The sequence below is a fragment of the Rhizobium sp. WYCCWR10014 genome, assembly GCF_001657485.1.
Lineage (GTDB): Bacteria > Pseudomonadota > Alphaproteobacteria > Rhizobiales > Rhizobiaceae > Rhizobium.
In genome coordinates, this window is sequence record NZ_LXFU01000027.1 from 1 (window position 1) to 57072 (window position 57072).

Sequence of the window (57072 nt, forward strand, 5' to 3'; positions counted from 1 at the left end):
TTACTTCTCTCGCGCAGGACGGGAGGGACTGGACTTTGACGTCTCGGCTGGACACATGCTTGTGACCCGAACGCACTGAACCTTCTCCGTCCAAGAAGAAATTTTTGGTGTCCAAGAGGGCGTGCGCCGGTTTGTCACCTGGTAGTGCCGCAAGACGGGCAACTAGGTCGCCCATACCTAGCCCTAAATCAGCCCCCTAATCCTTGCGAAAATTCACGAGGCGCATAAATTCAATCTATCAGATGGCTTTTGCTGGTGACCACGGATGTACTGGCACCCTGCTGATGCAATCAATGAAGGGTCGGCGCGAGCATTCGCCCGACCCTTTCTTTTTATCCAAGACCATCCCTGCCCGGGTCGCCATCCGCGCGCGCATCGCCGTCAAGCCGGCAGCCTAGTCATGCGCTTTTACGATGGGTAGGCAACTGCTGGCCAACCAACCGCCGGCGGTGTAAAGCAAACGCCATGGCGCTAGATCCTGAAAAAGCATTTTTAGATTACAGTGCGGCGGACTGCAGCGTGCAGTTTTGGACCGCCAAAGCACCGGCCGTGCAGTTCACGTCTTTGGAAGCCGCCGTCAGGTTCGCAAAAGACCATGGCGGTAGGTGGGAAGAGATTGAGATAACAGTCCATCTGCCGCGCGAGGACATCGTATTCGCCACCGGAAAAGTGCATCAACTCATTGATGCTTTGCCAGGTGACCTCCGGAAAAAACGGTAAACAGGACTGGCAGTCAATAGGACCGGCGGGCGCGCCTAGAAACGACGCTCCTCCCGGCGCGGTCGGTTGGAGATATGGGCAAGGCGAAGCCAAAGCTACCGTCGATTGCGATCGCAACACATACTATCGCCACAGCTGTATAAGATCACGGCCATGGCTCTGGGTACGGCGATAGGAATCGGAATGGGCGCCGCAGTCGGCCCGATGCTGTTCGATGACGCCGCGATCGGCATCACGTTCGGTGTCGCGATCGGCGCTGCCGTCGGGGCTGTCATCAACAGGAAATGACCGCCCGCCTGACGCTCCGGACGATCCCGTTTATTGTACGTGCAAAGAGACGGCCCCCTCTAATAGCTGCACGAACGGCCGTCACCGGGTCGGAATCCATCGGCGCAGGCCGGGTTCATTGAATCTCCCGGCTGATATCCCGATGCCGAGCCGTATGAATTCGGCGGCGTCGAGCATGCCGAGGTCATTGCGGCAAGACTGATTGCTCCGGCTGCTACAAATGCCCGAAATTTGTTCATCGATTCCTCTCCAGTTTAGGCTGCGACCGAGTGACGAGAGCTTCTGCTCTCTCCTGCCAAGATCACCTTGTCCCTCAAGATATGGCGCTCTCTTCGCCGGACGTCAGCTGCGAAGGCGTAAGATTCTTATCGATCTCGATCAGCTCCGCACGAAGATCGTCGATGGCCAAGCCGGCCGGGAACAAAGACCGTGGTTCAAAGTTGAGTGGCATCAACCACGTAACGTCAGTTTCTGACAGGAGGTCTTTCATGGGTCGCGGTATTCTGCTTTGGCTGCTTGGTGTTCCACTGCCGATCATCATCCTTCTTGCTCTGTTTATGCGATAGGGACAGATCATGTCGGTTTCAATGACTGGTTCCGGAGAGATTGCTACTCCGGTCGAATCCTCCAAATCCGCCATGACATGGGGGCCTATCTTCGGAGGCGCCGCCGCTGCCATCGGAGTGACCCTCATTCTTTTGCTGCTTGGATCCGGGGTTGGGTTGACGATGGTGTCGCCCTGGGCGGGGCAAAGCAGCTCGCTCGGCACGGTCGGGGTGACGGCAGCGATCTGGCTCGTCGTCGTGCAATGGCTCTCCTCCGGGCTTGGAGGTTATATCACCGGCCGGCTGCGCACGAAGTGGGCGGCCGTCCACACCGACGAGGTATTCTTCCGCGACACCGCACATGGCTTCATCAGCTGGGCGCTGGCGACGATTTTCGTTGCCGGATTTCTAGCCTCGTCGCTGACCTCTCTTGCCGGTGCGGGCGCACAAGCCGTCGGCTCGGCCGCCACCGCCGCAGGCACGGCGGCGTCATCGACGGCATCGGCCGCGGATCTGCCCACCGCCTATTTTACCGACGCTTTGCTGCGTCCTGAACAGGCCCGTGCAGGAGCAACAACCGATGATGCTGCTGCAACGGCGGAGGTCTCCCGCATCCTCCTCAACGGTGCGGCGGCCGGCCAGATCCCGGATGACGACAAGGCTTATCTAGCCACCATCGTCTCTGCTCGCACCGGCCTTTCCGAGGCGGATGCACGCACCCGCGTCGACACTGTGCTGAAGCGCATCGACGACGCCAAGGTCGCCGCCCAGAAAGCCGCCGATGAGGCACGCAAGGCTGCCTCCACCACGGCATTGCTCGGCGCGTTGTCACTTCTGATCGGGGCATTCATCGCTGCTGCCGCCGCGGCGTTCGGCGGGTCGCAACGCGACGAAGAGGAAGATCTCATCGTTACCTCCCGGATCTAAGATCGACGGAAATGGGGGCGCAGGGTCGACAGGCCACGCGCCCCTTTTTGTTGGGCCTCAGGTCTCCTGTCGTCGACTTTCGGCCTCATCCAGGCGGCCTCTCGCCGAGCGTCGGTTTATTTCGCATCGAGCGGAACATGTGGCCGTTGGGGAGCTTCGGTTAGGTGAAACCCTTTCCGGAGAATATAGATGGCCAAAAAGACCTCCCAAACCTCGCCCTCGGACAACGCAACGATCCATGATCAGAAACTGCACCGGGGTGCAGGCGGCGAGCTTCATCAGTTTGCCGAAGACGGGATGCCGGTGCTGACCACAGCGCAAGGTGGCCCCGTTTCCGACGATCAGAATACGCTTCGCGTTGGCGCCCGTGGCCCTGCTCTCATCGACGACTTCCACTTCCGTGAGAAAATCTTTCATTTCGACCACGAGCGCATCCCTGAGCGGGTCGTGCATGCGCGTGGCTATGGAGCCCATGGCTACTTCGAAACATATGAATCCCTGGCCGCCTATACCCGGGCCGATCTTTTCCAGCGGCCCGGCGAAAAGACGCCGGCCTTCGTCCGGTTTTCGACCGTCGCCGGCAGCAAGGGTTCCTTCGATCTGGCGCGCGACGTGCGTGGTTTCGCAGTGAAGATCTACACCCAGCAGGGAAATTGGGATCTGGTCGGCAACAACATCCCCGTTTTCTTCATTCAGGACGCGATCAAGTTTCCAGACGTCATTCATTCCGTAAAGCCGGAGCCCGACAGGCAATTTCCGCAGGCGCAGTCGGCGCATGACAATTTCTGGGATTTCATCACGCTGACGCCCGAAAGCATGCACATGGTCATGTGGGTGATGTCGGACCGCGCTATCCCGCGTTCGTTCCGCTTCATGGAGGGTTTCGGCGTTCACACCTTCCGCTTCGTCAATGCAGCGGATGAATCGACCTTCGTCAAATTCCACTGGAAACCCAAGCTCGGCCTGCAGTCCGTCGCCTGGAACGAGGCGGTCAAGATCAATGGTGCGGATCCGGATTTCCATCGCCGCGACCTCTGGCAGGCGATCCAGTCGGGAAACTTTCCGGAATGGGAACTTTGCGTACAGCTTTTCGACCAGGACTTCGCCGACACGTTCGACTTCGATATCCTCGATCCGACGAAGATCATTCCCGAAGAGATCCTTCCGGTCAAACCGATCGGCCGTCTCGTGCTCGACCGAATGCCCGAGAACTTTTTTGCGGAGACCGAGCAGGTCGCGTTCATGACGCAGAACGTTCCCCCCGGCATCGACTTCAGCAACGACCCGCTGCTGCAGGGACGAAATTTCTCCTATCTCGACACGCAGTTGAAACGTCTGGGCGGTCCAAATTTCACCCATCTGCCGATCAACGCGCCGAAGTGTCCCTTCCACAATTTCCAGCAGGATGGCCATATGGCCATGCGCAATCCTGTCGGACGCGTCAATTACCAGCCGAATTCCTGGAATCAGGGGCCGCGGGAATCGCCGGTCCAGGGCTATCGCCACTTCCCGGCCGAGGAGCAGGGCCCCAAGGTTCGGCTGCGGCCGGAAAGCTTTGCCGATCATTACAGCCAGGCCCGGCAATTCTACATCAGCCAGACTCCGCCGGAGCAACGCCATATCGCCGCGGCGCTGATCTTCGAACTGAGCAAGGTCGAAACGCCGGTCATTCGTGAGCGTATGGTCTCGCATCTCTTGAACATCGATGAGACGCTGGCCAGCAAGGTCGGCCACGCCCTCGGCTTCAAATCGATGCCGAACCCTGCCGATGCGGCCATGCCGACGCGGCAGGATCTCGAGCCGTCGCCGGCGCTCAGCATCATCGAGCGCGGTCCGAAGCGGTTCGAAGGACGCAAGCTCGGCATTCTTGTCAGCGATGCTACCGATGCCGCTATCTTCAAGGCGCTGCTAGCCGAGATCACCGCGCAGAAGGCAACGTTCGAAGTGATCGCGCCGAAGATCGGCGGCGTGACACTCTCGGACGGCAACTGGATCGAAGCACATCAGATGATCGACGGCGGACCTTCGGTGCTTTACGACGCGGTCGCCCTCCTCCCCTCAGCCGAGGGAACCAGCGATCTGCTGAAGGAGGCCACGGCCCGCGATTTCGTGGCGGACGCCTTCGTACACTGCAAGTTCATCGGCTATGTGGAAACAGCGCTGCCGCTGATGCAGAAGGCCGGAATTGCCGATTCCCTGGATGAGGGCGTGATTACGCTCGGAGCGGCGAAGGATGTCACGGCCTTTATCAAGGCGCTTGGCAAACTGCGGGTCTGGGGTCGGGAGCCATCGGTCAAATTGAATTGACCGGCTCGTCGTCATGAAAGCATGAGAATGGCTTATGGCAATAATGAAACCCGCGGAAACGCGGGTTTCATACGGTTGCCAGCAGGTTTGCTTCCCTTATGTCGAAAATAAAATAATATATTTCAATAGCTTACCTAGTTCCCCACGAGAAAGATCGCCTCTGCCGCAGAAATGCGGTAATTCCCGAAATATTGTGCAGTGCAGCAACTTTTGGCCGTCTGACGCGTTTAGTCAGGCATCACCGCCATCCCGGCTGCTGATTGGCGGAGACTTTCATGAGATCTATGTCAGACACCCTCGCACGCCTTGCTGCGCTGCGAGGAACCCTTGGCGCCCAACCGACGCAGAACAACCCCGATCTCATCGCCTTGGATGCGTTTGGCTCAAACCCGGGTGCCTTAGGGGGCTACACCTATTTGCCGTCGAAGCGCGGAAAAAACATGCCCCTGGTCGTCGTCCTGCACGGCTGCACCCAGACTGCCGCCGGGTACGATATCGGGTCCGGTTGGTCGCGATTGGCCGAGGACTACGGCTTCGCGCTGCTGTTTCCCGAGCAACGACGTGCAAACAATCCAAACCTCTGCTTCAATTGGTTTAACCCGGAGGACATCCGCCGGGATCACGGCGAGGTATGTTCCATTCGTCAGATGATCGCAAAGGTCGTTGCGGAACACGGTATCGACGGCAGGCGCGTGTTCGTGACCGGGCTTTCGGCTGGCGGCGCCATGGCCGCAGCCATGCTCGCCACCTATCCCGAGGTTTTCGCGGGCGGCGCGATCATCGCGGGCCTGCCATATGCAAGTGCCGCGACTATTCCCGAGGCGTTCGATCGAATGCGCGGTCACGGCGGTCCGACCGGCAAGGAGCTTGAACTGCGGTTGAGAAACGCTTCAGGGCACAAAGGCCCGTGGCCGACATTATCACTCTGGCAGGGGAGCGCAGATAGAACCGTCGTGCCATCCAATGCGAATGCGATCGTGGAGCAATGGAGAAATATCCACGGCGTCGACGCATTGCCGGGGCGTGCCGAAGATATCGGACGACACCAGCGAAAGGTCTGGACCGATGCTCACGGTGTCGAAGTGATCGAGCTCTATACGATTGCCGGGATGGATCACGGCACGCCGCTCGATGTCGGCACCGGCTACGGGGCAAGCGGCCCCTTTATGCTTGACGTCGGAATTTCCTCGACCGTCGAAACTGCCAGGTCCTGGGGTCTGGTCCCCTCATTTGAAAAACGGCGCGACGCAAAACCCTCTGCTGCGCAACCGGAAAACGCTGCAGATCGATTCGGCACAGGTAGCGATCGTGGCGGCATTCAGAAGGTCATTGAAGATGCCCTCCGGTCCGCTGGGCTGATGAAGTAGTCATGTCGCTAATTAAAGTGGAGATTTGTAGACAAGAATAAATACGCGGAATAGGAATGGCGCTCATCGTCATACGGGGAGACACCATGGTTCCGCTTTCGCTTTTTATCACAGCTGCTTCGCGCCGCCGCATGGCGGCTGCACTTGCCGCCATGCTGTTTGCACCGGCAGCTTTTGCCGAGGAGATCGTCTTCAAGGATCAAGGGAACCGCGAGGTGCGGCTGGCAAAGGCTGCCGAACGTGTCGTCTCGATCGTTATCCCTATGGCTTCCACCGTCATTGCGCTGGATGGCAGCACCCGGAAGCTCATTGGCATGAACCCGACGGCAAAGAGCGCCGTGGTCGAAGGGATTCTCGGAAAGATCTTCCCCGAGGCGAAGGATATTCCATCGGACGTGACGGCGCCGAATTTCGTGCCGAACGTCGAGGCGCTCACCGCCGCCAATCCCGATCTCGTCATCCAATGGGGTGATCGCGGCGCCGATATCGTCGCGCCCATCACCAATGCCGGGCTCACCACGATGCTGATCCTTTACGGCACGGAAGAGCTGACCCGCGATTATATGACCATGGCCGCGAAGGCGATCGGCAAGCCGGAGCGGATCGGCGAACTGGTGGAATGGCGCGACCGCGTCCAGAAGGATATCCAGGCCAAGGCGACGGCGATCCCCGACGACAAGAAGCCGAACGTTCTCTATCTCGGCCGCGCGCTCTCCGATATCAGCGCCTCCGGCACCAAGGGCAATTACAATGCCTGGTCCATCGGGCTTGCCGGCGGGAAAAACGCCTCGGACGAACTTAACGGTACCGTCTCGGTGAACAAGGAACAGATCGCAGCCTGGAACCCCGACGTCATCTTCCTCAATGCTTTCGAGGCGAAGCTGAACGTCGACTGGGTCTATAACGATCCGATCCTGTCTCTGACCAATGCCGCCAAATCCAAGCGGGTCTACAAGATGCCGCTCGGCGGCTATCGCTGGGATCCGCCGAGCCAGGAATCGCCGTTGTCCTGGATGTGGACGGCCAACCTGCTCCATCCCGAGATCTTCAAATACGATCTGCGCACGAAAATGAAGACGGCCTACAAGACGCTTTACAACTACGACCTGGCCGATAGCGATATCGACAATATCCTTTGGCTGAAGGAACAGGGCGCTGCCGCCGACTACGCGCAGTTCGAGGCAAAGTGACGTCATGGCGACGATAACGCAGGAGGAGATGGCGCCCGCTGCTCGCCGGATTCACCTCGCCAGGCAGACACTGGTCTTCACGTTGCTGCTGGTGCTGCTGGTGGTCGCCGTCACCGTCAGCCTCTGCGTCGGACGGTTCTCCGTGCCGGCTGGACGTGCGCTCGAACTGATCTGGCAAGGGATCAGCGACCCGTCGCGGGAGCTTGCCGGGATCGACGAACGCATCGTGCTGCTGGTGCGTGCGCCGCGCGTCGTGCTTGCCGCACTTGCCGGCGCCGGACTCGCCATCTCAGGCGCCGGCCTTCAGGGCGTGTTTCGAAATCCGCTGGTTTCGCCAGACATACTGGGCATTTCCCAGGGTGCCGCCTTCGGCGGCGCGCTGGCGATCATGCTCGGCATCTGGGGATTTCCGCTGATCGCCATGGTGTTCCTCTGCGGCATGGCGGCCGTTATCCTGGTGGGGCTGCTGTCGCGCATCAACGGCCGGTCGGAAACGGTCACCGTGATCCTGTCGGGACTGGTCATCAGCTCGATGTTCTCGGCGGTCGTCTCGCTGCTGCAATTCATCGCCGATCCCAACACGTCCCTTCCCGCCATCGTCTACTGGTTGATGGGATCCTTCGCGACAGCCACGTGGGAACGCACGCTGGTGGCAGCACCGGGCCTCATTCTGGGAAGTTGCTTCCTGTGGATGCTCCGCTTCCGGCTCAACATCCTGTCGCTCGACGAAGCCGAAGCCCGCAGCCTCGGCGCCAATACCACACGCGAGAGGTGGCTGGTTTTCTGCCTCATCGCCGTCATCGTCGGCAGCCAGGTCGCGGTTTCGGGCATCATCGGCTGGATCGGCATCGTCATTCCCCACGCCGCTCGTCTGCTGGTCGGCCATGATCACCGCGCGCTGCTGCCGGCAGCCGCCGTGCTCGGCGCAGGATTCATGGTCTGCATCGACACCCTCGCCCGCACCGCGACGGCCGCGGAAATCCCGCTCGGCGTCATCACCGCCCTTGTCGGCGCGCCGATCTTTGCGGCTCTCCTGCGCCATCACTATCGCGAAAGGACCGGATCATGATCGGATTGACGGATGCGATCGTCAGGTTCGGGGCGCGCACCATCCTCGACCGCCTGAGTTTCTCAGTGCCCGTCGGGCGCTCGCTCGCCATTCTCGGCCCCAACGGCCGCGGCAAGACGACGACGCTGAAAGCCATGCTCGGCTTTCAGCGGCTGGACGCGGGCAGCCGCGTGGCGCCTGCTATCGTCGGGTATGTCCCGCAGACCGGAAGCAGCAACCAGCGCTACCGCGCCATCGATGTCGCCGTCATGGGACGGGCAGCGCATCTCGGCCTGTTCGGCCAACCAGGACCTTCCGATTTCGAGATTGCCCATGCGGCACTCGAGCGGTCGGGAGCTGCCCGCTTCGCCGATCATTTCTTCGATCGGCTCTCCGGCGGCGAACGGCAGCTCGTGCTTCTCGCGCGAGCGCTCGCCACCGGGTCGGAGGCGATCGTCCTCGACGAGCCGGCGGCGGCACTCGACCTTCGCAACCAGGAGCGGCTGCTGAACCTGCTCAAAAGCCTGCGCGAACCGCGCGACAAGGCAATCGCCTTCACGACGCATGATCCGAACCATGCGCTTGCCGCCGCCGACGATGCGCTGCTGATGATGCCGGATGGTCAATCGCTGTTCGGTCCGGTCGCGGAGACGATTACGCCGGAACATCTCGAACGGCTTTACGGTGTCCCCATGCGGGTGGTCGAGCTTTTCGGCCCGACAGGCGACAGGCATCAGGCGGTTCTGCCCGCCTTTGCAGGAATTTGCGCCGCATGAGCATCCTTTTGATCCAGTCGCATTATCAAGACCCTTTCAGCATGAACCCGCCGGCTTTTGCCGAGGCGACCGCGCAGGGCAAGCTGGTCACCGTACGCGAGATGGAGCTGACCGAGGCGCATTTCGCCACCGTAAGTGGCCTCATCACCACGACCCATCTCGATCAGGTCGGCTTCCTCAGATACGCGCCGGCGGTAGCATCTTTCCTCGACCGAGGCGGCCGGTGGATCTTCAGCGGCCACATGCTTCGGCCGATCCTGCCGGAGCTCGGCGCCTATATCCCGATGCCGCAGCCGAAAAGAGCCGACTTCGTACAGGTCAGGCAATTCGATCATCCTGTTTTTGCCGGCATCGACCAGAGGATGCTGGAAACGAACCGCGGCGTCGCCGGTTTCTACGGCCGCGGACACAACCCGATGCCATCAGGCGCCGTTGCGATCAATACGTTGGGACCGGCTGCGGTTCCCGTCGACTGGATCTGGGCGCGGCCGGCGGGCGGAGAGATATTGTCGCATGCCGGAAACGAGTTCTGGGGTTGCGGAGACGATCCCGACATCAAAAAGCAACTGGCCGGCCGTGTTATCGCCTGGCTGGCGGGGGAGCTGAACCGATGAGCGTGCTCGCGATCCATCCCGGCGCCTACTACCACATCGAGACGCTGGAAGCGCCGCGCTACCAGCATCATTTCGACCGCCTGGTGCGGCCGGAGGAGCTGCCCTCGGTCGAGCTTAGCGAACACCAGGTGCTGTTCATTCCCTGCCGGACGCCGGCGGACCGGATGGCGCCGCATGCAGCGCAACTGCGCACCTATCTCGACCAGGGCGGCACGATCGTTGCGACCGGCGAGACCGCATGGGAAGCGTTCCTGCCAGCGATCCATTTCACGCCGCAACCGACAAACTGGTGGTGGTGGCTGACCCAGGGCGCCGATCTCGGCGTCAGGATCTCAGCACCCGGCCATTCGCTGTTCGAACATCTCGGTCAGGACGACCTGACCTGGCATCTCCATGGCTGGTTCGACCCGCCTGAGGGCGTCGAGGTTCTGGCCGTGAATGAGGAAGGCAAGCCGATCCTCTATGTGGACGAGGTCACGACGGCGGGACGCATGGTGATCACCAGCCTCGATCCCTGCTTCCACCACGGATCGCATTTCATGCCGGCAACGACGCACTTCCTGGATGGTTTCTTTCCGTGGATGCGCAAGGAACTGGATAAGGGAAAATCGGAATGAACGAAACAAAGATCGAAGTGCTCGAAGACGGCAAGCCGCTTGCCTACGGCTTCGCCGACATCATGCATTATCACGGCTATGGTTTTCCCGGCGGGGTCGCCCATGCCTTCAAGGTGATGGAGCGCGCCTTTCCGCTGCTCAGCGCCGACGGACCGCCGGAGCGCCGCGAAATATCGATCCGCACGGCCTTTCGCGGTCCGGGCGGGCGTGACGCTTTCGAAATGGTCACACGCGCATTGACGGAAGGACGCTATAGCGTCGACCCCTTGCTCGATCGGCCGGAGCGCGGCGACATCCTCGCCCGCTACGTCTTCGAGCTCAGCTATCGCGGCCGCACCGTCACCCTGCAACTGCGCGACGGCCATGTCCGCGAGGAATTCATCATGCTCGGCCGCAAGCCCGACCGGACACCCCAGGAAGAGGAGCGTCTCGCCTGGCTAAAGCAGGAGATGGCGGATCGCCTGCTGGCGCTACCGCCGGAGGCGGTTTACGAAGGGGGATAGGGACGCCCCACTCTCACAGGAGAAACTGCAGATCGACCACGATCGGAAAAGCGAGTTCGATAGCGCGGTTTCGGTCCAGATCCGGCAGACCTCCCCGAAGATCGCCACTATCGGTTTTGAGACTTGGGCAGTGGCCCGTTTTGATGGCTGAAGACCAGTTCGCTCTGGACGTCTTGCTGAAACTGCAGCACCCGCTGACCGACATCGCTCTCCGGCATCCCGGCCGCCAGAAGCTGATCGGCAAGCCTGCGGCATTCGGCCTTCCAGAATTCTATCGCATCTGCGCCATGCCGCCGGCCGAGTTCGCGAGCGCAGCGCTCAATATTCGCAGTTCCGGTTCCAGCGGGAAAGGCAATAATTCTGCCTTCATTGGCGCCGGCAGGCCGGCGGGTCATTTCAGTAGCCATCGAACACAGGTTCCTTTGATCCTGTTCGTTGTCTACGGGACTATGGTTAATGCTTTCTATTTGCTGCAGTAAGAAGATCAATCAGGTGGAAATTTAGCGGACCGCGATGTCACCAGACGATCGGATGGGTTTTGCCGGTGAGCACGTTCACGAACCCCTCCGGCGCCAGCTCCGACGGCGCGACCAGGACCCAGCGCCAGGGCGAGCAGGTCAGCGTCGCAAATGACAGGCGTTCGGGAAAGCCCGGCCACCATCGAGGCGAAAAGGTCGGCTCATACATCCAGTCGATCCCGGCGCCGGCCGCATAAAGGGCCTGCATCTCCGCATCGAGCGCTTCGGCCGAACGCGCCGTCATCAGGCCGCCGACCTCGTAGCGGACGCGGGCCAGAATCTTGCCGCCGGAGACCAGCACCCAGCCGCCCTGCTGCTCATTCAGGGCATTGACTGATATCGCCATCGCCTCATCCGATGAGCCGACCGTCCAGATATTGTGCTTGTCGTGCCCGAGCGTGGAGGCGAGCGCCGTCTCCGGCGTGCGTGGTCCGGTGCCCAGCCAGAACATCCTGGAGACCTTGGCCTCTCCGGAAAACCGGTCGACAATCGCGAATTTGGTGACATTGCGCGCGGAATCCCGCTGCACGGCGCCCTCTTCCACCGGCAATTCCATGGTGATGAAATCGTCGTGCCAGTGAAACGGCCGCAAAAGTGCTGCGTTAGCCGTGGTCCGGTTCGTCGGCGCCTCGATGCGGAAATCGTCAGCCGTGACCGTCCTGTCTATTTTCACGGTGCGCGTCGCCCATTGCGGCCAATCGATTTCAGGACGCACGCCGATGAAGTTCGCACCCTCGGACACGGGACGCCCGTCCGCCCACACTTTTTCGATCGACAGGCTGGCGACGTCGTTGAGAAGAACGAAATCGGCGAAACGGCCCGGCGCGATCGATCCGACCCAAGGTGTCAGCCGCATATGGCGTGCCGGATTGAGGGTGACGCACTGGATGGCGATCTCCGGCGCAAGGCCGTTTTCAATGGCGAGGCGGACATTGTGGTCGGTCGCACCGATTTTCAGCGTGTCCGAGGCGCTGCGGTCGTCGGTCACCAGGGCGATCTGCGACCAGTCCGTCAGCCCCTTGTCGATCAGCCCGCGGATGACCTCCGGCAGGGAATGCGGCCTGAGCTCGATGAAAAGACCGTGGAGAAGCTTCTGCCAGATCTCGTCGAGAAACCAGCCTTCGTGATCCGAAGCGAGACCCGCTGCCGCGAAGGCATTGATCGAGGCCATGTCGCGCAGTCCGGCGCCGTGGCCTTCGACCACGCCGCGCTGCTCGAAGGTCGCGCCGATCATGCCCCATAGCCGATCGTAGGAAGGATTGCCGGGGTCGGAGATCGACGGCCAGTCCATGACCTCGTCGAGCCCGGCAACCATCAGGCTCTCGGAGAGAAAGGCCTTCTGTTCGTCATAACCGAACCAGCCGCCGCCCCACTCGTAGGCGGTCGGTGGCACGGCGGAGCCAGGCAGGGGAAAGATTTTCATCGGCGATCCGCGCCGGCGCGTTTCCAGCCAGAATTCCAGATTGCGGGGGCCGTTGACGTTGGAAAATTCGTGGCTCGCCTCGCATGTCCAGGTCACACCATGCGGCATCACCAAAGCCGCCTCCCATTCGGGCGTCAGATGGGAGCTTTCGATATGTTTGTGCGCTTCGCCGAAGCCCGGCACGGCTGCAAGATCGGGCTCCGAGAACCGCTCGCTCACCTCGCCTTCGTAACTGCCGGCGGGGCCGACATAGGCGATACGGCGGCCCTTGATGACGATCTCCTGATCGTCAAGCCATGTCCTCGAATGGACATCAAGTAACCTTCCCACGCGCAACAGCTTGTCGGCGGGCCGGCGTCCGAGCGCCGTCAGCACAAGATCCTGGCGCGTCAGAACCTCGTCGGACGCGTTGATCAGCAGATCGTCGGGAAGAGCGGTGCGTGAAGTGGCCATGAATGAAATGCCCGTGAGATGCTGGAACCGCCGGACCGTAGAGACCATACCCAGATGTGTAAAGCGCTGATGAACCACACGTTTTGTGAGCGATGACCAGACGTCATCAACCGGGAGTTAACTGATCGGCCGACCCCGGAAAATTCCCGACAGAAGAGCGCATTTGCCCAATTATTGAGCTTGCGGCCTGACAGATCAAAAAATAGTATCCCTCAAATCCTGGGGTATGATCCCGATTGCCAACCCCGCTTTTCACAGAAGGACTATGCTCATGAAGGCCAGACGTTTTGCCCAAATCCTGTCTCTTGGGCTGCTTGCCGCCGTCGGCAGCACCGTTGCGGCACATGCGCAATCGAAGACGCTGACCATCTCCTGGTGGGGCTATAACGGCGAGAAGATGAATGCGAACATCATCACGCCGTTCAAGAAGATCTGCGGCTGCGAGATCGTGTTCGAGACCGGCAACAATGCCGACCGGCTCAACAAGCTGAAATTGCGCGATGGCAAGGGTGTCGATGTCATCTATCTCACCGACAGCTTCTCGCAGCTCGGCATCGAACAGGGACTGTTCCAGGAGATCGATGCGTCGAAGATCTCCAACCTCGCGGATATCTACGAACTGGGCAAGGCGCCTCAGGGTAAATACGGCCCCGCCTATACGATCGGTCGCGTCGGCATCGTCTATGATTCCGCCAAGGTCAATCCGCCGATCACTGCCTGGGGCGACCTGTGGCGCGACGATCTGAAAAGCTCCGTCTCCCTGCCCGGTATCACCACCACTGCCGGCCCGCTGGTCGTTCTGGAAGCCGGCAAACATGGCGGCGCAGATGCCTATGAAGACACCGACAAGGCCTTTTCGGAAGTCGAGGCGCTACAGCCCAATGTCGTCAAGAACTACAACACCGGCTCGGAGCTGGTGAACCTGATATCAACAGGCGAAGTGCGCGTTGCGCTGGCCCAGGACTTCACCCTGGCATCGATGCAGGCGGCCGTTCCGACGATGACATGGGCCAAGCTCAAGGACGGCGACATCGCCACGCTGAATACCGTGAACATCCCGAAGGGTTCGGAAAATGTCGAACTCGCACATCAATTCATCAACTTCATCCTGTCAAAGGAAGTCCAGCAGGCTGAAGCCGAACAAGGCGTCGATGCGCCGATCTCGACCAAGGTCAGTCTGACGCCGGACCAGGCGAAGATCTGGACCTATGGCCCGGATATGGTCGCGAGCCTCACCCGCATCGACTATGCCAAGATGAATGCCGCGAAGGCAGACTGGATCGATCGCTGGAACGAAGTCTTCGGTCAGTAAGCTGCGCGATATTCTCGGCCTGAGGCCGGTTTATTGCCGGACCTGGGCCAGTCATGGAAGCGCCGCATATCCGAATTCGAGATGCGGCGCCCGTGATATCAGGACATGCCACGAGTTTTAAGATGAAACATTTTGCCAGATGGGGATTGACGATGCCGGCGACGATTGCCGTCGTTGTGCTTCTCATCGTTCCCGTCGCCATCACCATCGCCGCGACGTTTGCGGAACCGAAGGGCGTGTTTGCGCCCTATGTGACATTCTTCAGCAGCAGTTTTCGGCGGGCGGTTCTTTATCGGACGTTGGAGGTCGCCCTAGTCACGACGGCGATCTCCCTCACCGTCGGTTTCATCACCGCCTATGTGATTGCGCAGATGCCCGGTCGCGCAAAGAGCATCATGATCGTCGCGGCGGTTTTTCCGTTGCTGACCGGTGTTGTCGTTCGCTCCTTCGCATGGCTGATCATTCTCGGGAAGAACGGCATCCTGAACGCCATGCTGATCTCGACCGGCATCGCCAGTGAGCCGCTTTCGATGCTCTACACCGAAGGCTCGGTGATCGTCGCCATGGTCTATCTCTTCGTTCCCCTGATGATCCTGACGCTGGTCGGAGTGCTTGAAGGTATCCCGCGCGATCTGATCGATGCCTCCGCCTCGCTCGGCGCGAGACCGCTGATGACATTCTTTCAGGTGATCCTGCCGCTCGCGACACCCGGCCTCATCGTCGGCGCGGTCCTGGTCTTCACCGGCAGCTTCACCTCCTATGCGACACCGCAACTGCTCGGCGGAGAAAAGCAGATGATGATGGGGACCTTCCTCTACCAGCGCGCCATGGTGACCTTCGATTGGGTGGGGGCATCGACGATCGCCGCCATCATGGTGGTGCTGACCCTCGGCGTCGTCCTCATCATGAGCCGCATCGCACGCCGGCTCAATCCGATGGCGGTGTGATGGACAGGCGCATTCACCCGATCCTCGCCGCCTTCGCGGCCTGCGTTTTCTTCTTCCTGCTGGCGCCGCTGGTCATCATCGTGGGTGCGGCCTTCAGCGACACGACCTATCTGACCTTCCCGCCGCAGGGCCTGACATTGCGCTGGTTCGTCAATATCTTCCAGATCGAGGCCTTCCGCACGACCGCGTTGACCAGCCTGCAGGTCGCCTTTTTCGGCACGGCGCTCTCTCTGCTGATCGGCGTGCCCGCGGCCTATGCGATCAACCGCTACCGGGTGGAATTGCCGCGCTGGCTTTCCACCATTTTCGTCCTGCCGATCCTGGTGCCGGAGATCGTCTTCGGCTTCTCGCTGATGAAATCGGTGACGATAGGCCTCGGACTGCCGATCTTCATCAGCCTGCTGGTCGGCCATGCGCTGCTGATCCTGCCCTATTCGGTGCGTGTCGTCGGCGCCAGCCTGGCGGCCTTCGATTTTTCCGTCGAGGAGGCGGCGATCAGCCTGGGTTGCCCGCCGCTGAAAACCTTCCTGACCGTGGTCCTGCCGAATATCCGCTCCGGGGTCATCGCCGCCTTCATCCTCGCCTTCATCACCTCGATCAACGACGTGTCGGTTTCGGTCTTCCTGACCGGGCCGGGCATCTCGACGCTGCCGATCCAGATCCTTGCGCATATGGAACAGTTCTTCGATCCGACGATCGCATCGGTATCGGTGCTGCTGATGTTCGTGACAGTCGGCGTCATGGCCGTCGTCGAGGCCACGCTCGGTCTCACCTTCCTGACAAAGTAGAACGCTCTTGACCGTATCCCTCACCATCGATTCCATCTCCGCCCATTACGGCAGCACGCAAGTGCTCAAGGATCTGTCGATCTCGGTCATGGCCGGGGAACTGGTGTCCCTGCTCGGCTCCAGCGGCTGCGGCAAGACGACGACATTGCGCCTAGTGGCCGGTTTCCTCCAGCCAACCGGCGGCAGCATCAAGCTCGGCGAGCGCGACCTGACCGGCCTTCCCGCGCATGCGCGCGACATCGGCCTGGTGTTTCAGAACTACGCGCTTTTTCCGCATCTGAGCGTCCAGGACAATGTTGCCTTCGGCCTGAGGCAACGTCGCATTCCCCAGCCGGAACGGGCGAAAAGAACGATGGCCATGCTGGACCGCGTCGGCCTTTCGGCCTTCGCCGACCGGCTGCCGTCGGCTCTGTCAGGCGGCCAGAAACAGCGCGTGGCTCTCGCCCGGGCACTGGTCATCGAGCCGCCGCTTCTGATGTTCGACGAGCCGCTTTCCAATCTGGATGCAAAGCTCAGGATCGACATGCGCGTCGAAATCAGGCAGCTCCAGCGCGCCAACGGCACCACGTCACTTTACGTCACCCACGATCAAGAGGAAGCATTCTCGATCTCCGACAGGGTGGCGATCATGAATGCCGGGCGCATCATGCAACTCGACGCGCCGGAGGTGCTGTATCGCCAGCCGGCCAACGCCTTCGTCGCCCGTTTCGTCGGCTTCGAGAACCTGATCCGCATGAAGGTGACCGCGCGCAACGGCGCGCTTGTGACCGCCGAGACGACCGGCGGAGCCCGGCTGCAGCTGTCTCAGGAAACATTCGGACCGATCAAGGACGACTTCGTGCTGGCCTGCCGTGCAGACGGTCTTGCCGTCAGCCGTGACGGTGATGGCATCGCCGCCGTGCTCGGCACGCGCACCTATCTCGGCCGAGCCTATCAGTACAAATGCACGACGGCCGCGGGAGAGATCACCGCCAATGGGGCGCTATCCGACCCGCTGGAAACAGGGGGGTCGGCGGTGCTGACGCCTGTAGCAGAGCAATGCTGCATTCTCGATCCGGAAGATTGAAACGCTGAGGAGAGACGATGACTAGTGCCATGGACCAAGATATCGATGCCGTTCTTGCCCATGTGGACCAAAGCCTCGATGGCAGCCTGGCGCGGCTTTTCGAGCTGATCCGCATTCCGAGCGTCTCGACCGACCCAGCCTATCGCGATCAATGCCGGGCTGCTGCCGAATGGCTGAGCCGGGATCTGGCTGCCATCGGCTTCGAAGCATCGGTGCGCAAAACCATCGGCCATCCGATGGTCGTCGCCCACGAAAAGGCGGCGTCCGGACCGCATCTGCTGTTTTACGGCCATTACGATGTCCAGCCGGTCGATCCGCTGGCGCTGTGGACGAGCGATCCGTTCGAGCCGCGCATGGAAGCCTTGCCGAATGGCGATACGGCGATCGTGGCGCGCGGCGCGTCCGACGACAAGGGGCAGTTGATGACCTTCGTCGAAGCCTGCCGCGCCTGGAAGAGCGTCACCGGAAAACTGCCGGTGCAGGTGAGTATGCTGTTCGAAGGCGAGGAAGAGGCCGGCAGTCCGAGCCTGGCGCCCTTTCTGGATGCCACGGCGGACGAGTTGAAGGCCGATGCGGTTTTCGTCTGCGACACGGATATGTGGGATCGCGAAACGCCTGCCGTTACGACGATGCTGCGCGGTATCTTTAGTACGGAAATCGAGGTCACCTGCGCCGATCAAGACCTGCATTCCGGCATGTTCGGCAATGCCGCGCGCAATCCGCTGCAGGTGCTGTCAGACGTGGTTTCGAGCCTGAGGCGAGCCGATGGCGGCGTCGCGGTCGAGGGTTTTTATGATGGCGTGAAAGAGCTCCCCGACGCCATCAAGGCGCTGTGGAAAAGGCTGCCCTTCGACGAGGAGGCCTTTCTCGGCGATATCGGCCTGAGAGATCCGGCCGGCGAGGCAGGCCGTTCCGTCCTCGAACAGATCTGGGCGCGGCCGAGCTGCGAGATCAATGGCATGAGCGGCGGTTATACAGGCGAAGGCTTCAAGACGGTCATTCCGGCGAAGGCAAGCGCCAAGATTTCGTTTCGCCTGGTGGAAGGACAAGATCCCCAGGCGATCCGCGACGCCTTCCAGCGGCACGTGCGCGCACGTATCCCTCGGGATTGTTCGGTCAGCTTCAGGGATTACGGGCTTTCGCCGGCAACCGTGATGCCGATCGACAGTCCGTTTCTCACCAGGACGCTTCAGGCGCTTTCGACAGAATGGCAATGCGAAGCGGCCCTTGCCGGTACGGGAGGCTCGATCCCGATCATCGGCGAATTCAAACAGCGGCTCGGATGCGATGCCCTGCTGGTCGGCTTCGCCCGCTTCGACAACCGCGTCCATAGCCCGAACGAAAAATATGACCTCTCCAGCTTCCATAAAGGCATACGATCCTGGGTTCGCATCCTGGCGGCCCTCGCCGACTGACGCGGGCGTATCGCGCCCCGCGGCTTTTCGAGAGCGGCAAAGGACGCTGTAACACTTTGAATTGCTGCAGTATGCAGTAGGCTATGGTGCAGCAAGCGCCCGACATCACCATCGACACCGAGGCAGCAGAGACCACCGATGACGATATCAGCTCCCCGCGATTTCCTGAAAAGTCTGTTCGACGCGGCGGTTCGCGCCGCCGATCCGCTGACCGGCATCAAGGCGCATCTGCCCGATGGGCCGAAGGGAAAGACCGTGGTGATCGGCGCCGGCAAGGGCGCGGCGCAGATGGCGCAGGCGCTTGAAAGCGTCTGGGACGGAGCGCTCGAAGGTGTAGTGGTCACCCGCTATGGCTATGGCTGCGAGACACGCAGCATCGAGATTATCGAGGCCGCCCATCCGGTGCCCGATGCCGCGGGACTGGCCGGAGCAAAACGGCTGATGGAGACGGTGAACGGGCTGACGGAAGACGATCTGGTGATCGCGCTGATCTGCGGCGGCGGCTCGGCGCTGCTGCCCGCCCCGCCGGACGGGCTGACCCTCGAAGACGAGATTGCACTCAACGAAATGCTGCTTGCCTCGGGCGCACCGATTTCGGCGATGAATGTCGTGCGCAAGCATCTCTCCACCATCAAGGGCGGAAGACTTGCAGCAGCGACCAAAGCAAGGGTCGTCAGTCTGATCGTCTCCGACATTCCCGGCGACAACCCGGCCCATGTCGCCTCCGGGCCGACGGTCCCTGATGGTTCGACACGGCACGATGCGCTCGAGATCATCAGACAATACGGTTTGCAGCTGCCGCAGGCCGCACTCGACCATCTGAACTCGCCTAGGGCCGATGCACCGCGGCCGGACGATCCGATCTTCTTACGGCACGCGCATCACATCATCGCCTCGGCCGGCGTGTCGCTGGAGGCAGCCGCCGCCCTGGCAAAATCGCAGGGGATCGAGCCGGCGATCCTTTCGGATGCGATCGAAGGGGAATCGCGCGACGTGGCGCTGGTGCATGCGGCGATTGCCCGCGAGGTATCGGGCCGCAACAGGCCGTTTTCCAAGCCGGTCGTCATCCTTTCCGGCGGCGAGACGACGGTGACGCTGAGAGCCAAAGGCGGCAAGGGCGGACGCAACGGCGAATTCGCGCTCGCCATGGCGCTTGCGATCGACGGACAGGAGGGCATTCATATCCTCGCCGCCGACACGGACGGGATCGACGGCTCGGAGGATAATGCCGGCGCTTTTGCCGATGGCGGCACGGCAAGGCGCCTTCGCGCCGCCGGGCTCGATCCGCGCCGGCTGCTCGACGGCAATGACAGCTATTCTGGCTTTGCGACCACCAGCGATCTCTTTGAAACCGGCCCGACCGGAACCAATGTCAATGATTTCAGGGCTATTCTGATCCGTTAGGATCCGCCGGCGATAGCGGATCAGGTCTCGATCCGCCCCTGCCCGACCAGCCAACCCACTGATTCCTGCACTGCCTGCAGGGACGTGTATCTCGGGGTGTAACCGAGCAGGCGTTTGGCTTTGGCGATCGAGCAATTCGGGCTGCGGGCGATATGTTCCCAGGTCGCCTTCGCATCCTCAGCCGTCTGACTTTCCGCCCAGGCGTCGAATGGGGCGAAGCTGAGCTTCGGCTCGTGCCCGAACCAGCGAGACATGGATTCGGCATAGCCGCGAAGGGTCAATGCCTGCTCCGAAACCGCGTGAAAACTTTCGCCGGTCGACGCATTCCAGTTGGCGATCGCATCCATGAACATCGCCGCCACGTCATCGGCATGGACGTGATGAACGGTCTCCAAGCCGAAATTGGGCAGCGCCAGGGTCTCCCCGCGGGCAAGGGTCGAAAAGACCTGCAGGTTGAAATTGCCAGCCGGATTGAGCGGCGCCCAGCCGGGACCGACAATGTGCCCGGGATGGATGATGGTTGCCGGAAATCCGCGCAGCCTTGCCTGCTGCAGCAGATAGGTTTCGATCGCCGCCTTCTGCGTGCCGTAATCGCCGAAGGGAGATTTCGGCGCCTCTTCCAGTGTCGGCACGGCACTGGGGTGGCCATGTGTCCAGATCGTGCCGGTATGCAGGAAATGACCGACATGCCCCGACAGCGCAGTCACCAGGTGCTCGGCACTTTCCAGCGTGAAGCAGATCATGTCGATGACGATATCGGCTTTCACACCACGCACGGCCGAGCCGAAATCACCCGTCCGCTCCATGGCGGCCCGATCCATCTGACGCTGATCGACGGAAGCCCAGGCGTGGTTTGCCGTATAAGGCTTTGCCGTGCCGCGGCTGATCGTGACGACGTCGTGGCCTGCCTCTACCAAACGGGGAACGAGATAGGTTCCGACATGGCCCGTTGCCCCGATTATCAAAACCCGCATCATCGTTCCTCCCTTTGCATTTCCGTGTCGAATATGCTGCGCTTAGGTGATCCTGCAAGCAGACTTTTCGTGATCAAGTCGGCTCAACCAGGCCCGCTATTTTTGAAAACAAGGCAGGTGCCGCCCTGTTTGCGGATCTGGTTGCAGAGGTCGTTGGCTTCCAAGCGTGTCTGCCGGCCGATGCGGGCAGCATAACGCGGGCGAAAACCAAAGCTGCGATCGCGCTGGCGGAGGATCAGCGGCTGCTCCGCATTCAGGGGCGCGGGCAGTTCTTGAACGGCATCGAGAAACATGCGCCTGACTACCGCGACATTCGCATTCGCCGCAAGCTGGACGCCCCAGGGCGCCCATTCACCCTCCTGACGCCAGGGCGTGTCCTTCAACGTCCGTCTCTCCGCAAGCGCCACGCAAGCATCGAGGAAGGACTTGTCCTTGTCGAGCGGGGCGGCCGCATCATCCGGAGGATTATCCTTCCATTCCTCGATCGTATGCGCGGTGATTGCCAAGACGTAACCGCGTGTCTCGTAAGGTAATCTCCCTGACGCAAGGTAAGAGGAAAGTCCGTTTTCGCCGGCATTATAGGCGGCGGCGGCAAGGCCGAGATTGCCGAAACGATTGCGCAATTCGTCGAGATATTGCGCCGATTTCCGCAGGGCTTCCAACACCTGGTAGCTGTCTTCAAGACCGCGCAGTTTCGCCGTTCCGGGCATGAATTGCGCAATCCCCTGTGCTCCCTTGAAGCTGACAGCATCGGGGCGAAAGGTGCTTTCCCGCCAGATGAGACGGGCGAAATAATCCGGCGGCAATTGATTGGCGCTGGCGAAATGCTCGATCGCGACGCAAAGGTCTCGATTGAAACTGTCCTTACGGATGCAAAGCGTCTCACCCGATTCCGACGCCGAAGGCCCCGAATAGAGACAGGCCGGCGCCCCAGCGCTTCCTTCCGGCTGGGCCTTTACCGTGTCCAGTTGGGAAAACACAAGGCAGAGCGAAAGCATGGCTTTCGCCGATCTCCTCCCCATGTCGGACTGACGTTTCCGGCCTATCATCGGATCTCGGCGGGTTCGAACTTCCATCGCAACGCGGAATTCTCCATACCATCGATACGGGTAGGAAGCTTCCCCCATTTCCTTCTCTGCACCAGGTTTCTAATTTCGCCATCAATTTTGGAACAGATATATTCGACCAGTCACGGTCGCAGCGTCATCCTCTTCGCCAGGACTATCTAAGCGAACGAGGATAAGCAGATGATTGATCTCCACTACTGGCCGACGCCGAACGGCAAGAAGGTTTCGATCTTCCTGGAGGAAACCGGCACGCCCTACCGGCTGGTGCCGGTCAATATCGGCCGGGGCGACCAATTCAAACCTGATTATCTCAAACTCAACCCCAATCACCGCATGCCTGCCATCGTCGATCACGAGCCTGCCGATGGCGGCGGTCCGTTGAGCGTGTTCGAATCCGGCGCCATCCTCTTCTACCTCGCCGAGAAGACCGGCAAATTCTGGCCGCAGGATCCGCGCGGCAAATACGAGGTCACGCAATGGGTGATCTGGCAGATGGCGAACCAGGGGCCGAAACTCGGCGAAGCCGGTCATTTCCGTCGTCTTGGCGACCGCGAAGGCGACCAGTCCTATGCGGTGCGGCGCTTCACGGACGAAGCCAACCGCCTCTACGGCGTTCTCAACATGCGGCTTCGCGACCGGCGCTATCTGGCCGGTGAGGAATTCACCATCGCCGATATCGTCAGCTATCCCTGGACCGTCAACTGGCAGGCACAGGGTCAGGACATCGACGAGTTCAAGCATTTCAAGCGATGGTTCGAGGAGGTCGGCGCAAGGCCCGGCGTCCAGCGCGGCCTGGCGGTCGGCGCCGATCTTGGCACCGACAACAGCAAGCTCTCAGAAGAGGAACAGGCGCGCATCCGCAAGATCCTCTACAACCAGCGCGCCCTGCCCGTTCCGGATTGAGCTTCGGCCCGGCTAGAGATAACCATAGCGACAACCGAGCCGCCAGCCAGCAGCGGCCGGCCCCGGTTTCCAGGCGTTTTAAATCACCTGCCCGGGGAGCCAGGGGGCTTGGGCAGCAGTTGGCGTTGCGACTTGGGGTGTGAGCAGCAATGGCAAGACCTGTAATCGGCATCATCGGGAATGCCCGCATCATCGAAAGCCGATTTCCGGCTCAGCTTGTCGGAGAAAACAATCTGAGGGCCGTGGCCGATGTCGCCGAAGCCTTGCCGCTGATGTTTGCCGGCAACCCCAAACTGGCCGATATCGCGGATCTGCTGGCTGTCGTCGACGGCATTCTGCTGACGGGCGCCAGAGCCAATGTCCATCCCAGCCGTTTCAACACGGTGCCAGATCCCAAGCATGAACCTTATGACGAGGATCGTGACGGGCTGGCGCTGCCATTGATCGAAGCCTGTGTTGCGCGCGGCGTTCCTATTTTCGGTATATGCCGCGGTTTTCAGGAAATGAACGTCGCGGCCGGCGGCTCGTTGCATCCTGAAATCCGGGAATTGCCCGGACGCATGAATCACCGAATGCCCCGCCTGGAAACCGGCGAGATCCATCCCGACCTCGCCATCGTTTTCGGCGATCGTCACGATGTTCGACTTACCCAGGACGGGATGTTTGCGCGTATCCTCGGCCGGGAGACGATCCGGGTGAACTCCCTGCATGGACAGGGCATTCTCGAGCTTGGCGGGCGGGTCGTTGCCGAAGGCATAGCGGAGGATGGGACGATCGAGGCGATACGGTTCAAGGACGCGCCGGGGTTTGCTCTCGGTGTGCAATGGCATGCCGAATACGATCCGCAAACCAACCCTGTGAACCGTGCTCTGTTTCAGGCATTCGGCGATGCGGTGAGAGCCCATAAAGCTATCGCTTAGTCTGATCAGTAAAAAGCCGCCGCGAAGTGCTTTCGCGGCGGCTTGGGGAATGGCTTGAAAGCAGCAATCAGACCGTCGGCTGCTTGGTCTTCCTGAGATAGGGCAGAACCGTATCGAAGGAGCCGAAACGCGTAATCGCGTCTTCGTTGGAAACCGCGGCGGTGATGATGACGTCGTCACCCTGGTTCCAGTTCGCTGGCGTCGCCACCTGGTGCTTGGCCGTCAGCTGGATGGAGTCGATGGCGCGCAGGATCTCATTGAAATTGCGGCCCGTCGTCATCGGATAAGTCAGGATCAGCTTGATCTTCTTATCGGGACCGATGATGAAGACCGAACGCACCGTGGCGTTGTCGGCAGGCGTGCGGCCTTCCGAGCTCTCGCCGGCGCCGGCCGGCAGCATGTCGTAAAGCTTGGCGACCTTGAGGTCCTTGTCGCCGATCAGCGGATATTCGACATCGAAACCGGTAGCGGTCTTGATGTCGCTCTTCCACTTGGCATGGCTTTCCACAGGATCGACGGAGATGCCGATGATCTTGGCGCCACGCTTGGAAAATTCCCCGGCCAAGCCGGCCATGGCGCCGAGTTCGGTCGTGCAAACCGGCGTGAAATTCTTCGGATGCGAGAACAGGACGGCCCAGCCGCTGCCGATCCAATCATGAAAGCTGATCGGTCCCTGCGTGGTGTCGGCGGTGAAATCGGGGGCAATATCGTTGATACGTAAGCTCATGGTCGGCCCTCCAAAGCCTTGTGTTCAATGTTGTTTATTTCAAATCGAGTCCATGGGATCCGTCCGCCGGAAGCGGTCGCGAGATTGCGGTCAACGGGATCGCACCGGCCGAAGGTAAAAACTTCCCATTCCAGGATTTTAAGTAAGTTATATATCACGATCACCGAAGGCATGCTCTTTCGATTTCCGGCCTGCTCCGGCATTATTTTTCCGGCAAGTGCGCGCGCGATGAAGAGACTGATGGTTTTCCATCGGTCCCGTCAAAAGCTGCAGGAGAACCGCCGCCCCTCGCTCAGGCCGCCTGAACGGATTTGATCCTGTCGATGCCGCCGACAACAGGCGCGAAATCGTCCCACACGCCTTGGGCGCCCTTCTGCCATTCGTCGAAGGCTTCCGGCTTCAGGAGCTTTCCGCCGTTGGCAAGTGCGGTCTCGACGGATTTGGATTCGTCGTCGACGATCAGCTGGTTGAAATAGGCAGCCCCTTCGCTGGAAGCCTGCTGGAACACCGCCTTCTGCTCGTCATTGAGGCCGGCCCAGAAGGTCGAGGCATAATAGATGACGCCGGATGCCCAGATGTGACCCGTCTCGGTCATGTCAGGCACGACCTCATAGAGCTTGAAGCCGGCATAGGCCGATTTGGTCAGGTCCATCGCGTCGGCGACACCGGTTGCGAGCGCATTATAGGTTTCGGTGATCGGAATGCCGATCGGCGTCGTGCCGAATGCGCTCCAGAGCTTGGTGTGCAGCGGGCTCTGGATGACACGAATGCGCTTGCCCTTAAGCTGCTCCGGCCGCGTCACCGGCTCCTTGGTCAGGAGATGGCGGGCGCCGTAATTGATGAAATCGCCGACGACGAAATTCTGCGCCTGCAGTTTCTGCTTGAGATCGGCGCCGACATCGCCGGCGACGGTCCGGCGCACATGGTCGGCATCGCGGAAGAGGAAGGGCAGATCGAGGATCTGCAGTTCCGGCACCCAACCGGAGAGCGACGAGACCGTCGAAAGGCTGGCCTGGATGGAGCCGAGGCGCACGCCTTCGGCCACTTCCTTCTCGCCGCCGAGCGCACCGTTCCTGACGATGTTGAACTTGAACTGGCCGGGGAGTTTCGCTTCGACCAGTTCGCTAATCTTCACCCAGATCTTCGTTTCCGGTTTGTCGTCGCCGAGCAGCGAGGCGATCGTGATCGTCGTCGTGCGGGCCGCGGCGGTGCGGACGAAGGCGGGCGCTGCAAGCGCCGTTCCAGCGAGAGCTGCGGTCTTCAGGAAGTTGCGTCGGTTGAAATTGTCCATGGGGTTGTCCTGTTTACGAGAAGATGATGGCCCAGGCGCAAAGGATTGCGAGCGAGACCAGGAGAGCGAGCAGATAGGGAACCACCGCCCGGAAGAGCTCCGAAGCGGGAATGCGCGTGACGCCGCTGACGACGAAGATCAGCATGCCGAGCGGCGGTGTCAGTCCGTGGATCATCAGGTTGACGACGATGATCACGCCGAACTGGATGGGATCGATGCCGGCGGCGACCGCTGCCGGCAGCAGGATCGGGCCGAAGAGCAGGATCGCGGCGCCGATATCGAGAACGAGGCCGACAACCAGCAGGATGACGTTCGACAGCAGGATGACCGCAAGCGCGCTGCCGCCGAGTGCCGTCGTCAGATGCGAGATCAGGCCGGACACGTCGTCGACAGCCAGCAGGAAGGCAAAGGGGCCGGCCGTGCCGATGAGGAGACCGATCGCCGCCGCTTCGACTGCTGCCTGGCGCAAGGCGGCATAGAGCGAGAGAATGCCGAGGCGCGCACCGATGCCGAGCAGCAGCGTGTAGAAAGCGGCAAGCGCGGCCGCTTCCGTGGTCGTGACGATGCCGATGCGGATGCCGACGACGACGATGATGCCGAGCCCGAAGGCCGGAATAGCCTGAACCGCGGACTGCCAGCGCTGCCTGGCGTTTGCGCGCGGCAAAGGCGCCTGCTCCCGCACGGTCAGATGGATTGCGACCGCCAGGCATATGGCCATCAGCCCGCCGGCAAAGAAACCGCCGACGAGCAGCGAGCCGACGGAAAGATTGGTTGCGGTCGCAAGGATGAGGAAGGCGATCGACGGCGGGATGACGTTGTCGAGAACCGATGTCGAGGCGATGATCGCCGCCGCCTGCGCCGGCCGATAGCCGTGTTTGACCAGCTCGGGCTGGAAGGTCGATGCGCCGAAGGCGGCATTTGCGACCGACGAGCCGGAGGCGCCGGAAAAGAGAACGCTGGTCAACAGCGTCGTCTGCGCCAGTCCAGCCCTGCGATGGCCGACCATGGCGGCGGCGAAGCGCACGAGCTGGTTGGCGACGCCGGAGGTCGTCAGCAGGCCGCCGGCGAGCAAGAAGAAGGGAATGGCGAGCAGCAGGAATTTCGAGATGCCGGTGACGGTGGCGGAAACGATTGCCGGCTCCGGCAGGCTACTGCCGAAGGCGATGACGACATAGGCTGCGGCAAGAAAGGCGTGCGGCAGCGGCGCAGCAAGCACGAGGCCGACCGCGGCGATCAGTCCGAGAAAAATGCTCGGCGGCCAGTCGAGATCGAGCGAGACATGCGGGATGCCGGCATAGAGCGCGACACCGACGGCAAGCGAGAGCAAAACCGGTAGGATCTTGCCTTCGGCGATGCGCTGCAAAAGCAGCACGACAAGGATCAGCGCGCCGCCGGCGCCGAGGAAACCGAAGCGGATCCATTCCGGCACGCCGAGCGTCGGCGACACGCCGCCAAGCATCGTCATGATCTCGCTGCCGCCGAAGCTCAGAATCAGCGCTGAAAGCACGGTGAAGACGTCGGCGCCGATCGGCGTGACCTTCTGCAGGCTTTCCGGCAGCATCTTGACGAAGACGTCGAGGCGCATGGCAAGCGCGCTGTTGAGGCTGAGCGGCGCGCCGAGCGCGATAAGGCCGACATGCAGCCAGATACCAAGATCCTCGGCGCCAATGAAGCCGGCGCTAAAGAAATAGCGCAGGCAGACTGTGACGAGCACCATCAAGAGCAGCACGGCGAGAACGAGTGCCGCCGCAATGCCGAGAACCGCTTCGATCACCCGCAGCAGGCGCGCTGCCACCCCGCTGTCCGGAGCGGTCTGTTCGATCGGATGAAATTCACTCGTGGCCACAACACTTACCTTCTGGCGAGAGGATTAGGCATTCTTGACGGTCGAAAGATCGCGATCGAATAGCGTCGACCAGGTGTAGTTCCGCGCCTTCGAGACCTCCCTGCTGACATCGAGCCGCGGCAGCACCTTTTCGCCGAAACGATAGGCTTCCTCAAGCAGCGGCATGCCAGAAAGAATGAAAGTATCGACACCAGCCTTTTGATAGGCTTCGAGCGTGCGCAGAACCGTATCCGGCGAACCGACGATCGCCGTGCCGGGGCCGGGCCTCACCAGGCCGATGCCGGCCCAGAGGTTCGGTGCAACTTCGAGATCGCGCAGATTTTCCGGCTTGAGGCCGCCGTGCAAGGCTGTCATGCGCTGCTGGCCGACGGAATCGCTTCTTGCGACGAAACGCTGGTTAGCGGTGATCGCCGCATCGTCCATGCGGCCATAGAGATCGGCCGCCGCTTCCCAGGCCTTTTCGTCGGTGTCGCGAACGATGACATAGAGGCGGATGCCATATTCCAGTTCACGTCCGTAGTGGGCGGCCCGCGCCTTCACCGCCTCGACCTTCTCGCCGATCTGAGCGGGCGTCTCGCCCCAGGAGAGATAGGTATCCACATGTTTTGCCGCGACATCCAACGCCTTGTCCGAGGAGCCGCCGAACCAGAGCGGCGGCGGCGCGATGCTCTCGCCGACCGGCAAGGCCAGCTTGGCGCCGTCCGTCGAGAAATACTTGCCCTGATAGGTAACGCTCTCACCGGCAAAGAGCCGGTGCCAAAGCTGAAGATACTCCTCCGCCATGTCGTAGCGCTCGTCATGCGGTAACATCATCCCATAGGCGCCGAGCATCTTGGCGTCGCCGGAGACGACATTGATCAGCAGCCGGCCGCGGGCGAACTCCTGAAAGGTCGCCGCCATCTTGGCAAGCAATGTCGGCGCGACGAGGCCAGGATGGATGGCAACCAGAAAACGCAGCCGCTCGGTATGAGCAAGCAGTGCGCTCGCCAGCACCCAGACGTCATGGGCGCCGGTCGCAAACAGGGCGCCGGTATAACCCAGATGGTCATAGGCCTGGGCAAGCTGCTTGTAATAGCCGTAATCGACCTGACGTGAGCCTTCCGGCTGCCAGGGATAGGCGCCGTCGGGCGCGCACATGTACCAGAAAACGTTCATCTCCCGATTCCTTGTTATTTCGTCATTTCCGGGCGTTTCAGCACGATGGGCTTGGCGAAATGGCCGTGACGCAGCAGCGTGTCGGCCTCTTCCTGTTGTTCGGCAATGATCTCCTCGTCGATCGGAAACACCGTGAAGTCTCGCGAGCGCACCACCTTTTCCCAGGCATCGATATCCGTTCCGCCGCGGTCGCCCGATCCGCCGCGGTCGCCAGATGCAAGAAGTCCGGCGGCGGCGCGCGGATCGGCGGCGATCTCGGTGCCGATCCGGCTGAGTTCGGAGACGATCGCCCGGGTCTCCGTCGCCGAAAGACCGTTCCGCTGCAGCGTCCAGAAAAGCGAACGGTTGGGAATGGCCGCGCCGCAGCGGACAATCGGCCTGACGTCATTACGCTCCAGCGCCTTTTCGAGACGCGGCGACATGGCGACCCAAGCATCGACGCGCCCTTCGAGCAGATCGGCGAGCGAATCGCGCGCGCCGCTTTCGACCCGCTCGACATCAGGCAAGCTCAACCCCTCACCTTCGAGACTGCGGGCCAGGAGATAGGTGTGAAACGAACCGTCGATCAGCGAGATCCGGCGGCCCTTCAACTCAGCGACGGAGCCGATCGAACTGTCGCGCCTGACGAAGATGGCGCCATTGGCCGGACGCGGCGCGGAGGCGGCGATATATTCGACGCCGAGGCCGCGCGTATCAGCCTCGATTGGCGGCGTCGAGCCGGTGCCGCCGAGATCGATGTCACCACTTTGCAGCAGGGCCGCGGTATCGCGACCTTCGGCATAGGAGACGAAAATCGGCTGCAGATCGGCAAAGGCGCCAGGCCAGAGCCGCGCGAGGCGAAGATGCAGATTGTTGGGATGAACGCCAATTCTCATTTTGCTCCGACCGTCGTCATGATTGCCGCAATCAATTTACTTTTTTATAAATTGATTGCGAGGAAGCGATTGTCGTCAGCAGGAGAAAATCGCCTTTGAAATCCCATAAAATCGATAGGCAATGAAATCTTTTACCAGATCGAGCGAAGTGAGCGAGCCGGAGTTGAAAATTCAGCGCCGTCACTTTACTTTTTTATAGAACCTTCAAGGACGACACCGTTGACGAAGCCCGTTTCTTCCAGAGTCTGCCGCGATGTCGGCGCAGCAAGCGAATTGCTGAAGCTGATCGCCAACGCCAACCGCCTGGCGATTGTCTGCTATCTCATGGAGACGGAAGCCTCGGTCTCGGCGATGGAGGACGAACTCGGTATCCGCCAGCCGACGCTTTCCCAGCAATTAAGCGAGCTTCGCGAGGCCGGCGTGATCGAAGGGCGCCGCGATGGTAAGGCGATCGTCTATCGCGTCATTGACCCCCGCGTCGAGACGATTGTGCAAACTCTGCGGGACATGTTCTCTGGCCTCGACGATGTCACCGGGCGCTTCGGAATGACGAAGCTGCCGGTCGACGAAATGATGTTCGATTGAGCCCCCGATGATCGACCTCTATACCTGGACCACGCCGAACGGGCTCAAAGTATCCATCGCGCTCGAAGAGTTCGGGCTCCACTATCGTCCCCACACGGTCGACATCACCAAGGGCGATCAATTCCAGCAGGACTATCTCGCCATCAATCCGGGCGGCAAGATTCCTGTTATCATCGATCACGAGACCGGCATCACGCTTGCCGAATCCGGCGCCATCCTGCTCTACCTCGCCGAGAAGACCGGCCGCTTCCTGCCCTTGCAGGGTGCCGCCCGGCATCACACGATCGAATGGCTGATGTGGCAGATGGGCGGCTTCGGGCCGACGCTCGGCAACGCCCATTATTTCCTGACCTATAATGCAGGCCAAGCGCCGTTCGCAGAGGATCTCTTTCGCAGGGACACTCGCCGCCTCTATGAAACGCTGAACGTGCGGCTCGCAGACCGCGACTATCTCGTCGACGACTATTCCATCGCCGACATGGCGGTCTGGCCCTGGGTTTCCCGTTTTAAGCGCCACGAGATCGACCTGAATGCATTCCCGAACGTCAAGCGATGGTATCTTAGGCTTGCGGCGCGGTCACAGATCAAGCGCGGCTATGACGTTCCCCATTTCACATCCGAAATACCGCAGCCCTGAAGACCTTGGCGACGTGGTATATTGATCCCGCCCGAAATTTCGGCAATTTGATTATTTTTTGCGCACACCTATTTTTGCACATTTTTCAGGCGGACACCTTGCTAAATTTGCTGCACTGCGTCATGAATATAGCAATGACGCATCTCGATCTGACAATTCTGGTGATCGACGAAAATGCCATTCGCGCCTCCATCATCGAAGAAGGACTGCGCGAGGCAGGGCATGTGCGCGTCACCGTGGTCCACGAGGTCAACGGCATCGCGCGAATCATCGAAACGCTGATGCCCGACGTGATCATCATCGATATCGAAAATCCCAACCGCGACATGATGGAGCACTTGTTCCAGCTGACGCGCACCGTCAGCCGCCCGATCGCCATGTTCGTCGATCGCTCCGACACGGCCTCGATCGAGGCTGCCGTCGATGCCGGCGTCTCGGCCTATATCGTCGACGGATTGAAGAAGGAACGCGTCAAACCGATCCTCGACATGGCCGTCAGCCGCTTCAATGCCTTCAACCGGCTGCGGCGGGAACTTGCCGATGCCCGCTCCGCGCTAGAGGAACGCAAGCTGGTCGAGCGCGCCAAGGGCATATTGATGAAGATGCGCGGCCTCTCCGAGGAAGAGGCTTTCGCCCTACTGCGTCAGACAGCGATGAACGAAAAGAAGAAGATGTCGGAAATCGCCCAGAGCGTCGTCACTGCCGCGGGGCTGTTGATGTAATGGCCGACCTGATGAATTTCCGGAGGAAACCGGAGTGGATATGATGACGAAGACCTCCAACTCCGGCGGCGAGCTGCCCTCGCCCGTGCGGGTGAACAACGAAGGACCGAAAGTGCTGCGGGCCGGTTTCATTCCGCTCGTCGATGCATCGGTGCTGATTGCGGCGGCGGAATTCGGCTTCGCGCGGAAGGAAGGCCTGACGCTCGATCTCGTCAAGGACGTCTCCTGGGCGAATGTGCGCGACCGCCTGGCATTCCGCCAGTTCGACATCGCCCACATGCTGTCGCCGATGCCGGTCGCCTCCATGCTCGGTCTCGGCTCCAATCCCTCACCGACGATCACACCATTTTCGCTGGGGCGCGGCGGCAACGCGATCACGCTGTCGACGCGGTTCTTCGACAGGATGCGGAATGACGCGGGATTGCCGGAAACGGCAAGCGCGCTCGACAATGCCCGCGCCCTGGCAAAAACTTTGGCGGCAATGAAGGCCCGCGGCGAGCCGCTGCCGACCTTCGGGGTCACCTATCCCTTCTCCTCGCACAATTACGAATTCCGCTACTGGCTGGCAGCCGGCGGCATCGATCCCGACAAGGACGTCAAACTCGTGGTCGTGCCGCCGCCCATGACTTCGGATGCGCTGGCAGCCGGTGCGATTGACGGTTTCTGCGTCGGTGCACCGTGGAACATGGTCGCTTCGGAACGCGGCGTCGGCCGCATCGTCGCCGCCAAACAGGATATCTGGCCGTCGGCACCTGAAAAGGTGATCGGCATGCGGCCGGACTGGGCGGAAAGCCATCCGGAAACCGTTTCCCGGCTGATCGTGGCACTCGACGCGGCAGCCCGGTGGTGCGACCGGCCGGACAATCACGATGCGCTGGCGGCAGCTCTTGCCGACCCGCGCTATATCGCTGCCCCCGTCGAAATCATTCGCCGTGTGCTCGCCGGCGAATTCAGCCTCGACGCAAAGGGTAACCGCCGCATTATCGCCGACTATTTCATGTTCCATTCCGGCTTCGCCAATTATCCCCGACCAAGCCATGCGCTGTGGATCTACAGCCAGATGATCCGCTGGGGACAGGCCGAGATCAGCCTTAACATGGCAAGGGCCGCAGCATCCGCCTACCGCCCGGATCTCTATCGCGCTGCTCTGGGTGACGACAACGCACCCGAAGATGCCGATATCCGCATCGAAGGCAGTGACGAGGGCGACCGTTTTATGGACGGCCACGTCTTCGACCCGGCGAGGCTGCCGGACTATGTCACAGGTTTTACCGTCAAAAGCGCCCTCGCCTTCGTTTCCGGCGACGAGGTCTAACCGATGCCGGCCTGCACAAAACGCCAGCACGCATCTGCCCACCTCACGACAAGCGCACAAAATATTTGCATGAGTGGGTGGCGGCCCGAAAAACAAGCAGGCGGCGCGTTTGGTAAAATATCATGTGTATTCAGTGGATTGAACACAGATCACAAAACTGGCACGCAGTTTGCATAGTCTTTGTAGCACCGGTCAATGACGATCAGCGCAAAGTGAGCGCGCGATAGACGCTCACGGAAGACACAGAGATTGCTCTTCGGATTGAAGAGCTAGGTTTTAGCTTGAGCAATCTGGCCAACGGATTGCCTCCAGGCAAATGGGCCAGAAGGCCCAAGAATTCGGCGTCCAACGGCGGGCGCCACCAGCAAAGCCGCTGATCAGGATATTTCGCGCGCCTCGGGTATGCGCGTCCTGACCAGCGGCTTTTTGTTTTAACCCTCAGCGATGGATCGGCACGACCTTGTCGGGCCTCGGAGAAGTTATGTCTGTCATCGAGAAATCACAGTCCATGTCCGCCGGCGAACCAGCCAAGGCATTGTGGATCTCCACTGTAGCCTTCACCCTCTGTTTTGCCGTCTGGACGATCTTCGCGATCATCGGCATTCGCATCAAGCAGGATCTCGGCCTGAACGAGGCCGAGTTCGGATTGCTGGTCGGCACCCCCGTGCTCACCGGTTCGCTGGTGCGCATCGTTCTTGGCATCTGGACGGGGCGTTACGGCGGCCGTCTCGTCTACACGCTCACCATGCTGGCCGCCGCATTGGCGACCTTTCTGCTCTCTTACGCCCAGACCTATACGCAGATGTTGATCGCCGGTCTCGGCGTCGGCCTGGCCGGCGGCTCCTTCGCAGTCGGTGTCGCCTATGTCTCGCCTTTCTTCCCGGCGGAGAAGCAGGGAACCGCGCTCGGCATCTTCGGTGCCGGCAATGTCGGCGCGGCTGTGACCAAATTCGCCGCGCCTTTCGTGCTGATCGCATGGGGCTGGCAGGCGGTTGCGGAAATCTGGGCCGTCGGTCTGGCGCTGATGGCAATCGTCTTCTGGTTCACCACGACCGATGATCCGGCCTTCCGTCTCCGCCGCGAACGTCGCGCTGCCTCCAAGAGTTTCGCGCAGGAATTCGCGCCGCTGCAGAACGTTCAGGTCTGGCGCTTCTCGCTCTACTATTTCTTCGCCTTCGGCGGCTTCGTCGCCCTGTCGTTGTGGCTGCCGCGCTATCTGGTCGGCGTCTACGGCTTCAACCTGGAAACCGCCGGCATGGTCGCGGCCGCCTATTCCATCCCGGGCAGCATTTTCCGCGCTTTCGGCGGCGTGCTGTCGGATAAAAAGGGCGCGCGCAGCGTCATGTATACGATGCTTGCCGTTTCGGCCGTGGCCACCCTCATCCTTTCGCTGCCGGCTGCTTCCGGTAGCGGGACGGGTCCGGCGTTCGGCATCACCCCCGTCATCTTCATCGTCGTCATCTTCGTGCTCGGCTTCTTCATGAGCCTCGGCAAGGCTGCCGTTTACAAGCACATTCCGGCCTACTACCCCGAAAACGTCGGCGCAGTCGGCGGCGTCGTCGGGATGATGGGCGGCCTCGGCGGCTTCATCCTTCCGATTGCCTTTGGCCTCCTCAAGGACATGACCGGCCTTTGGTCCAGCTGTTTCCTGCTGCTTTTTGCGATCGTCGTGATTTCTCTCATCTGGATGCACCTGTCCGTAAAGCAACTGTCGCGCCAAGGGCACTCGGCGCCCGTGGCTGCAACCTGATCTAAGGACCTGGAAATATGACCGAAAAACTTGTCATCATCGGCAATGGCATGGCGCCCGGGCGCATGCTGGAGCACCTCTTCGAGCAGGCGCCGGGTCGCTATGAAGTTACGATCTTCAATGCCGAGCCGCGCGTCAATTACGACCGCATCATGCTGTCGCCGGTTCTCTCCGGAGAAAAGGACTACGAACAGATCATCATTCACGGTGACGGCTGGTATATCAAGCACGGCATCATGCTCTACAAAGGCCACAAGATCGTCAATATCGATCGCGCCGCCAAGACCGTCACCTCCGACCACGGCGTCACCGAAAGCTATGACAAGCTGGTGATCGCAACCGGTTCCGTGCCTTTCATCATCCCCGTTCCCGGCAAGGATCTGCCCGGCGTCATCACCTATCGCGATCTCGACGACGTGCAGGCGATGTTGCTTGCCGCCCAGTCGCGCGAAAAGGCCGTCGTCATCGGCGGCGGCCTGCTTGGCCTCGAAGCAGCGGCCGGTCTTGCCCAGCGTGGCATGGACGTCACCGTGCTGCACGTCATGCCGACGCTGATGGAGCGCCAGCTCGACCCGGCCGCCGGCTACCTGCTGCAGAAGGCAGTCGAGGAACGCGGCATCAAGGTCATCTGCAAGGCCAATACCAAGGCGATCGTCGGCAATGGCAAGGTCGAGGGCATCGAGCTAGACGACGGTCGTATCATCCCGGCAACGCTGGTCGTCATGGCCGTCGGCATTCGCCCCAGTGTCGGCCTGGCGAAGGACGCCGGCCTTGCGGTCAATCGCGGCATCGTCGTCGATGCCGGCATGCAGACCTCGGACGGCAACATTCTCGCGCTCGGCGAATGCGCCGAGGTGGGCGGCATGGTCTATGGCCTCGTTGCGCCGCTCTATGAAATGGCCCGTATCGCCGCCTCGCATCTCTCCGGCGATCGCTCGCCCGCCTTCGTTCATGCGGATACGCCGACCAAGCTCAAGGTCACCGGCATCGAGCTTTATTCACTCGGCGACTTCGCCGATGGCGACGACCGCGAGGAGATCGTGCTGCGCGATGCCAGCGCCGGCGTCTACAAGCGCCTGGTGCTCAAGGACAACAAGATCATCGGCACCGTACTTTACGGTGAGACCGCCGATGGTGCCTGGTTCAACGACCTGAAGAAGAAGGCAACCGATATTACGGAGATGCGCGAGACGCTGATCTTCGGACAAGCCTATCAGGGAGGGTCGCCGCTGGACCCTATGGCGGCCGTTGCAGCCTTGCCGGATGACGCGGAGATTTGTGGCTGCAACGGCGTATGCAAGGGCAAGATCACTTCGACGATTTCAGGCAAGGGGCTGACGTCACTCGACGACGTACGCGCCCACACGAAGGCATCCGCCTCGTGCGGTTCCTGCACCGGCCTCGTCGAACAACTCATGGCGCTGACGCTCGGCGACAGCTACAATCCGACTGCCGTACAGCCGATGTGCACCTGCACCGAACTCGGCCATGACGACGTTCGCCGGCTGATCAAGGCCAAGGGGCTGAAAAGCATCCCTGCCGTCATGCAGGAGCTCGAGTGGAAGACGTCCTGCGGCTGCGCCAAATGTCGGCCAGCGCTCAACTATTACCTCGTCTGCGACTGGCCGGATGAATATGCCGACGACTACCAGTCGCGTTTCATCAATGAGCGCGTGCACGCCAACATCCAGAAGGACGGCACCTACTCCGTCGTTCCGCGCATGTGGGGCGGCGTCACCAATGCGAACGAGCTGCGCGCCATCGCCGATGTCGTCGACAAGTTCGAAATCCCGATGGTGAAGGTCACCGGCGGCCAGCGCATCGACCTGCTCGGTATCGAGAAGGAAGACCTGCCCGCCGTCTGGGCCGATCTCGGCAAAGCCGGCTTCGTCTCGGGCCAGGCTTATGCCAAGGGTCTGCGCACGGTGAAGACCTGCGTCGGCTCCGACTGGTGTCGCTTCGGCACGCAGGATTCCACCGGTCTCGGCATCCGGATCGAAAGGTTCATGTGGGGCTCCTGGACGCCGGCCAAGCTGAAGATGGCCGTGTCCGGCTGCCCGCGCAACTGTGCGGAAGCAACCTGCAAGGACATCGGCGTGATCTGCGTGGATTCCGGTTTCGAGATCCATTTCGCCGGTGCAGCCGGTCTCGACATCAAGGGCACGGAGGTCCTCGGGCTTGTCCGGACCGAGGACGAGGCTCTGGAGCATATCGTGGCACTGACGCAGATGTACCGCGAGCAGGCCCGCTATCTGGAGCGCATCTACAAGTGGGCCAAGCGCGTCGGCCTGGAGGAAATCCGCCGCCAGATCATGGGCGATGCCGAAAAGCGCAAGGCCTATTACGAACGCTTCGTCTTCAGCCAAAAATTTGCCCAGGTCGACCCCTGGTCGGAGCGTGTTTCCGGCAAGGACAAGCACGAGTTCAAGCCGATGGCGACGATCGGCTATCCGCAGGCTGCAGAATAAGGAGATGGACATGAACTGGATCGCAATCGGTGACATCTCCGACATCCCGCTGCGCGGCGCGCGCTGCGTGAAGACGCCGCAGGGCAAGATCGCCGTCTTCCGCACGGCCGAAAACGAGGTCTTCGCCATCGAGGATCACTGCCCGCACAAGGGCGGCCCGCTTTCCCAGGGCATCGTCCACGCCAAGTCGGTCACCTGCCCGCTGCACAACTGGGTCATCTCGCTGGAAACAGGCAAGGCGCTCGGCGCCGACGAGGGCGAGGTCCGGACGATACCGGTGCTGAACGAAGACGGCAGGCTGTTCATCGCCCTGGAAAGCCTGATGATGGCGGCGGAATAGATGGCGGCTGAGGTCAAGACCACCTGTCCCTATTGCGGCGTCGGCTGCGGCGTTGTCGCCACGATCGACGAGGCCGGCGCAGTCAGCGTCAAAGGAGATCCCGAGCATCCGTCGAATTTCGGCCGGCTCTGCTCGAAGGGGTCTGCCCTTGCCGAAACCATCGATCTCGATGGCCGGCTTCTCTATCCCGAGATTGAAGGCGAACGGAGCGGCTGGGACGAGGCGCTTGATCTGGTCGCCCGCCGATTTTCTGAAACGATCGCCGAACACGGGCCTGACGCGGTTGCCTTCTACGTCTCGGGCCAGTTGCTGACCGAGGATTACTATGTCGCCAACAAGCTGATGAAGGGCTTCATTGGCTCCGGCAATATCGACACCAATTCAAGGCTCTGCATGTCCTCTTCCGTGGCGGGGCATCGCCGCGCCTTCGGTGCCGATACGGTGCCCGGGACCTATGAGGATATCGAGCTTGCGGATCTGGTGATCCTGACCGGTTCCAACCTTGCCTGGTGTCATCCCGTCATCTACCAGCGGCTTGCCGCCGCAAAGACGGCGCGGCCAAACATGCGGATCGTCGTCATCGATCCGCGCCGGACGATGACCTGCGACATCGCCGACCTGCATCTCGCCATCCGTCCTGATGGCGACGTTGCGCTGTTCATGGGACTGCTTGCCCATCTCGCGACCAGTCCGGCAATCGACCAGAATTATATCGGCGCCCATACCGAAGGTTTCGGCGACGCTTTTGCGGCTGCCGCCGCGCTCGATATCAACGATCTTCTGGAACGGACCGGCCTGCCCGCCATGCAGATCAGGGAGTTCTTCCGCCTGTTCGAGACGACGTCTAAGGTCGTGACCTGCTACAGCCAGGGCGTCAACCAATCCTCCTCCGGCACCGACAAGGTCAATGCCATCCTCAACTGCCATCTGGCGACCGGCCGCATCGGCCGCCCCGGCATGGGACCGTTTTCGCTGACCGGCCAGCCGAACGCCATGGGTGGGCGCGAGGTCGGCGGTCTCGCCAATATGCTTGCCGCCCATATGGCGATCGAGAATGCCGAAGACCGAGACCGTGTACAGCGCTTCTGGAACTCGCCCGTCATCGCCGCCAAGCCCGGTCTGAAGGCTGTCGACATGTTCCAAGCCGTGGCCGATGGGCGCATCAAGGCGCTCTGGATCATGGCGACCAATCCCGTCGTCTCGATGCCGGATGCCGACAACGTCGAAAATGCCATCGCCGCCTGTCCCTTCGTCGTCGTGTCGGACATCCTGAAAGAGACGGATACGACCCGGCACGCAAATGTACTTTTACCCTCGCTCGGCTGGGGCGAGAAGGATGGCACCGTCACCAATTCCGAACGGCGCATTTCAAGGCAACGGCCGTTTCTCGACATCCCCGGCGATGCAAGGGCCGACTGGTGGCAGCTTGCGGAGGTGGGACGCCGCATGGGATTTGCCGCCGCCTTTGATTTTGATGCGCCGGCGGCAATCTTCGACGAGCACGCCGCGCTTTCCGCCTTCGAAAATAACGGCAGCCGCGACTTCGACATCGGCGCGCGCGCCGGCATCAGCGGCGGCGCCTATGATGAACTGTCGCCCTTCCAGTGGCCGCAGGCGGCAGGAACCGAACCCAGCATCACCCGCTTCTTCTCCGAGGGCGGTTTCTTCCATCCCGATCGCAAGGCGCGCTTCATCGCGGTCAAACCGCCCGCAACCGATCGCACCAATGCCGAGTACCCCTTCACGCTGAATACCGGGCGCATCCGCGACCAGTGGCACACGATGACGCGAACCGGAAAGAGCGCACGGCTTTCTGCCCATATTGCCGAACCTTTTGCGGAAATCCATCCGCGCGACGCGATCGAGACCGGTATATCAAGTGCGGGCCTCGTCGAGATCGACAGCCCCCACGGCAAGGCAATCGTGCGGGCGCTGGTCACCGATCGCCAGGCGCGCGGCGGCATCTTTGCGCCGATGCATTGGAACGACCAGTTTGCCGCCAGAGCACGGATCGACGCCGTGGTCGCGCCGATCACCGATCCCATTTCAGGTCAGCCGGCGTCTAAGAACGTTGCCGTCTCCGTCCGGCCCTTCCGCGCCACCCATTACGGTTTCGCCGTCTCCGCCACAAAACCCGCCACGCCTGACGCCGCCTATTGGGCGCTGGCAAAAGCCGCCGGCGGCTGGCGGCTGGAGCTTGCCTTCGCCGAAACCGTCGAAGACTGGACGGCCTGGTGCCGGGCGGTTTTCGCCATTCCGGCCGAGATCGAACCGCTCGGTTATGCCGACCGGCAATCCGGCGACCTCAGGCTCGCCTTCTTCGATGGCGAGGTCCTGCTTGCCGCGCTGTTTCTCGCCCGCGAGCCCGTCGCCGTTGCGCGCAACTGGGCGATCTCGCAGCTCTCAGCCTCGCATGGCGATCTCAGGAAACGCTTCGCGCTCGTGGCGGGTCGTCCCGGCGCCGGCAGGCCGGATCCGGGCGCAACCGTCTGCTCCTGCTTCAGTGTCGGGGTCAACCAGATTGCTGCTGCCGTGCGCGGCGGATGTCAGAGCGTCGAGGCGGTCGGCAAGGAAACGAGCGCTGGAACCAATTGCGGCTCCTGCCGCAGCGAAATCGGCCGGATCATCGATCGCTGTCTTGCCGCAGCCGCGGAGTGAACCGCGTTAAAGGCAAGCAGGACGCATCCGGAGCACAGTCAGCCCCTGTTCGGGACGATCAGCATCCTGTGATCGGGGGAGATGCGGACCGATATCTCATCATAGGATGAGAGGGTCGGGTGCGGCGTCACCATCTTGTGGTGATGTGTTGCCGTGATGACCATGACATCGGCACCCGCCGCCTCGCCGGCGGTGATGCCGGCTGCGACATCCTCGAACACCAGGCAATCCTGGGTGCTGACGCCGAGGCGTTCGGCGCCCAGAATATAACATTGCGGATCGGGTTTTCCGACCTTCACGTCCTCGGCCGTCACCATGAATCTCGGCACCGGCAAGCCTGCGGCCTCCAGCCGCCGGTGAGCAAGGCGCAACGGCGAGGAGGTGACGATCGCCCAGCGATCCGGAGGCAATGAACTCAGAAAGGTCGCGGCGCCGGGAATGGCAACGACATCGCTGACATCGGCGATTTCGGCCTCGGTCACCAGCTTCGATTCATGTTCGGGATCGACTCCAGGCAGGTTCAGCCGGGTGATCGTGTCAATGCCGCGCGATCCATGCATCTTCGGTAAAAAGGTGGCGACATCGAGCCCGTGACGCCTTGCCCAGTCGCTCCATACACGCTCGGCCGCGCGAATCGAATTGAGGATGGTGCCGTCCATATCGAACAGGAAGGCGGCATAGGGCTTCTCGAAGCCGCGGGGCATCGGCATAGACAAAAGGCTGATCCTTCAGGGAAAGAGTCGAACGGTGGTCGCTATCGCGATGAAACTGCAAATCATTGGATTTTGCAAGCTTTCGGGAATGGCGGTGACGCCTCCCGACCGCCTTCACCTAAAAAGCCGCAGTACCAGAGGTGACGATCAAGTCGCAGGAAAGCCGGAGGCCGATCGGGTCGAGGCAGAGGTCATCGGCACCATCGGCGAGTTCCAGTGCGGCCGGAGCGTCGGCGCGCAGGCAGGCCTGCGTAGCCGGATCGATGCGCATCGGAGCGGCGGTCCAGAGTGAGGGACGGCTGACGTCGATTGCGGAAATTTTAGCCTTGTCATTCCTGACGGCGTAGGAGGCGACGGCCATGCCACTCATCGTCAAGGTGAGTGCAAGTGCGATCTGGAGACCGAGATCTGCGGCTTCGCGAAAGGAGATGAACATAGCGGCCTCATGCCACGGTTTTTTAGTATCTCCGCATGCAAGTAGGACATGCGCCGGCGCCGATCCAGCGACATCGCCCGTTAAGGTTTACGCATAACCATGCCGGGCACGCCGTAGAGCTTGAATGCAGGTTTTCTGCAAATTTCGGAACAATGCCTGCCGCGAATACGACAACTAAGCGACAGACTGCCGCTCTCAGAAAAGGCCGGTTCACGCCGGCCTTTTTCATGTCGCCGACAGCCGTGAAAACTTTTTCCGCCGGATGAAACTTTTGATCCGGGCGTTCCGTACATCCGTAGCGGGTTGAAAACAACACAGGCGGGGAACGGCTTTATTGGCAAAGGACGCGACAAAACCTGTTATCCTCTGGTTTCGCAAGGACCTGCGCCTTGACGACAATCAGGCACTCACCGCCGCCCATCGTTCCGGGCGGCCGATCATCCCGCTCTATATTAGAGAACCGGCGGCAGCAGGCACCGGCCCCCTGGGTGCTGCGCAGGCCTGGTGGCTGCATCATTCGTTGGAAGCGCTCGACAGGTCGCTGCGCAAGCGGCATGGACGGCTTGTGCTTGCAAGCGGCGAGGCGCTCGAAGTGCTCTGCGCCCTTATCAAGGAAAGCGGCGCCGAAGCCGTCTTCTGGAACCGCCGCTACGATCCATCAGGGACGTCGATCGACATCCGTATCAAGCACCAATTTGAAAAGCAGGCGATCGAGGCGAAAAGCTTCGGCGGCCAATTGCTGCACGAACCTTCCCGGCTGATGACCGGCAACGGCACGCCCTACCGCGTCTACACGCCATTCTGGCGCGCACTGGAGGGCGCTGGCGAACCGGAGCCACCGCTGGAGGCGCCGGCGAAACTGCGGCTGACATCGCAACTTCCGAAATCGGAAAGGCTGGAGAGCTGGAAGCTGCTTCCGACGAAGCCGGACTGGGCGGGCGACTTCACCGATCTGTGGACACCCGGCGAAGATGGCGCGCACGAAAAGCTACGTGCCTTCGTTGAAGACGCGCTGGAGGGCTACAAAGAAAACCGAGACTATCCAGCGAGACCGGCGACGTCGATGCTGTCGCCGCATCTGGCGCTGGGCGAGATATCCCCTGCCCGCATCTGGGATGCGACGCGCGGCCTGTCGCAACGCGTGCCGGCGGCCGACATCGTGCATTTTCGCAAGGAGATCGCCTGGCGCGAATTCTCCTATCACCTGCTTTTCCATTTCCCGCGTCTTGCCTCTGCCAACTGGAACGATCGTTTCGACGGCTTCGAATGGCGCAACGACAGCGGAGATTTCGAGGCGTGGCGCCGCGGCATGACCGGATATCCGATCGTCGATGCCGGCATGCGCCAGCTTTGGCGCCATGGCTGGATGCACAATCGCGTGCGCATGATCGTCGCCTCCTTCCTCATCAAGGATCTGATGGTGGATTGGCGCCGAGGCGAAGCCTGGTTCCGAGATACGCTTGTTGATGCCGATCCTGCCAACAATGCCGCAAGCTGGCAATGGGTAGCGGGCTCGGGAGCCGATGCCTCGCCGTTCTTCCGCATCTTCAATCCGGTGCTGCAGGGCGAAAAGTTCGATCCCGACGGCGGCTATGTCAGGACCTACGTGCCGGAGCTTCGAGAGCTTGGGGCAAAATACATCCACCGGCCATTCGGGGCACCGAAGAGCATGCTCGACGAAGCTGGCATCACGCTTGGCCAAACCTATCCGAAACCGATCGTCGATCACGCGAACGCCCGCAACAGAGCGCTCGCCGCCTACAACGCAACAAGGGATGCCGCATGAACGCGCACTTCCGTCCCGCTCCACGCCGACTGAGGATCGCCGTCATCGGCTCCGGCATCTCGGGCGCCTCCGCAGCCTGGGCGCTGTGTCAGGTGCATGACGTTACGCTGTATGAAAGCCAGGCGCGGGCCGGAGGCCATACGGCGACGGTCGACGTGGATTACGACGGGGTACAAATTGCGGTCGATACCGGCTTCATCGTCTATAACGAGCAGAATTATCCCAATCTGACGGCGCTGTTTGCCGAGCTCGGCGTCGCGACGCATGCAAGCGATATGAGCTTTTCGCTCTCGCTCGACCGCGGCAGACTGGAATGGAGCGGCGGCGGACTGTCCTCGATCTTCGCGCAGAAGCGCAACCTGCTGCGGCCCTCGTTCTTGTGGATGATCCGCGAGATTCTCCGCTTCAACCGCACCTGCCTCGAAGATCGCACCGCCGGTCATCTCGCCTCGCGCTCCATCGGCGACTATCTCGACTGGCGCGGCTTCTCGCCCGGTTTCACCAACAACTATCTCGTGCCGATGGCGGCGGCGATCTGGTCGACACCATCAGCCCGCATGCTGCAGTTTCCCGCTGAGCAGTTCGTCAATTTCTTCGACAATCACCGGCTGATCTATCGCCGGCAGCACCAGTGGCGCACGGTGACCGGCGGCAGCCGCACCTATCTCGACCGGCTGCTTCGGCCGCTCGGCGAACGCGTGAAACTCTCCTGCGGCGTGCGCGGGGTCATCCGCTCCGAGCGCGGCGTCACGATCATCGACGAGACGGGAATCGAACACCCGTTCGACAAGGTGATCTTCGCCTGCCACAGCGATCAGACAGCCCGCCTGCTCGCCGATGCCACCGATCGGGAAAGCAGGCTGCTTGCCGCTATCCCCTACCAGCCGAACCGCGTCGTCCTGCATCGCGACCAATCGCTGATGCCGAAGCGGCGCAAGGTTTGGGCCTCATGGAATTATCTGCGCTCCAGCCGTGAAGACGGAAACGCGGACGTCGCCGTGACTTACTGGATGAACCGGCTGCAGGGCATCGACGAGAAACTCCCGCTATTCGTGACCCTCAATCCCGACCGCGAGCCGGACCCCCGTAAAGTGTTTGCCGAATTCACCTATGAACATCCGCAATTTTCGGCGGAAGCCATGAGCGCTCAACAAGCGCTCACGACCATTCAAGGACAGAATAATTGCCATTTCGCGGGTGCCTGGACGGGCTACGGATTCCACGAGGATGGTCTCGATTCCGGTCTGGCGGCGGCGGAGGCTCTGGGCGGGATCATACCCTGGCGGACTGTCCGAACCTCGTGGGAACCCCAACCGGATGCGGCGGCATGACACGGCGCGGCGAAAAAAGTGGCATGAACGCGGTAGCCAACGGTGCCCCACCGGATGCTGCAGCCGCGCTCTATGTCGGCGAGATCATGCATCAACGGATAAAACCGTTCGGCCATCGCTTCCGCTACCGTGTCTTCTCGCTGCTTGTCGATCTCGACAGGCTGGACGAGGCCGGCGGGCTATCGATGCTGTTTTCCGTCAACAAACGCAATCTCGTCTCGTTTCACGAGAAGGACCATGCAAAACCCGGGGACACGTCGCTGCGCGCCTATGCCGACCGGCTGCTCGCCGAGGCGGGGCTCGACCGCGCGGACAGGATCTTGCTCGTCTGCTATCCTCGAATTCTCGGCTATGTCTTCAATCCGCTTTCCGTCTATCACGCCTATGATGCCGGTGGCGCAGTCGTCGCGATGATCTACGAAGTGCGCAATACTTTCGGCGAGCGGCACAGCTATATCTGTCCCGTCGGCCATGGGGAGATGTCGGAAAGCGGGCTTCGCCAGAGCTGCGACAAGCTCTTCCATGTCTCGCCCTTCATCGGTATGGCGGCGCGTTATCATTTCCGCATGCTGCCGCCGGGTGCCGAAATCCGCTGGCGCATCCTGGAAAACGACAACGAAGGCCCGCTTCTCTCGGCGACATTTTCCGGACGGCAGGTGCCTTTGACAAGCGCGTCGCTGCTGGGCTTGACGGCGTGCATCCCCTTCCTCACCTTGAAGATCATCGCCGGCATCCATTGGGAAGCGTTGAAATTGTGGCTGAAGGGCGCGCGCTACGTCAGGCGTCCTGCGCCCCCGCCTGAAGTCAGCGTCCGCCAAACCCGCCCGCTTGCGGAAGCGGCGGAATGACATTAGCGTTCGATGCAATGGCCGGGGGGCGGCCGCGCGTATCATTAAGGGTGCTTCGTCCCTAACCGGCAGAAAAATGCTGGAGGAGGAGAGATGAGCAAGGCGCAGGACTGGAATCTGTTGGCCCGTGACGCGGTGACGCTGACGGGGGAAAACATATCTCGTCTGGTGAAGGGGCTGCCCTTCAAGGCGAAGCTGGCGCTGCGCGGACTTCTGCGCATGCAACACGGTTCGCTTGCCGTCACCCTCCCCGACGGCCGCAGACTGCTGATCGAGGGCAAGCAACCCGGGCCGAAGGCGGCGCTCAGCCTCCACAACTGGAATCTTGCCTATCGGGCGCTGACGAGCGGCACGATCGGGGTCGCAGAAACCTATATGGACGGCGATTGGGATAGCCCCGATATCACCGCCTTTCTCGAACTCTTCCTCGTCAACGGCGAGGCCGCGTACAGCTATGCGCATGGCAAGGGCGGTCTTGGCCGCCTGTTCGAGCGCGTCCGCCATTGGATGAACACCAATTCCAAAACGGGCTCGAAGCGCAACATTTCCGCCCACTACGATCTCGGCAACGATTTCTACAGGGAATGGCTCGATCCGAGCATGACCTATTCCTCGGCACTCTATTCGACCGGCGCCAACGATCTGCAATCGGCCCAGAATGCCAAATACCGGGCGCTTGCCGAGGCGACCGGCATCGGGCCTGGCGATCATGTGCTGGAGATCGGCTGCGGCTGGGGCGGTTTTGCCGAATTCGCGGCAAGCGAGCTGAACTGCAAGGTGACGGGGCTGACGATCAGTCGTGAGCAGCTCGCCTTTGCCGAGGAGCGCATTCGCAAGGCCGGCCTCGACGACCGCGTGGAATTCCGCTTCCAGGATTATCGCGATGAAGCAGGGCTCTACGACCGGATCGTCTCGATCGAGATGTTCGAAGCGGTCGGCGAGAAATACTGGCCGTCCTATTTCTCCAAGCTCAGGCAATGTCTGAAGCCGGGTGGCAAGGCCGGCCTGCAGATCATCACGATCAAGGACGAGTCCTTCGACCAGTATCGCAGCAACCCTGACTTCATCCAGAAATATGTATTTCCCGGCGGCATGCTGCCGACGCGCAACCATCTGGCCGAACTTGCCGGCAAGGTCGATCTGTCGCTGGTCAAGGATTTCGGCTTCGGGCTCGACTACGCCCGTACGCTCGCCGAATGGCGCGAGCGTTTCTGGTCAGTCTGGGAACGCATCCGCCCGATGGGCTTCGACGAGCGTTTCAAGCGGCTCTGGGAATTCTATCTGTTCTATTGCGAGGCCGGCTTCCGTGCCCGCAATATTGATGTGCGACAGGTCGTGTTCTCGCGCCGTTGATCATTCCGCCGCGTGCGGTGTCATCGGGTGGCGACCAGCCGATGGCGGCCGCTCCCGCCAGCCCGTCACGCGGTTCACCAGCGTGAAATAAAGGCTATAGGGGAGCAGGCGCGCGAGCTTCAGCATGGTGGTGAAGCGCTTCGGAAATGTGATCTCGAAGGCCTGCGATTTCAACCCGGCGGCAATCTCCCGGGCGGCCTCTTCAACCGACACCAGAGCCGGCATCGGAAAGGCATTCTTCCTCGTTGCCGGCGTATCGACAAAGCCCGGGCTGACGAGCTGGATGCGGATGCCCATCTTGTCGAGATCGAATTTCAGGCTTTCAGCCATATTGATCAGCGCCGCCTTGGTGGCGCCATAGGCAGCCCCTGTCGGCAAGCCGCCATAGCCGGTGACGGAGGAAACAATAGCGATCTGTCCCTGCCCCTTCGCCTTCATATGGCGGATCGCCGGCAGCAGACAGTTCACGACGCCGGAAAGATTGACGGCAAAGCTCTTCTCGAAATCGGTGCGGTTCAGATCCTCGGCATAAACAGGCAGATAGACGCCGGCATTGAGGATCGCCATGCCAAGCGTCCCGTGCTCATATTCGATGGAGGCCATGACATGTTCCATGTCCTCGGCATCGGTGACGTCGCCGTCGAGCACAATGATACTGCCCGAGAGGCCATTGGCTTCGGCTTGCAGTTCGACCAGCTTTTCGTGGCTTCTGGCCGTGACTGCGACCTTGTATCCTTCGCCGGCGAGCCTCAGTGCAAGCGCCCTACCGATGCCTGAACTCGCACCCGAAATCCAGACGATTCCATGTTCGGGATGGGCAATGAAATCACGCATGACATGTTCCTCCGGGCTGCCTGATAAAATGCGAAAACAGGTCCAGAAGTTCCTCAACCCCTCCGGATTTACGGCTCTATCACACTATTGTGGCTGCTTTCAGCCGATCAGGTCGCCGATCATCTGGCGGAAGGATCCGGTGAGCTTGACCGGCCCGTCCGAGACGGCAAAGGCGATGCAAGGCCTGTCCTTCTCGGCGACCGGCCGGTGTTCGACCGTCTCGTCGGCAATGGAGATGTCGCCGGGGCCGAAACGGCCGCGTTCGTCGTTGAAGGCGCCGTCGAGAATGAGGATCAGTTCCATGCCTTTATGGGTGTGCGCCGGCAAGGCGCGGCCAGGCCGGATCCACATCAGGCTGACCTCGCAGCCGTCCATGTCGAGCGAATATTCCTTGAAACCGGGCAACCGCCGGCGCCAGGGGACATCCTCGGCTTCGAAGCCCAAGAGGGCACGCAACGCTTGCGGAAACAGCGCGTTTTCCGGTCGCGCGACCGTCCGTGTCGCCGGGACGGGAGATGCAGAGGAAAAGATCGCCGCAAGCCGCCCGTCGCGATCGGTAATGGCGGCTCCAGGCGCGTTTTCCAGAGCTTCGCCTGCCAGCAGCTCGAGGCTGTTCACCAGGCTGCGATTGTCCGGTTTCATTTCGAGATGAGACTGCACCAGCACACGCGCCGGCTCGGGCAAGGAGCCGGCAACATAATGCGCCATCAATGCATCGATCGTGTCGATCTGCTCGTGAACCATGTCGGTTTCGGTCACGCCCTGTTGCCGCGCTCCGTTTTCGCTTTGTCGTCATCCGTACGGGGAAAGTCAATCTTCGGATCACCCCTCACACGGCGGGATTTCGGGCCATGCGTCATTTCAGGGAGAGGAAAGCAAATTTTATCGTGTCCGACTGAGGCGTGGAATAGCATTTCTTGCCAACTCAGCCTTGTGAAGGGAAAAGACCGTTCCTAAAGTAAGAGTTCGAATAGAGGCAGATTCCATGACCTTCCACCCCTCCGTCCTCGAAGCCATCGGCAACACGCCCCTGATCAAACTCAAGGGCGCCTCAGAGATGACCGGCTGCACCATTCTCGGCAAGGCGGAGTTCCTGAACCCCGGCCAGTCGGTCAAGGATCGCGCTGCGCTCTACATCATCCGCGACGCAGAGCGGAAGGGATTGCTTCGTCCGGGCGGCGTCATCGTCGAGGGCACGGCCGGCAATACCGGCATCGGGCTGACGCTGGTCGCCAAGGCGCTCGGTTACCGCACCGTCATCGTCATTCCGGAAACGCAGAGCCAGGAAAAGAAAGACGCGCTGAAGCTGCTCGGCGCCGAACTCGTCGAAGTGCCCGCCGTTCCCTACAAGAACCCGAACAACTACGTGAAGGTATCCGGGCGGCTGGCAGAGCAGCTGGCGAAGACCGAGCCGAACGGGGCGATCTGGGCAAACCAGTTCGACAACGTCGCCAACCGTCAGGCGCATGTCGAAACGACCGCCAGGGAAATCTGGAAAGACACCGACGGTAAAGTCGATGGCTTCATTTGCTCCGTCGGCTCCGGCGGCACGCTGGCAGGTGTCGCCGCCGGCCTCAAGGCTTTCAAGTCTGACGTCAAGATCGGCATCGCCGATCCCGACGGCGCCGCACTCTATGAATTCTACCAGAACGGCGCGCTGAAATCCGAGGGATCCTCGATCACCGAGGGCATCGGACAGGGCCGCATCACCGCCAATCTCGAAGGTTTCACGCCTGACTATGCCTATCGGATCCCGGATGCCGAAGCGCTTCCTTATCTCTTCGACCTCGTCGAGAACGAGGGCCTCTGCCTCGGCGGCTCGACGGCGATCAATATTGCCGGCGCGGTCAATCTCGCCCGGGATCTCGGACCTGGTCACACGGTGGTGACGATCCTCTGCGATTACGGCAACCGCTATCAGTCAAAACTCTTCAACCCGGATTTCCTGACGTCGAAGGGGCTGCCCGTTCCGGGCTGGATGGCCAAGTCGCCCGATATCCACGTTCCCTACGAGCCGGTGTGAGACGCCATGCCTGTCAATGCCCTTTATCGTGACGACTTCTATCTCTCGACGTGCGAGGCGGTCGTCACCGCCGTTCACGAAGACGGGGGCATCGAACTGGACCAGACCTGCTTCTATGCCACATCAGGCGGTCAGCCCGGCGACACTGGAGAGCTCGAGCGCGCCGACGGCAGTAAGATCACGCTCGGCCAGACGAAACATGGTCCCAGCAAGGATATCATCATCCACGTGCCGCTCGAAGGTGCGCAGCGGCCCGTGGTCGGCGAGACGCTGGTGCTACATGTCGACTGGCCGCGCCGCTACAGGCTGATGCGCATGCACACGGCCTGCCACCTGCTTTCCGTCGTCTGCTCCTATCCGATCACCGGGGCTGCCGTCGGCGAGGAGGAAAGCCGCGTCGACTTCGACATGATCGAGACGATCGACAAGGACGCGGTGACGGCCAAGCTGATGGAACTGGTCGAGCAGAACCATCCGGTCACTCTGCAATGGATCACCGACGAGGAGCTTGTGGCCAATCCCGATATCGTCAAATCGAAGAACGTCCGCCCGCCGATGGGGCTCGGGCGCGTCAGCCTCGTCTGCATCGGCGAGAACTCCTCGATTGACAGCCAGCCCTGCGGCGGCACACATGTCTCCGAGACTCAGGAAGTCGGGCAGATCCATATCGCCAAGATCGAGAAGAAGGGCAAGGAAAACCGCCGCTTCCGCATCCGCTTCGGCACGCCTGGCGACGAAGCCTGACCATCAAGGGAGACCATCATGAGTGAGACCAAGAGCCGTTTCGTCGTTTCGGCCGACTGGCTGCAGTCCGAGCTCGGGAAAGCTGATCTGCGGGTGCTGGACGCCTCCTTCTATCTGCCGGCGCAGAAGCGCGATGCCGATGCCGAATATGCGGCCGGCCATATTCCCGGCGCCATCCGTTTCGACCAGGACAAGATCGCCGATCATTCGACATCGCTGCCGCACACGATCCCCTCGCCCGACTATTTCGCCGCCGAAGTCGGCCGGCTTGGCATCAGCGAGAATGATAGGATCGTCGTCTATGACGGCATCGGCCTGTTCGCCTCGCCGCGCGTCTGGTGGCTGTTCCGGGTGATGGGCGCGAAAAATGTCTTCGTGCTCGATGGCGGTCTCGACGGCTGGAAGGCCGAGGGCCGTCCGCTTGAAACGACGGCGCCCAATCCTGCGCCGGCGACCTTCACGCCTGACTTCGACGAGAGCCGCGTGGTGACGCTCGATACGATGCGCGATATCGTCTCCAGCGGCGCGATGCAGATCGCCGATGCCCGCAGCGCCGGCCGCTTCGCCGCTGCCGAACCCGAACCGCGTGCCGGCATGCGCTCCGGCCATATGCCTGGCGCCCGCAGCCTGCCCTCCGGCGTCTTCGCCAGCCAGGGCCGATTCAAGTCGCTGCCGGAACTCAGGCAGACGATCGAGGATGCCGGCATTGATCTTTCAAAGCCTGTCGTCACCTCCTGCGGCTCGGGAATCACCGCCGCGATCATCACGCTGGCGCTGGAATCGCTCGGCCATCACGACAACAAGCTTTATGACGGCTCGTGGAGCGAATGGGGCAGCCGTGACGATACACCCATCGTCACCGGTCCGCCCACGCCGGTCAAAGTCTGATCGCCATGGGAAAGGCACCCGCTTCGCTGAAAGCTCACATCACCCGGCTCGAAATGACGGCGCCGCCAAAGGCAAGCATGCCGGTGCCCGTCAATATCCAGACGGCGATCATGCGCGCTCCCGAGATCCCATTGCCCTTCTACCGCTATCTCTACCGGCAGGTGGGCGCGCGTTGGCAATGGGTGGACCGGTTGCGCATGAGCGACGAGCAGCTTACCGAGACGCTGAACGACAAGCGCAACAATATCAGCGTTCTCTATGTGAACGGCGCGCCCGCCGGCTTCTACGAATATTTCTGCGAAGACGAGGATATGATCGAGCTCAGCCATTTCGGCCTGATCGAACATGCGCTCGGTCTTGGCATCGGCAAATGGTTCCTGCTGCAGGCGCTCTATGCCATTTGGTCGCTCAATCCGAAGCGGGTCACCACCACCACCAACAATCTCGACCATCCGCGTGCGCTGCAGCTCTACCAAATGTACGGCTTCTCTCCGGTTTCGACCGGCACCGGCATCGTCCGGCCGCTCAGCGACAAGGAGCTTCTGGAGCTTGCGCGGAAAAGCTGACGGATGCCTTCCTGACGTAGGCAGAGCTGGTTAACGCCGCGTCAGGCTGTTCGGGCGGCGCGGGTCGTTGCGGCGCTCGAAATCGAGCGTGCGGCCCGACTGCTCCTTCAGTTCCGCCACCTCCCGCCGCAGAGCCCTGAGCTCTTCCAGTATTTCCGCATTTTGTTGCGCCAGCAGCGCGAGATCGATGTCGGGCATGGACTTTATCCTTTTCGTCATGCAGTTTTGCGGAATCCGATAGCAAATGCCAGCCATGTCGGCTTGGCCCAGAGCCGACATTCACGCTGAGCGGAAATCACCAATAACGCACGGCGGACTGTCGCCGCACCGGCGGCCGGTGATCAGCCATGCGCGCGAATCGAATTGAATTCCGTGGGGTGTCTGGTGCGCCTCCAGCATGTCGAGCAACCGCGCCCGTATTTCGGCTGTCGTGGCGGGATGATCGAGGGCGTTCTTCACATTTTCAAATGTCTGAATCGTCGCCAATGCAGTCTCGGGATCCGGACCGTAGAACACAGGCTCGTTGATTTCACGAAACTCGATGGCAGTGAACCCTGCCGTTTCGAGCAGGCCAGACGTTACCGAGGGTTCGCTCAGCGAAAAGGCTTTGCTGGCCGCAACCGGACCGGTTGAATCCGGATCAAGCGCCTTATGTATAGCGCTCGCCCACTCATTGTGGTCTCTGCCCTTCCAGACCATGAAAGTGAAACGCCCACCCGGGCGTACGGCGTTGGCGATATTGGCGAAAGCCACCGCCGGATCGGCGAAGAACATGACGCCAAATCGACTGATGCAAAGGTCGAATTCCGCATCTCCGAAGACATGGTTCTGTGCATCCGCCAGTTCGAACGTCGCATTGGGTAATCCCTCCTCGGCGCTGCGTCGGCGGGCAATCTCCAGCATCGTGACGGACAGGTCTATTCCGTGCGCCCGTCCTGTTTCCGCAGCGCGAGCGGCGTCACGTGTGGTTTGTCCGGCGCCGCAACCGATATCGAGCACACGATCAGACCGCCCGACCGCGGCGGCGACCCGAAAATGCGCGTTATGGAGAGCAAGCTCGGCATCATAGAAGTCCGCGAAGTTCAATGCTGCTTCTTCAGCCATCATCTGTCCCTCCAAACCGAAATTCGTGAGGCCGCTAGCCAGCGCACCCTCTCAAAACCGAGCAGCGGCCCGGCCATGTGCCAACCAATCGTGTACCACGGTATGAAGACGCCAAACATACCCGGCGCGGCGACGAGAGACACGATCGAGCCGACGAGCAGCGAGAAGAAAGCTGGTCCATGACAGGCGTCGACCCGCTTGGGGGCGACCCGTGGTGACCCGCTTTTGGCGCACTCCCGCAGTGTCTGAGGTTACGCGGAGGGTGGAAGCGTGCGCTTTGAGGACAAAGTATATTCCGCGTTTCACTCGATCGCCCAATGCCTGCGGCGCGCAAGAATCGGGTGGCTTGCGCGCTCGTCCAAGTGCATTTCATGGCAATACAAAGGAGATCTATCATGACCGCCATTCGTTTTTCTGCCATGCCGACGACCGACGCCGAACACCTCTGGAACGGAGGCCGCGACGCCTATGACAGGCTGCCCGAGACGATCGTTTCCGATGGTCCCGGTCATCCCTGCCGCCATTGCCTCGAAAATATCGATGCGGGCGAGGCGTTGCTGGTCTTTGCTTACCGGCCCTTCCCCGACCTGCAGCCCTATGCCGAAACCGGCCCGGTCTTCCTGCACAAGCGACCTTGTGCACGCTATGCCGCCGAAGAGATCATGCCGCCGGTGCTGACGACAAGCCGTGACTTCATCGTCCGCGGCTATAACGAGAACGACCGCATCGTCTACGGCACCGGCGCGGTGACTGCTATCGGCGATATTCCAGCCTATGGCGAAGAGCTGCTGGGACGGCCTGATATCGCCTATGTGCATGTGCGCTCAGCGCGCAACAACTGCTTCCAATGCCGGATCGACAAGGTAAAGGCGCCGGACCTGGTGGAGGCCGGCGCCTGATAGGCACATAGGAAGTCGTCAATCTGTCGGGATCGCGCGCCTTCTAATGTTCTTAAACGCCGCGCAAGGCAATGATCCGCGAACCTGCGGCAGTCTGCCGTTGGCGGGCGAGCGGCGCATATTCGGCCGATGCGAAGAGACCACGGATGGCATCCATATCGAGAAACTCGATGATCAGCATATTCGTCGCCTGCCAGCCTTCGAGTTCGAGCGGCGCGTCATCGAGAGCGATGAGGCGGTCGCCGGCCTTTGCCACCAGAGGTAGGGCCTTGGAGCGGTAATCGGCAATGGCTTCGGGGTCGTGGATATCGAGATCGACAACGAGATAGGCGGACATGTTCATATCCTTTCAATCAATGTGAAGTTTAGGGATGGGTTTTTTGCGTGCAGCGGCGCGCCTTATGGCAAGTGCCGCCACTTGACCATGCGCTTTCGGAGATCGAGTGTGCCGCCATCCACGGTGAAGCTGCCGTCACCGCGATGATGCATGGTCCGTCGTTCCTTGCGGCCCGCGTCGATCCAGATCCTCTTCGCTTCGAGGATGAAGAGATTGTATCGATCGACGAGGCTCGGATCGGCAACACGGCATTCGATATTGGCAAGGCAGTCCACCAGCAATGGCGCCGCAACATCCTTTGCCGGACGCGTCCTCAAGCCGAACCGCTCGAATTTGTCCACCGTGTCACCGGAGCAGTTGCCGATGTCCACCACGGTTTCGGCAAGGTCGACAGCTGGAATAGCAATCACGCATTCGCCGGTCTTTTTCAGGGTGTGGTGGCTGAAGTCCCAGGGGCCGATGACGCAACCGATCAGCGGCGGAGCATGCTGGATCATCATGTGAAAGCCCATCGTCATCACATTCCGCGTGCCCTCAAGACTCGTCGTCACAAGAACGATCGGGCCGGATTCGAGCAGGCGATAGGCCTGGGAAGCGGAAATCTCTTTCATCGTGCGCTCCTTAGCGGGTCTCTTCCCCGCACTCACGCGGGGAAGCTGACAGACGTTCTGGCGTGGTTACCAGCCCTGTTCGACCGGCAGAACGAAGAGTTCCGCGACATTCACATGCGCAGGCGCCTGCGCCGCGAAGACGATGGTATCGGCGATGTCCGCGCCCTGCAGAAATGTCATCTGCTTGGCAAGGTCGTCCATCTGCTTGATATAGCCAGGCTCCGTAATGTGATCGTACAGCTCGGTCGCCACGGCGCCCGGCTGGATGCAGGTCACCCGAATATTGTGCTTCTGGCCCACTTCCATGCGCAGGCCGTCGGAGAATGCGGCGACCGCGTGCTTGGTGGCGCAATAGACCGACAGCCCCTTGAAGACCTTGCGGCCCGCAATCGACGACATGTTGAATATGTGGCCGGAATGCTGATTGATCATCTGCGGCAGAACGGCAGCCGTGGTGTTCAGCAGGCCTTTCACATTAACATCGACCATCCGATGCCATTCGTCGACTTTGAACTGATCGACATCCGAAAGCGGCATCAGGCCAGCATTGTTGACGAGAATGTCGATCGAACCATAGGCACCCACCAGTTTTTTGACTCCGGCTTCGACGGAGGCTGGATCGACCACGTCCATTTCGATCACGAGGGCTTCACCGCCCTTCGAGACGATTTCCTTTTTGAGGTCTTCAAGCTTGTCGGTGCGACGGGCGGCGATACCGACCTTTGCGCCGGCCTCGGCGAGCTTCAATGCGGTTGCGGCGCCGATGCCGCTCGAGGCGCCGGTGACCAGCGCGACTTTTCCATTGATATTCGTCATGGCTTATCTCCGTCTCTTGGCGTCCTTCCGACTGAAAGGGCGGTCGTGTTCGACAAGGAGGAACATAAGGAGGAGGGCCTGATCCCTCTCTCGGGACCTTGCGAGACCTGTCGGGATCTTGCTCAAATCAGCAACTTTAGCGCATGTCGCGCAAAAGTGTGCAGCGTTTCGCGAATAACGACATGCTTAAAAACAAAGATCCAAAGCGCGAGCAGCGAGTTTGAAGATAGCGACGCGCCTTAGCTGCGACGATAGTCGCTGGGGGAGACGCCAGCCTCCCGGCGGAAAATCTGAGCAAAATGGCTGGGGCTCGAATACCCCACGGACATGCCGATCTCGATGATGCTGGTACTGGTTTCCTGCAGAAGTTGCTGGGCCTTGGCTATGCGTTGGCGAATGAAATAATGGGATGGAGAAAGGCCGGTGGCCTTCTTGAAGAGGCGGCTGAAGTGAAAAGCGCTCATGCCGGCCGTTTGCGCCAGACGTGCGAGATCAAACGGCTCCTGAAGGTTGGCTTCCATGAATGCAATGGCCCGCCGTAGCTTGGCGCCCGGGAGGGCATTTGACGGCCGTGCCTCCGCGTCAAACGTTGCGTATTGCCGGATAAGATGAACGGCGAGCGTCTGTGCCAATCCCTGCACGAAGAGCCGGCTTCCCTGCCCTTCTGCCGTCAGTTCAGCATGGATCAGTTCCAGCATGCTGGAAAGATGTTGGTCGCGGCCGCCCGATATGTCGCGCAGGCGCATGGCGCTCGCAGCTTTGCCGAGAACCGCTTCCGCCACCCGCTCAAACAATGGAACGGAGAGATAGAGATGCATCACCTGGAACGGTTCGTCTCCCTCGGCACGCCAGCGCATTTCATATGGCGTGGGCGACCGCGTCAGAAAAAAGTCTCCGACGCTGACTGTGTTGGCTTCCCACTCCCCACCCAGATCGCGTTCTTCTACGCATGCCTGACCTGAGATCACCCAAACAACGAGAGGTTCGGCGACCGCCGGAACAAGAAAGGGGTGTTGCACCGTCAGGCGGGAAAACACCTGAACGAATATATCCGTCCAGGCCGGTCCATCCCCGCTGACGAGTGTTCTGCCGGCAATATATGTTTCGAGGCCGGCAGGTGACGTTCGAAGCGGGACCGGCGATATTTCTTCTCGACTATCAACCGTCATTGCTGCTCCGTTAGAGGCGACTGCCCATCGGCATGATACGATAGACATTGATCGGCGGGACACAACTCGTCGCGCTCCCTGACAACGAAAAGCACACCTGCAACGCCGCCGACGGTCGCGGTTCGATTACAGCTACGCCGTCATACAAAGAAG

General features: G+C 61.1%; 55 protein-coding genes. 35 read left to right on the forward strand and 20 right to left on the reverse strand.

All coding sequences use genetic code 11. The annotated features are described in order from the left end of the window. Positions 1-465 precede the first annotated feature (465 nt). On the forward strand, positions 466-720 hold the full coding sequence (locus A6U98_RS06545) for a hypothetical protein (RefSeq protein ID WP_027666056.1): 255 nt from the start codon (positions 466-468) through the stop codon (positions 718-720). A gap of 347 nt (positions 721-1067) precedes the next feature. Here the strand turns inward: A6U98_RS06545 and A6U98_RS37505 are convergent, their stop codons facing one another. Then, positions 1068-1247: a hypothetical protein gene (locus A6U98_RS37505; RefSeq protein ID WP_003558829.1), complete on the reverse strand. Its 180-nt coding sequence runs from the start codon at positions 1245-1247 to the stop codon at positions 1068-1070. A 336-nt stretch (positions 1248-1583) separates the two neighbouring features. On the opposite strand from A6U98_RS37505, the gene A6U98_RS06555 reads away from it, so the two are divergent. The 9 genes from A6U98_RS06555 (at position 1584) to A6U98_RS06595 (ending at position 10902) form a co-directional block, all read left to right on the forward strand. Continuing rightward, on the forward strand, positions 1584-2480 hold the full coding sequence (locus A6U98_RS06555; protein WP_064648773.1) for a hypothetical protein: 897 nt from the start codon (positions 1584-1586) through the stop codon (positions 2478-2480). A gap of 189 nt (positions 2481-2669) precedes the next feature. Continuing rightward, positions 2670-4787 carry a catalase gene (locus tag A6U98_RS06560; RefSeq protein ID WP_064648775.1) on the forward strand — a complete coding sequence of 706 codons (2118 nt, stop codon included), beginning with the start codon at positions 2670-2672 and terminating at the stop codon, positions 4785-4787. 275 nt (positions 4788-5062) lie between these two features. Continuing rightward, entirely contained in the window at positions 5063-6154 is a 1092-nt protein-coding gene (locus A6U98_RS06565; protein WP_064648778.1) for a PHB depolymerase family esterase, read from the forward strand. Between the two features lie 56 nt (positions 6155-6210). After that, entirely contained in the window at positions 6211-7344 is a 1134-nt protein-coding gene (locus tag A6U98_RS06570; RefSeq protein ID WP_064648780.1) for an ABC transporter substrate-binding protein, read from the forward strand. 4 nt (positions 7345-7348) lie between these two features. Further along, entirely contained in the window at positions 7349-8413 is a 1065-nt protein-coding gene (locus A6U98_RS06575) for an iron ABC transporter permease (protein ID WP_064648782.1), read from the forward strand. Continuing rightward, the gene (locus tag A6U98_RS06580) at positions 8410-9168 is read left to right on the forward strand and encodes an ABC transporter ATP-binding protein (RefSeq protein ID WP_064648784.1); all 759 of its coding nucleotides are present in this window, start codon (positions 8410-8412) and stop codon (positions 9166-9168) included. Before A6U98_RS06575 ends, A6U98_RS06580 begins: the two co-directional genes overlap by 4 nt. Continuing rightward, complete coding sequence (locus A6U98_RS06585) at positions 9165-9782, forward strand: hypothetical protein (protein WP_064648786.1); 618 nt, start codon at positions 9165-9167, stop codon at positions 9780-9782. Before A6U98_RS06580 ends, A6U98_RS06585 begins: the two co-directional genes overlap by 4 nt. After that, positions 9779-10399 (forward strand): hypothetical protein, encoded by a 621-nt coding sequence (locus A6U98_RS06590; RefSeq protein WP_064648787.1) that lies wholly within the window; start codon positions 9779-9781, stop codon positions 10397-10399. Before A6U98_RS06585 ends, A6U98_RS06590 begins: the two co-directional genes overlap by 4 nt. Next, the gene (locus tag A6U98_RS06595; protein WP_064648789.1) at positions 10396-10902 is read left to right on the forward strand and encodes a hypothetical protein; all 507 of its coding nucleotides are present in this window, start codon (positions 10396-10398) and stop codon (positions 10900-10902) included. The genes A6U98_RS06590 and A6U98_RS06595 overlap by 4 nt, the downstream gene beginning before the upstream one ends. Before the next feature lie 107 nt (positions 10903-11009). On the opposite strand, the gene A6U98_RS35520 is transcribed toward A6U98_RS06595, so the two are convergent. Together A6U98_RS35520 and A6U98_RS06605 are read right to left on the reverse strand one after the other, a co-directional pair. Beyond that, positions 11010-11309, reverse strand: coding sequence for a DUF6074 family protein (locus A6U98_RS35520; RefSeq protein WP_024320638.1), 300 nt, complete (start codon positions 11307-11309; stop codon positions 11010-11012). A 109-nt stretch (positions 11310-11418) separates the two neighbouring features. Beyond that, complete coding sequence (locus A6U98_RS06605; RefSeq protein ID WP_064648793.1) at positions 11419-13344, reverse strand: adenine deaminase C-terminal domain-containing protein; 1926 nt, start codon at positions 13342-13344, stop codon at positions 11419-11421. A 223-nt stretch (positions 13345-13567) separates the two neighbouring features. On the opposite strand from A6U98_RS06605, the gene A6U98_RS06610 reads away from it, so the two are divergent. The 6 genes from A6U98_RS06610 (at position 13568) to A6U98_RS06635 (ending at position 20228) form a co-directional block, all read left to right on the forward strand. Beyond that, positions 13568-14608: an ABC transporter substrate-binding protein gene (locus A6U98_RS06610; RefSeq protein WP_064649189.1), complete on the forward strand. Its 1041-nt coding sequence runs from the start codon at positions 13568-13570 to the stop codon at positions 14606-14608. Between the two features lie 122 nt (positions 14609-14730). Further along, complete coding sequence (locus A6U98_RS06615; RefSeq protein WP_064648795.1) at positions 14731-15555, forward strand: ABC transporter permease; 825 nt, start codon at positions 14731-14733, stop codon at positions 15553-15555. Then, positions 15552-16343, forward strand: a complete 792-nt coding sequence (locus A6U98_RS06620) for an ABC transporter permease (protein WP_064648797.1) — start codon at positions 15552-15554, stop codon at positions 16341-16343. The genes A6U98_RS06615 and A6U98_RS06620 overlap by 4 nt, the downstream gene beginning before the upstream one ends. 7 nt (positions 16344-16350) lie before the next feature. Beyond that, positions 16351-17409, forward strand: coding sequence for an ABC transporter ATP-binding protein (locus A6U98_RS06625; RefSeq protein WP_064648799.1), 1059 nt, complete (start codon positions 16351-16353; stop codon positions 17407-17409). Between the two features lie 17 nt (positions 17410-17426). Beyond that, the gene (locus A6U98_RS06630) at positions 17427-18824 is read left to right on the forward strand and encodes a dipeptidase (protein WP_064648801.1); all 1398 of its coding nucleotides are present in this window, start codon (positions 17427-17429) and stop codon (positions 18822-18824) included. 138 nt (positions 18825-18962) lie between these two features. After that, the gene (locus tag A6U98_RS06635; protein ID WP_064648803.1) at positions 18963-20228 is read left to right on the forward strand and encodes a glycerate kinase; all 1266 of its coding nucleotides are present in this window, start codon (positions 18963-18965) and stop codon (positions 20226-20228) included. A gap of 20 nt (positions 20229-20248) precedes the next feature. Here the strand turns inward: A6U98_RS06635 and A6U98_RS06640 are convergent, their stop codons facing one another. Continuing rightward, positions 20249-21205 (reverse strand): NAD-dependent epimerase/dehydratase family protein, encoded by a 957-nt coding sequence (locus tag A6U98_RS06640; protein ID WP_197496352.1) that lies wholly within the window; start codon positions 21203-21205, stop codon positions 20249-20251. Positions 21206-21285: 80 nt separating this feature from the next. Continuing rightward, entirely contained in the window at positions 21286-22278 is a 993-nt protein-coding gene (locus tag A6U98_RS06645; RefSeq protein WP_197496361.1) for a lytic transglycosylase domain-containing protein, read from the reverse strand. 171 nt (positions 22279-22449) lie between these two features. Between A6U98_RS06645 and A6U98_RS06650 the strand changes: the two genes are divergently transcribed. Beyond that, the gene (locus tag A6U98_RS06650; protein ID WP_064648806.1) at positions 22450-23172 is read left to right on the forward strand and encodes a glutathione binding-like protein; all 723 of its coding nucleotides are present in this window, start codon (positions 22450-22452) and stop codon (positions 23170-23172) included. Between the two features lie 149 nt (positions 23173-23321). Further along, on the forward strand, positions 23322-24092 hold the full coding sequence (locus tag A6U98_RS06655; protein WP_064648808.1) for a gamma-glutamyl-gamma-aminobutyrate hydrolase family protein: 771 nt from the start codon (positions 23322-23324) through the stop codon (positions 24090-24092). Between the two features lie 67 nt (positions 24093-24159). Here the strand turns inward: A6U98_RS06655 and A6U98_RS06660 are convergent, their stop codons facing one another. From A6U98_RS06660 to A6U98_RS06685, 5 genes are all read right to left on the reverse strand, one after another. Continuing rightward, entirely contained in the window at positions 24160-24819 is a 660-nt protein-coding gene (locus tag A6U98_RS06660) for a peroxiredoxin (RefSeq protein ID WP_064648810.1), read from the reverse strand. Positions 24820-25111: 292 nt separating this feature from the next. Next, positions 25112-26110, reverse strand: coding sequence for a TRAP transporter substrate-binding protein (locus A6U98_RS06670; RefSeq protein WP_064648815.1), 999 nt, complete (start codon positions 26108-26110; stop codon positions 25112-25114). 13 nt (positions 26111-26123) lie between these two features. Continuing rightward, positions 26124-27956, reverse strand: coding sequence for a TRAP transporter large permease subunit (locus tag A6U98_RS06675; protein WP_064648817.1), 1833 nt, complete (start codon positions 27954-27956; stop codon positions 26124-26126). A 24-nt stretch (positions 27957-27980) separates the two neighbouring features. Next, a complete protein-coding gene (locus tag A6U98_RS06680) occupies positions 27981-29111 on the reverse strand; it encodes an LLM class flavin-dependent oxidoreductase (protein WP_064648819.1) in 1131 nt (376 codons plus the stop codon). 14 nt (positions 29112-29125) lie between these two features. Beyond that, positions 29126-29986, reverse strand: coding sequence for an ABC transporter substrate-binding protein (locus tag A6U98_RS06685; RefSeq protein ID WP_064648821.1), 861 nt, complete (start codon positions 29984-29986; stop codon positions 29126-29128). 219 nt (positions 29987-30205) lie between these two features. Here A6U98_RS06685 and A6U98_RS06690 point away from each other — a divergent pair, with 219 nt between their 5' ends. The 8 genes from A6U98_RS06690 (at position 30206) to A6U98_RS06725 (ending at position 40461) form a co-directional block, all read left to right on the forward strand. Further along, on the forward strand, positions 30206-30571 hold the full coding sequence (locus A6U98_RS06690) for a metalloregulator ArsR/SmtB family transcription factor (protein WP_018481244.1): 366 nt from the start codon (positions 30206-30208) through the stop codon (positions 30569-30571). 7 nt (positions 30572-30578) lie between these two features. Beyond that, positions 30579-31208, forward strand: a complete 630-nt coding sequence (locus A6U98_RS06695) for a glutathione S-transferase N-terminal domain-containing protein (RefSeq protein WP_064648823.1) — start codon at positions 30579-30581, stop codon at positions 31206-31208. Between the two features lie 134 nt (positions 31209-31342). Continuing rightward, on the forward strand, positions 31343-31930 hold the full coding sequence (locus tag A6U98_RS06700; RefSeq protein ID WP_018241751.1) for an ANTAR domain-containing response regulator: 588 nt from the start codon (positions 31343-31345) through the stop codon (positions 31928-31930). 34 nt (positions 31931-31964) lie between these two features. Beyond that, positions 31965-33245: a CmpA/NrtA family ABC transporter substrate-binding protein gene (locus tag A6U98_RS06705; RefSeq protein ID WP_197496353.1), complete on the forward strand. Its 1281-nt coding sequence runs from the start codon at positions 31965-31967 to the stop codon at positions 33243-33245. Positions 33246-33726: 481 nt separating this feature from the next. After that, positions 33727-34995 carry a nitrate/nitrite transporter gene (locus tag A6U98_RS06710; protein ID WP_064648827.1) on the forward strand — a complete coding sequence of 423 codons (1269 nt, stop codon included), beginning with the start codon at positions 33727-33729 and terminating at the stop codon, positions 34993-34995. Between the two features lie 17 nt (positions 34996-35012). Further along, positions 35013-37463, forward strand: a complete 2451-nt coding sequence (gene nirB / locus A6U98_RS06715; RefSeq protein ID WP_064648829.1) for a nitrite reductase large subunit NirB — start codon at positions 35013-35015, stop codon at positions 37461-37463. 4 nt (positions 37464-37467) lie between these two features. Then, the gene (gene nirD / locus A6U98_RS06720; RefSeq protein ID WP_018073330.1) at positions 37468-37803 is read left to right on the forward strand and encodes a nitrite reductase small subunit NirD; all 336 of its coding nucleotides are present in this window, start codon (positions 37468-37470) and stop codon (positions 37801-37803) included. Continuing rightward, positions 37804-40461 (forward strand): nitrate reductase, encoded by a 2658-nt coding sequence (locus A6U98_RS06725; RefSeq protein ID WP_064648831.1) that lies wholly within the window; start codon positions 37804-37806, stop codon positions 40459-40461. A 38-nt stretch (positions 40462-40499) separates the two neighbouring features. On the opposite strand, the gene A6U98_RS06730 is transcribed toward A6U98_RS06725, so the two are convergent. Next, positions 40500-41177: an HAD family hydrolase gene (locus A6U98_RS06730; protein WP_064648834.1), complete on the reverse strand. Its 678-nt coding sequence runs from the start codon at positions 41175-41177 to the stop codon at positions 40500-40502. Between the two features lie 115 nt (positions 41178-41292). Further along, the gene (locus A6U98_RS06735) at positions 41293-41610 is read right to left on the reverse strand and encodes a hypothetical protein (RefSeq protein WP_064648836.1); all 318 of its coding nucleotides are present in this window, start codon (positions 41608-41610) and stop codon (positions 41293-41295) included. A gap of 334 nt (positions 41611-41944) precedes the next feature. On the opposite strand from A6U98_RS06735, the gene A6U98_RS06740 reads away from it, so the two are divergent. The 4 genes from A6U98_RS06740 (at position 41945) to A6U98_RS06755 (ending at position 46928) form a co-directional block, all read left to right on the forward strand. Then, on the forward strand, positions 41945-43396 hold the full coding sequence (locus tag A6U98_RS06740) for a deoxyribodipyrimidine photo-lyase (RefSeq protein ID WP_064648838.1): 1452 nt from the start codon (positions 41945-41947) through the stop codon (positions 43394-43396). Further along, on the forward strand, positions 43393-44727 hold the full coding sequence (locus A6U98_RS06745) for an FAD-dependent oxidoreductase (protein ID WP_064648840.1): 1335 nt from the start codon (positions 43393-43395) through the stop codon (positions 44725-44727). Before A6U98_RS06740 ends, A6U98_RS06745 begins: the two co-directional genes overlap by 4 nt. Then, on the forward strand, positions 44724-45575 hold the full coding sequence (locus A6U98_RS06750; protein WP_064648842.1) for a DUF1365 domain-containing protein: 852 nt from the start codon (positions 44724-44726) through the stop codon (positions 45573-45575). Before A6U98_RS06745 ends, A6U98_RS06750 begins: the two co-directional genes overlap by 4 nt. Positions 45576-45668: 93 nt before the next feature. Beyond that, positions 45669-46928 (forward strand): cyclopropane-fatty-acyl-phospholipid synthase family protein, encoded by a 1260-nt coding sequence (locus A6U98_RS06755; protein WP_064648844.1) that lies wholly within the window; start codon positions 45669-45671, stop codon positions 46926-46928. Here A6U98_RS06755 and A6U98_RS06760 read toward each other — a convergent pair whose 3' ends face one another. Both A6U98_RS06760 and A6U98_RS06765 read right to left on the reverse strand, forming a co-directional pair. Beyond that, on the reverse strand, positions 46929-47762 hold the full coding sequence (locus A6U98_RS06760; RefSeq protein ID WP_064648846.1) for an SDR family NAD(P)-dependent oxidoreductase: 834 nt from the start codon (positions 47760-47762) through the stop codon (positions 46929-46931). It abuts the gene before it with no gap. 99 nt (positions 47763-47861) lie between these two features. After that, the gene (locus A6U98_RS06765) at positions 47862-48521 is read right to left on the reverse strand and encodes a ChrR family anti-sigma-E factor (RefSeq protein WP_197496354.1); all 660 of its coding nucleotides are present in this window, start codon (positions 48519-48521) and stop codon (positions 47862-47864) included. Between the two features lie 226 nt (positions 48522-48747). Between A6U98_RS06765 and A6U98_RS06770 the strand changes: the two genes are divergently transcribed. The 4 genes from A6U98_RS06770 to A6U98_RS06785 are packed head-to-tail and all read left to right on the forward strand — an operon-like array spanning position 48748 to position 51983. After that, positions 48748-49785, forward strand: a complete 1038-nt coding sequence (locus A6U98_RS06770) for a cysteine synthase A (RefSeq protein WP_064648847.1) — start codon at positions 48748-48750, stop codon at positions 49783-49785. 6 nt (positions 49786-49791) lie between these two features. Next, positions 49792-50529, forward strand: coding sequence for an alanyl-tRNA editing protein (locus A6U98_RS06775; RefSeq protein ID WP_064648849.1), 738 nt, complete (start codon positions 49792-49794; stop codon positions 50527-50529). 18 nt (positions 50530-50547) lie between these two features. Then, a complete protein-coding gene (gene sseA / locus A6U98_RS06780) occupies positions 50548-51417 on the forward strand; it encodes a 3-mercaptopyruvate sulfurtransferase (RefSeq protein WP_064648851.1) in 870 nt (289 codons plus the stop codon). Positions 51418-51422: 5 nt separating this feature from the next. Next, the gene (locus A6U98_RS06785) at positions 51423-51983 is read left to right on the forward strand and encodes a GNAT family N-acetyltransferase (protein WP_064648852.1); all 561 of its coding nucleotides are present in this window, start codon (positions 51423-51425) and stop codon (positions 51981-51983) included. A 30-nt stretch (positions 51984-52013) separates the two neighbouring features. Here the strand turns inward: A6U98_RS06785 and A6U98_RS06790 are convergent, their stop codons facing one another. Together A6U98_RS06790 and A6U98_RS06795 are read right to left on the reverse strand one after the other, a co-directional pair. Next, positions 52014-52181, reverse strand: a complete 168-nt coding sequence (locus A6U98_RS06790) for a hypothetical protein (protein ID WP_222004632.1) — start codon at positions 52179-52181, stop codon at positions 52014-52016. A gap of 81 nt (positions 52182-52262) precedes the next feature. Next, positions 52263-53090 (reverse strand): class I SAM-dependent methyltransferase, encoded by an 828-nt coding sequence (locus A6U98_RS06795; RefSeq protein WP_064648854.1) that lies wholly within the window; start codon positions 53088-53090, stop codon positions 52263-52265. A gap of 392 nt (positions 53091-53482) precedes the next feature. Here A6U98_RS06795 and A6U98_RS06800 point away from each other — a divergent pair, with 392 nt between their 5' ends. Next, on the forward strand, positions 53483-53986 hold the full coding sequence (locus A6U98_RS06800) for a DUF1203 domain-containing protein (RefSeq protein ID WP_064648856.1): 504 nt from the start codon (positions 53483-53485) through the stop codon (positions 53984-53986). Between the two features lie 52 nt (positions 53987-54038). Here A6U98_RS06800 and A6U98_RS06805 read toward each other — a convergent pair whose 3' ends face one another. The 4 genes from A6U98_RS06805 to A6U98_RS06820 form a co-directional block, all read right to left on the reverse strand. Beyond that, entirely contained in the window at positions 54039-54323 is a 285-nt protein-coding gene (locus A6U98_RS06805; RefSeq protein WP_064649199.1) for a DUF1330 domain-containing protein, read from the reverse strand. A 62-nt stretch (positions 54324-54385) separates the two neighbouring features. Next, the gene (locus A6U98_RS06810) at positions 54386-54934 is read right to left on the reverse strand and encodes a flavin reductase family protein (RefSeq protein ID WP_064648858.1); all 549 of its coding nucleotides are present in this window, start codon (positions 54932-54934) and stop codon (positions 54386-54388) included. 66 nt (positions 54935-55000) lie between these two features. Beyond that, positions 55001-55750: an SDR family oxidoreductase gene (locus A6U98_RS06815; RefSeq protein WP_064648860.1), complete on the reverse strand. Its 750-nt coding sequence runs from the start codon at positions 55748-55750 to the stop codon at positions 55001-55003. A 239-nt stretch (positions 55751-55989) separates the two neighbouring features. After that, on the reverse strand, positions 55990-56919 hold the full coding sequence (locus tag A6U98_RS06820; protein WP_064648862.1) for a helix-turn-helix domain-containing protein: 930 nt from the start codon (positions 56917-56919) through the stop codon (positions 55990-55992). Positions 56920-57072: the final 153 nt, after the last annotated feature.

Bases quoted from the DNA above. Each gene is read 5' to 3' on its own strand.
- A6U98_RS06545 (WP_027666056.1), top strand. From the start codon at position 466: ATGGCGCTAGATCCTGAAAAAGCATTTTTAGATTACAGTGCGGCGGAC.
- sseA (WP_064648851.1), top strand. From the start codon at position 50,548: ATGAGTGAGACCAAGAGCCGTTTCGTCGTTTCGGCCGACTGGCTGCAG.
- A6U98_RS06745 (WP_064648840.1), top strand. From the start codon at position 43,393: ATGAACGCGCACTTCCGTCCCGCTCCACGCCGACTGAGGATCGCCGTC.
- A6U98_RS06800 (WP_064648856.1), top strand. From the start codon at position 53,483: ATGACCGCCATTCGTTTTTCTGCCATGCCGACGACCGACGCCGAACAC.
- A6U98_RS06590 (WP_064648787.1), top strand. From the start codon at position 9,779: ATGAGCGTGCTCGCGATCCATCCCGGCGCCTACTACCACATCGAGACG.
- A6U98_RS06660 (WP_064648810.1), bottom strand. From the start codon at position 24,819: ATGAGCTTACGTATCAACGATATTGCCCCCGATTTCACCGCCGACACC.
- A6U98_RS06795 (WP_064648854.1), bottom strand. From the start codon at position 53,090: ATGATGGCTGAAGAAGCAGCATTGAACTTCGCGGACTTCTATGATGCC.
- nirB (WP_064648829.1), top strand. From the start codon at position 35,013: ATGACCGAAAAACTTGTCATCATCGGCAATGGCATGGCGCCCGGGCGC.
- A6U98_RS06575 (WP_064648782.1), top strand. From the start codon at position 7,349: ATGGCGACGATAACGCAGGAGGAGATGGCGCCCGCTGCTCGCCGGATT.
- A6U98_RS06725 (WP_064648831.1), top strand. From the start codon at position 37,804: ATGGCGGCTGAGGTCAAGACCACCTGTCCCTATTGCGGCGTCGGCTGC.
- A6U98_RS06670 (WP_064648815.1), bottom strand. From the start codon at position 26,110: ATGGACAATTTCAACCGACGCAACTTCCTGAAGACCGCAGCTCTCGCT.
- A6U98_RS06770 (WP_064648847.1), top strand. From the start codon at position 48,748: ATGACCTTCCACCCCTCCGTCCTCGAAGCCATCGGCAACACGCCCCTG.
- A6U98_RS37505 (WP_003558829.1), bottom strand. From the start codon at position 1,247: ATGAACAAATTTCGGGCATTTGTAGCAGCCGGAGCAATCAGTCTTGCC.
- A6U98_RS06560 (WP_064648775.1), top strand. From the start codon at position 2,670: ATGGCCAAAAAGACCTCCCAAACCTCGCCCTCGGACAACGCAACGATC.
- A6U98_RS06595 (WP_064648789.1), top strand. From the start codon at position 10,396: ATGAACGAAACAAAGATCGAAGTGCTCGAAGACGGCAAGCCGCTTGCC.
- A6U98_RS06570 (WP_064648780.1), top strand. From the start codon at position 6,211: ATGGCGCTCATCGTCATACGGGGAGACACCATGGTTCCGCTTTCGCTT.
- A6U98_RS06635 (WP_064648803.1), top strand. From the start codon at position 18,963: ATGACGATATCAGCTCCCCGCGATTTCCTGAAAAGTCTGTTCGACGCG.
- A6U98_RS06680 (WP_064648819.1), bottom strand. From the start codon at position 29,111: ATGAACGTTTTCTGGTACATGTGCGCGCCCGACGGCGCCTATCCCTGG.
- A6U98_RS06755 (WP_064648844.1), top strand. From the start codon at position 45,669: ATGAGCAAGGCGCAGGACTGGAATCTGTTGGCCCGTGACGCGGTGACG.
- A6U98_RS06630 (WP_064648801.1), top strand. From the start codon at position 17,427: ATGACTAGTGCCATGGACCAAGATATCGATGCCGTTCTTGCCCATGTG.
- A6U98_RS06815 (WP_064648860.1), bottom strand. From the start codon at position 55,750: ATGACGAATATCAATGGAAAAGTCGCGCTGGTCACCGGCGCCTCGAGC.
- A6U98_RS06610 (WP_064649189.1), top strand. From the start codon at position 13,568: ATGAAGGCCAGACGTTTTGCCCAAATCCTGTCTCTTGGGCTGCTTGCC.
- A6U98_RS06655 (WP_064648808.1), top strand. From the start codon at position 23,322: ATGGCAAGACCTGTAATCGGCATCATCGGGAATGCCCGCATCATCGAA.
- A6U98_RS06685 (WP_064648821.1), bottom strand. From the start codon at position 29,986: ATGAGAATTGGCGTTCATCCCAACAATCTGCATCTTCGCCTCGCGCGG.
- A6U98_RS06760 (WP_064648846.1), bottom strand. From the start codon at position 47,762: ATGCGTGATTTCATTGCCCATCCCGAACATGGAATCGTCTGGATTTCG.
- A6U98_RS06645 (WP_197496361.1), bottom strand. From the start codon at position 22,278: ATGGAAGTTCGAACCCGCCGAGATCCGATGATAGGCCGGAAACGTCAG.
- A6U98_RS06695 (WP_064648823.1), top strand. From the start codon at position 30,579: ATGATCGACCTCTATACCTGGACCACGCCGAACGGGCTCAAAGTATCC.
- A6U98_RS06790 (WP_222004632.1), bottom strand. From the start codon at position 52,181: ATGCCCGACATCGATCTCGCGCTGCTGGCGCAACAAAATGCGGAAATA.
- A6U98_RS06605 (WP_064648793.1), bottom strand. From the start codon at position 13,344: ATGGTCTCTACGGTCCGGCGGTTCCAGCATCTCACGGGCATTTCATTC.
- A6U98_RS06750 (WP_064648842.1), top strand. From the start codon at position 44,724: ATGACACGGCGCGGCGAAAAAAGTGGCATGAACGCGGTAGCCAACGGT.
- A6U98_RS06775 (WP_064648849.1), top strand. From the start codon at position 49,792: ATGCCTGTCAATGCCCTTTATCGTGACGACTTCTATCTCTCGACGTGC.
- A6U98_RS06640 (WP_197496352.1), bottom strand. From the start codon at position 21,205: ATGATGCGGGTTTTGATAATCGGGGCAACGGGCCATGTCGGAACCTAT.
- A6U98_RS06820 (WP_064648862.1), bottom strand. From the start codon at position 56,919: ATGACGGTTGATAGTCGAGAAGAAATATCGCCGGTCCCGCTTCGAACG.
- A6U98_RS06710 (WP_064648827.1), top strand. From the start codon at position 33,727: ATGTCTGTCATCGAGAAATCACAGTCCATGTCCGCCGGCGAACCAGCC.
- A6U98_RS06805 (WP_064649199.1), bottom strand. From the start codon at position 54,323: ATGTCCGCCTATCTCGTTGTCGATCTCGATATCCACGACCCCGAAGCC.
- A6U98_RS06555 (WP_064648773.1), top strand. From the start codon at position 1,584: ATGTCGGTTTCAATGACTGGTTCCGGAGAGATTGCTACTCCGGTCGAA.
- A6U98_RS06810 (WP_064648858.1), bottom strand. From the start codon at position 54,934: ATGAAAGAGATTTCCGCTTCCCAGGCCTATCGCCTGCTCGAATCCGGC.
- A6U98_RS35520 (WP_024320638.1), bottom strand. From the start codon at position 11,309: ATGGCTACTGAAATGACCCGCCGGCCTGCCGGCGCCAATGAAGGCAGA.
- A6U98_RS06585 (WP_064648786.1), top strand. From the start codon at position 9,165: ATGAGCATCCTTTTGATCCAGTCGCATTATCAAGACCCTTTCAGCATG.
- A6U98_RS06580 (WP_064648784.1), top strand. From the start codon at position 8,410: ATGATCGGATTGACGGATGCGATCGTCAGGTTCGGGGCGCGCACCATC.
- A6U98_RS06785 (WP_064648852.1), top strand. From the start codon at position 51,423: ATGGGAAAGGCACCCGCTTCGCTGAAAGCTCACATCACCCGGCTCGAA.
- A6U98_RS06650 (WP_064648806.1), top strand. From the start codon at position 22,450: ATGATTGATCTCCACTACTGGCCGACGCCGAACGGCAAGAAGGTTTCG.
- nirD (WP_018073330.1), top strand. From the start codon at position 37,468: ATGGACATGAACTGGATCGCAATCGGTGACATCTCCGACATCCCGCTG.
- A6U98_RS06700 (WP_018241751.1), top strand. From the start codon at position 31,343: ATGACGCATCTCGATCTGACAATTCTGGTGATCGACGAAAATGCCATT.
- A6U98_RS06565 (WP_064648778.1), top strand. From the start codon at position 5,063: ATGAGATCTATGTCAGACACCCTCGCACGCCTTGCTGCGCTGCGAGGA.
- A6U98_RS06735 (WP_064648836.1), bottom strand. From the start codon at position 41,610: ATGTTCATCTCCTTTCGCGAAGCCGCAGATCTCGGTCTCCAGATCGCA.
- A6U98_RS06615 (WP_064648795.1), top strand. From the start codon at position 14,731: ATGAAACATTTTGCCAGATGGGGATTGACGATGCCGGCGACGATTGCC.